The sequence below is a fragment of the Catellatospora paridis genome (assembly GCF_009720365.1).
GTDB classification, from domain to species: Bacteria; Actinomycetota; Actinomycetes; order Mycobacteriales; family Micromonosporaceae; genus Catellatospora; species Catellatospora paridis.
The window spans coordinates 284,347-341,618 of the sequence record NZ_WBZD01000017.1 but is presented as its reverse complement, the minus strand read 5'-3'; the positions used below and the strand labels follow the sequence as shown (position 1 = coordinate 341,618).

52 protein-coding genes (2 of these 52 only partly in view) are annotated in these 57,272 nt (G+C 72.6%); 22 read left to right on the top strand and 30 right to left on the bottom strand.

Annotation, left to right across the window (positions count from 1 at the left end; translation table 11 throughout):
* A protein-coding gene (locus tag F9C41_RS32535; protein WP_155390629.1) for a hypothetical protein crosses the window boundary here: on the bottom strand, positions 1-623 show its beginning. Its footprint begins 2,245 nt before the window's first position; the window shows 623 of its 2,868 coding nt (coding positions 1-623); its start codon is at positions 621-623; the stop codon falls past the left edge of the window.
* Positions 610-2,394 (bottom strand): HSP90 family protein, encoded by a 1,785-nt coding sequence (locus tag F9C41_RS32530; protein ID WP_155390627.1) that lies wholly within the window; start codon positions 2,392-2,394, stop codon positions 610-612. The genes F9C41_RS32535 and F9C41_RS32530 overlap by 14 nt, the downstream gene beginning before the upstream one ends.
* A 133-nt stretch (positions 2,395-2,527) precedes the next feature.
* On the opposite strand from F9C41_RS32530, the gene F9C41_RS32525 reads away from it, so the two are divergent.
* The gene (locus F9C41_RS32525; RefSeq protein WP_155390626.1) at positions 2,528-3,682 is read left to right on the top strand and encodes a pyridoxal phosphate-dependent aminotransferase; all 1,155 of its coding nucleotides are present in this window, start codon (positions 2,528-2,530) and stop codon (positions 3,680-3,682) included.
* Positions 3,683-3,722: 40 nt separating this feature from the next.
* On the opposite strand, the gene F9C41_RS32520 is transcribed toward F9C41_RS32525, so the two are convergent.
* The 3 genes from F9C41_RS32520 to F9C41_RS32510 all read right to left on the bottom strand — a co-directional run bounded on the left by F9C41_RS32520 (position 3,723) and on the right by F9C41_RS32510 (position 7,436).
* The gene (locus tag F9C41_RS32520) at positions 3,723-4,238 is read right to left on the bottom strand and encodes a mycothiol transferase (RefSeq protein WP_155390625.1); all 516 of its coding nucleotides are present in this window, start codon (positions 4,236-4,238) and stop codon (positions 3,723-3,725) included.
* A gap of 132 nt (positions 4,239-4,370) precedes the next feature.
* Entirely contained in the window at positions 4,371-5,834 is a 1,464-nt protein-coding gene (gene pntB, locus F9C41_RS32515) for a Re/Si-specific NAD(P)(+) transhydrogenase subunit beta (RefSeq protein WP_155390624.1), read from the bottom strand.
* Positions 5,835-5,837: 3 nt separating this feature from the next.
* Positions 5,838-7,436 (bottom strand): Re/Si-specific NAD(P)(+) transhydrogenase subunit alpha, encoded by a 1,599-nt coding sequence (locus tag F9C41_RS32510; RefSeq protein WP_269059005.1) that lies wholly within the window; start codon positions 7,434-7,436, stop codon positions 5,838-5,840.
* A 218-nt stretch (positions 7,437-7,654) separates the two neighbouring features.
* On the opposite strand from F9C41_RS32510, the gene F9C41_RS32505 reads away from it, so the two are divergent.
* Positions 7,655-8,569 carry a DMT family transporter gene (locus tag F9C41_RS32505; RefSeq protein ID WP_155390622.1) on the top strand — a complete coding sequence of 305 codons (915 nt, stop codon included), beginning with the start codon at positions 7,655-7,657 and terminating at the stop codon, positions 8,567-8,569.
* Between the two features lie 116 nt (positions 8,570-8,685).
* On the opposite strand, the gene F9C41_RS32500 is transcribed toward F9C41_RS32505, so the two are convergent.
* From F9C41_RS32500 to F9C41_RS32490, 3 genes are read right to left on the bottom strand one after another with little or no spacing between them, the layout of a single operon-like run.
* On the bottom strand, positions 8,686-9,687 hold the full coding sequence (locus F9C41_RS32500) for a TIGR03842 family LLM class F420-dependent oxidoreductase (protein WP_155390621.1): 1,002 nt from the start codon (positions 9,685-9,687) through the stop codon (positions 8,686-8,688).
* A gap of 9 nt (positions 9,688-9,696) precedes the next feature.
* Positions 9,697-11,103 (bottom strand): dihydropyrimidinase, encoded by a 1,407-nt coding sequence (gene hydA, locus F9C41_RS32495; RefSeq protein ID WP_155390620.1) that lies wholly within the window; start codon positions 11,101-11,103, stop codon positions 9,697-9,699.
* A 14-nt stretch (positions 11,104-11,117) separates the two neighbouring features.
* Complete coding sequence (locus tag F9C41_RS32490; RefSeq protein WP_155390619.1) at positions 11,118-11,957, bottom strand: nitrilase-related carbon-nitrogen hydrolase; 840 nt, start codon at positions 11,955-11,957, stop codon at positions 11,118-11,120.
* Between the two features lie 411 nt (positions 11,958-12,368).
* On the opposite strand from F9C41_RS32490, the gene F9C41_RS32485 reads away from it, so the two are divergent.
* The 7 genes from F9C41_RS32485 to F9C41_RS32455 all read left to right on the top strand — a co-directional run bounded on the left by F9C41_RS32485 (position 12,369) and on the right by F9C41_RS32455 (position 20,997).
* Entirely contained in the window at positions 12,369-13,703 is a 1,335-nt protein-coding gene (locus tag F9C41_RS32485; RefSeq protein WP_155390618.1) for a fibronectin type III domain-containing protein, read from the top strand.
* A gap of 309 nt (positions 13,704-14,012) precedes the next feature.
* Positions 14,013-14,504: a phospholipase gene (locus tag F9C41_RS32480; protein WP_230690183.1), complete on the top strand. Its 492-nt coding sequence runs from the start codon at positions 14,013-14,015 to the stop codon at positions 14,502-14,504.
* A gap of 94 nt (positions 14,505-14,598) precedes the next feature.
* A complete protein-coding gene (locus F9C41_RS32475; RefSeq protein WP_155390617.1) occupies positions 14,599-17,685 on the top strand; it encodes a DEAD/DEAH box helicase in 3,087 nt (1,028 codons plus the stop codon).
* A 369-nt stretch (positions 17,686-18,054) separates the two neighbouring features.
* Positions 18,055-18,921 (top strand): PAC2 family protein, encoded by an 867-nt coding sequence (locus F9C41_RS32470; protein WP_120315654.1) that lies wholly within the window; start codon positions 18,055-18,057, stop codon positions 18,919-18,921.
* 190 nt (positions 18,922-19,111) lie between these two features.
* Entirely contained in the window at positions 19,112-19,933 is an 822-nt protein-coding gene (locus F9C41_RS32465) for a GntR family transcriptional regulator (RefSeq protein WP_155390616.1), read from the top strand.
* Positions 19,934-20,002: 69 nt separating this feature from the next.
* Positions 20,003-20,362 carry a hypothetical protein gene (locus tag F9C41_RS32460; RefSeq protein WP_155390615.1) on the top strand — a complete coding sequence of 120 codons (360 nt, stop codon included), beginning with the start codon at positions 20,003-20,005 and terminating at the stop codon, positions 20,360-20,362.
* A 164-nt stretch (positions 20,363-20,526) separates the two neighbouring features.
* On the top strand, positions 20,527-20,997 hold the full coding sequence (locus F9C41_RS32455; protein WP_155390614.1) for a hypothetical protein: 471 nt from the start codon (positions 20,527-20,529) through the stop codon (positions 20,995-20,997).
* Between the two features lie 88 nt (positions 20,998-21,085).
* Here F9C41_RS32455 and mshC read toward each other — a convergent pair whose 3' ends face one another.
* Positions 21,086-22,327 carry a cysteine--1-D-myo-inosityl 2-amino-2-deoxy-alpha-D-glucopyranoside ligase gene (gene mshC, locus F9C41_RS32450; protein WP_155390613.1) on the bottom strand — a complete coding sequence of 414 codons (1,242 nt, stop codon included), beginning with the start codon at positions 22,325-22,327 and terminating at the stop codon, positions 21,086-21,088.
* An 88-nt stretch (positions 22,328-22,415) separates the two neighbouring features.
* Between mshC and F9C41_RS32445 the strand changes: the two genes are divergently transcribed.
* Positions 22,416-23,003 carry a DUF3090 family protein gene (locus F9C41_RS32445; protein WP_155390612.1) on the top strand — a complete coding sequence of 196 codons (588 nt, stop codon included), beginning with the start codon at positions 22,416-22,418 and terminating at the stop codon, positions 23,001-23,003.
* A gap of 213 nt (positions 23,004-23,216) precedes the next feature.
* The gene (locus F9C41_RS32440) at positions 23,217-23,957 is read left to right on the top strand and encodes an SCO1664 family protein (protein ID WP_269059008.1); all 741 of its coding nucleotides are present in this window, start codon (positions 23,217-23,219) and stop codon (positions 23,955-23,957) included.
* 6 nt (positions 23,958-23,963) lie between these two features.
* On the opposite strand, the gene F9C41_RS32435 is transcribed toward F9C41_RS32440, so the two are convergent.
* On the bottom strand, positions 23,964-24,269 hold the full coding sequence (locus tag F9C41_RS32435) for a GNAT family N-acetyltransferase (RefSeq protein WP_155390611.1): 306 nt from the start codon (positions 24,267-24,269) through the stop codon (positions 23,964-23,966).
* 133 nt (positions 24,270-24,402) lie between these two features.
* Between F9C41_RS32435 and F9C41_RS32430 the strand changes: the two genes are divergently transcribed.
* On the top strand, positions 24,403-27,573 hold the full coding sequence (locus F9C41_RS32430; protein ID WP_230690182.1) for a DEAD/DEAH box helicase: 3,171 nt from the start codon (positions 24,403-24,405) through the stop codon (positions 27,571-27,573).
* An 8-nt stretch (positions 27,574-27,581) separates the two neighbouring features.
* Positions 27,582-28,574, top strand: coding sequence for an SWIM zinc finger family protein (locus F9C41_RS32425; protein ID WP_155390610.1), 993 nt, complete (start codon positions 27,582-27,584; stop codon positions 28,572-28,574).
* A gap of 42 nt (positions 28,575-28,616) precedes the next feature.
* Here the strand turns inward: F9C41_RS32425 and F9C41_RS32420 are convergent, their stop codons facing one another.
* The 13 genes from F9C41_RS32420 to uraD all read right to left on the bottom strand — a co-directional run bounded on the left by F9C41_RS32420 (position 28,617) and on the right by uraD (position 42,171).
* Positions 28,617-29,786: an XdhC family protein gene (locus F9C41_RS32420; protein WP_230690181.1), complete on the bottom strand. Its 1,170-nt coding sequence runs from the start codon at positions 29,784-29,786 to the stop codon at positions 28,617-28,619.
* Positions 29,746-30,297 carry a nucleotidyltransferase family protein gene (locus F9C41_RS32415; protein ID WP_120315662.1) on the bottom strand — a complete coding sequence of 184 codons (552 nt, stop codon included), beginning with the start codon at positions 30,295-30,297 and terminating at the stop codon, positions 29,746-29,748. Before F9C41_RS32415 ends, F9C41_RS32420 begins: the two co-directional genes overlap by 41 nt.
* A gap of 1 nt (position 30,298) precedes the next feature.
* Positions 30,299-31,285, bottom strand: a complete 987-nt coding sequence (alc, locus tag F9C41_RS32410; RefSeq protein WP_155390609.1) for an allantoicase — start codon at positions 31,283-31,285, stop codon at positions 30,299-30,301.
* Between the two features lie 111 nt (positions 31,286-31,396).
* On the bottom strand, positions 31,397-32,698 hold the full coding sequence (allB, locus tag F9C41_RS32405; RefSeq protein ID WP_155390608.1) for an allantoinase AllB: 1,302 nt from the start codon (positions 32,696-32,698) through the stop codon (positions 31,397-31,399).
* Positions 32,695-33,927, bottom strand: a complete 1,233-nt coding sequence (locus F9C41_RS32400; RefSeq protein WP_155390607.1) for a DUF6986 family protein — start codon at positions 33,925-33,927, stop codon at positions 32,695-32,697. Before F9C41_RS32400 ends, allB begins: the two co-directional genes overlap by 4 nt.
* A complete protein-coding gene (aceB, locus tag F9C41_RS32395; RefSeq protein ID WP_155390606.1) occupies positions 33,927-35,447 on the bottom strand; it encodes a malate synthase A in 1,521 nt (506 codons plus the stop codon). The genes F9C41_RS32400 and aceB overlap by 1 nt, the downstream gene beginning before the upstream one ends.
* Positions 35,448-37,718, bottom strand: coding sequence for a xanthine dehydrogenase subunit D (gene pucD, locus F9C41_RS32390; protein ID WP_155390605.1), 2,271 nt, complete (start codon positions 37,716-37,718; stop codon positions 35,448-35,450).
* Positions 37,715-39,067, bottom strand: coding sequence for an 8-oxoguanine deaminase (locus F9C41_RS32385; protein WP_230690180.1), 1,353 nt, complete (start codon positions 39,065-39,067; stop codon positions 37,715-37,717). The genes pucD and F9C41_RS32385 overlap by 4 nt, the downstream gene beginning before the upstream one ends.
* Entirely contained in the window at positions 39,064-39,540 is a 477-nt protein-coding gene (locus F9C41_RS41600; protein ID WP_155390603.1) for a (2Fe-2S)-binding protein, read from the bottom strand. Before F9C41_RS41600 ends, F9C41_RS32385 begins: the two co-directional genes overlap by 4 nt.
* The gene (locus F9C41_RS32375) at positions 39,531-40,382 is read right to left on the bottom strand and encodes an FAD binding domain-containing protein (RefSeq protein WP_155390602.1); all 852 of its coding nucleotides are present in this window, start codon (positions 40,380-40,382) and stop codon (positions 39,531-39,533) included. Before F9C41_RS32375 ends, F9C41_RS41600 begins: the two co-directional genes overlap by 10 nt.
* Positions 40,382-41,248, bottom strand: coding sequence for a factor-independent urate hydroxylase (gene pucL / locus F9C41_RS32370; protein ID WP_155390601.1), 867 nt, complete (start codon positions 41,246-41,248; stop codon positions 40,382-40,384). The genes F9C41_RS32375 and pucL overlap by 1 nt, the downstream gene beginning before the upstream one ends.
* Positions 41,248-41,574, bottom strand: a complete 327-nt coding sequence (gene uraH, locus F9C41_RS32365; RefSeq protein ID WP_155390600.1) for a hydroxyisourate hydrolase — start codon at positions 41,572-41,574, stop codon at positions 41,248-41,250. Before uraH ends, pucL begins: the two co-directional genes overlap by 1 nt.
* 99 nt (positions 41,575-41,673) lie before the next feature.
* Complete coding sequence (gene uraD / locus F9C41_RS32360) at positions 41,674-42,171, bottom strand: 2-oxo-4-hydroxy-4-carboxy-5-ureidoimidazoline decarboxylase (protein WP_155390599.1); 498 nt, start codon at positions 42,169-42,171, stop codon at positions 41,674-41,676.
* A gap of 106 nt (positions 42,172-42,277) precedes the next feature.
* Between uraD and F9C41_RS32355 the strand changes: the two genes are divergently transcribed.
* Positions 42,278-43,831: a PucR family transcriptional regulator gene (locus tag F9C41_RS32355; protein ID WP_155390598.1), complete on the top strand. Its 1,554-nt coding sequence runs from the start codon at positions 42,278-42,280 to the stop codon at positions 43,829-43,831.
* Between the two features lie 16 nt (positions 43,832-43,847).
* On the opposite strand, the gene F9C41_RS32350 is transcribed toward F9C41_RS32355, so the two are convergent.
* Positions 43,848-44,834 (bottom strand): LLM class flavin-dependent oxidoreductase, encoded by a 987-nt coding sequence (locus tag F9C41_RS32350; protein WP_155390597.1) that lies wholly within the window; start codon positions 44,832-44,834, stop codon positions 43,848-43,850.
* Positions 44,835-45,009: 175 nt separating this feature from the next.
* On the opposite strand from F9C41_RS32350, the gene F9C41_RS32345 reads away from it, so the two are divergent.
* Complete coding sequence (locus F9C41_RS32345) at positions 45,010-45,612, top strand: TetR/AcrR family transcriptional regulator (RefSeq protein ID WP_155390596.1); 603 nt, start codon at positions 45,010-45,012, stop codon at positions 45,610-45,612.
* A 7-nt stretch (positions 45,613-45,619) separates the two neighbouring features.
* Here F9C41_RS32345 and F9C41_RS32340 read toward each other — a convergent pair whose 3' ends face one another.
* From F9C41_RS32340 to F9C41_RS32325, 4 genes are all read right to left on the bottom strand, one after another.
* Positions 45,620-46,312, bottom strand: a complete 693-nt coding sequence (locus F9C41_RS32340; RefSeq protein ID WP_155390595.1) for an MSMEG_4193 family putative phosphomutase — start codon at positions 46,310-46,312, stop codon at positions 45,620-45,622.
* Between the two features lies 1 nt (position 46,313).
* Positions 46,314-47,144, bottom strand: coding sequence for an undecaprenyl-diphosphate phosphatase (locus tag F9C41_RS32335; protein ID WP_155390696.1), 831 nt, complete (start codon positions 47,142-47,144; stop codon positions 46,314-46,316).
* A gap of 6 nt (positions 47,145-47,150) precedes the next feature.
* A complete protein-coding gene (locus F9C41_RS32330; protein WP_155390594.1) occupies positions 47,151-48,203 on the bottom strand; it encodes an LLM class F420-dependent oxidoreductase in 1,053 nt (350 codons plus the stop codon).
* 86 nt (positions 48,204-48,289) lie between these two features.
* Entirely contained in the window at positions 48,290-49,378 is a 1,089-nt protein-coding gene (locus F9C41_RS32325) for an acyltransferase family protein (RefSeq protein ID WP_155390593.1), read from the bottom strand.
* Between the two features lie 166 nt (positions 49,379-49,544).
* On the opposite strand from F9C41_RS32325, the gene F9C41_RS32320 reads away from it, so the two are divergent.
* The gene (locus F9C41_RS32320) at positions 49,545-50,513 is read left to right on the top strand and encodes an aldo/keto reductase (RefSeq protein ID WP_155390592.1); all 969 of its coding nucleotides are present in this window, start codon (positions 49,545-49,547) and stop codon (positions 50,511-50,513) included.
* 138 nt (positions 50,514-50,651) lie between these two features.
* Complete coding sequence (locus F9C41_RS32315) at positions 50,652-50,843, top strand: DUF5703 family protein (protein WP_120315679.1); 192 nt, start codon at positions 50,652-50,654, stop codon at positions 50,841-50,843.
* A gap of 237 nt (positions 50,844-51,080) precedes the next feature.
* Here the strand turns inward: F9C41_RS32315 and F9C41_RS32310 are convergent, their stop codons facing one another.
* Both F9C41_RS32310 and F9C41_RS32305 read right to left on the bottom strand, forming a co-directional pair.
* Positions 51,081-51,731 (bottom strand): hypothetical protein, encoded by a 651-nt coding sequence (locus F9C41_RS32310; protein WP_120315680.1) that lies wholly within the window; start codon positions 51,729-51,731, stop codon positions 51,081-51,083.
* Between the two features lie 59 nt (positions 51,732-51,790).
* Entirely contained in the window at positions 51,791-53,098 is a 1,308-nt protein-coding gene (locus tag F9C41_RS32305; RefSeq protein WP_155390591.1) for a M20/M25/M40 family metallo-hydrolase, read from the bottom strand.
* Between the two features lie 112 nt (positions 53,099-53,210).
* Here F9C41_RS32305 and F9C41_RS32300 point away from each other — a divergent pair, with 112 nt between their 5' ends.
* The 5 genes from F9C41_RS32300 to F9C41_RS32280 form a co-directional block, all read left to right on the top strand.
* Positions 53,211-53,876, top strand: a complete 666-nt coding sequence (locus F9C41_RS32300) for a DUF3159 domain-containing protein (RefSeq protein WP_155390590.1) — start codon at positions 53,211-53,213, stop codon at positions 53,874-53,876.
* A 9-nt stretch (positions 53,877-53,885) separates the two neighbouring features.
* Positions 53,886-54,620, top strand: a complete 735-nt coding sequence (locus tag F9C41_RS32295) for a 50S ribosomal protein L36 (protein ID WP_155390589.1) — start codon at positions 53,886-53,888, stop codon at positions 54,618-54,620.
* A gap of 282 nt (positions 54,621-54,902) precedes the next feature.
* A complete protein-coding gene (locus F9C41_RS32290; protein ID WP_155390588.1) occupies positions 54,903-55,859 on the top strand; it encodes a phosphotransferase family protein in 957 nt (318 codons plus the stop codon).
* 51 nt (positions 55,860-55,910) lie between these two features.
* A complete protein-coding gene (locus tag F9C41_RS32285) occupies positions 55,911-56,609 on the top strand; it encodes a hypothetical protein (protein WP_155390587.1) in 699 nt (232 codons plus the stop codon).
* 70 nt (positions 56,610-56,679) lie between these two features.
* Positions 56,680-57,272, top strand: the beginning of a protein-coding gene (locus F9C41_RS32280) for an MFS transporter (protein ID WP_230690179.1). It continues 700 nt past the right edge of the window; only the first 593 of its 1,293 coding nucleotides appear in the window; it begins with the start codon at positions 56,680-56,682; its stop codon lies off the right edge, out of view.

Genomic DNA, 57,272 nt, shown 5'->3' with positions numbered 1-57,272 from the left:
CCGTGCGGCTGCTCGGAGCAGGTCAACCGCCCACTCAGTGCGTCCTGCGCCAGCGTGATCGCATCTTCGTCCCGACCCCGCCAGGCCAGGTGGTACGCCTTCGACGACGGGTCGCAGCCCGCGCAGTCCGACAGCGCGTCGCGCGGCGCGGTGTCCCACAGCCGGTACCAGTGGTCGGCCTGCTCCTCGTCGCCCAGGTGCGCGGCGACGTCGTGGCGGTACGCGTACACGGCCTGCATGCTGTGCCCGCCGGCCTGGTAGCGGCGCTGCATGTCGTCCAGCACCGCCATCGTGCGGGCCAGCGCCAGCTGCGGGAACAGCGTCATCGACGACACCACGTGCTTGAAGTGCCACAGCAGCAGGTGCTCGTCGTGGTGGCTGCGCCGCCCCGGGTCGGCGTCGTAGTCGGTCAGGCAGCGGGCGAACGTCATCATCGCCTTCATCGGCTCGCCGCTCTGGTGGTAGCCGCTGGTCGCCGCCGCGTGCGCCGCGTACAGCAGGTCGGGGTCGCCCAGCGCCTCGGCCTTGGCCAGCACCTGCTCCACGATCGCGATCCGGGCCGGCCCGTCGGGGGTGTCCCACGAGCGGTGAATCAGGTCGTGGACCTCGTCATACGTCGTCATGAGTGCTCCCGGGGGCGGCGTTGGGCAGGGCCAGGTCGATCAGGTCGAGGAACGAGCGGTTCAGCAGCGCCATGTCCGCGGGACGCAGCGGGTGGTGGCCGAAGAGCAGCGCCTGCCCGTACAGCGAGGACACCGTGAGGGCGACCAGTTCCGGGGTCGGCAGCGCGCTCATCCGGCGTACCAGCGGGTTGCGGTGGTTGAGCACCAGCTGCGGGCGCACCTGCGCCTCGGCCTGCTCGAACGTCGACAGCACGCCCGCCCACAGGTCGTCGGCGACCTGCGCGGTCTCGCGCAGCCGCCGCTGGAACGTGGCGTGCCGGTCGGTCAGGTACAGCGCCGGCATGCTCGGCGGGTCGAACGCGCGGACCACGACCTCGCACCCCAGTGGGTCCATGGCCCGCTGGGCGGCGGCCACGAACGGTCGCAGGCCCAGGTCGGCTGCCGGGTCGAGGGTGTCGAAGCGGGTGGACAGGTCGCTCGGGTCGAGCCGGTCCACCATGATCGTGCTGTCGAGCAGCGGCAGCCGCTCGATCAGCTCCGCGTCGAAGGTGTAGCCGCCGTTGACCACGGCCAGCCCCTGCGCCGCGGCGACGGCCGCGAGCTGCCGGAACTCGTCGTTGTTCGCGCTGTAGCGGACCGTGCCGTAGCGTCGGCGGAACTCCTCCAGCGGCATCCGGCCCATGTTGGTCTCCATCGGCCACCACTGGTCGACGACCCGCAGCATCTCCTCGTCATGCATGGCCAGGGCCTTGACGCCCAGGTGGTGCACGGCCAGGAAGCGGTGCATGCGGTCGGCGTCCTCCCGGGCCAGGTTCACCAGCCAGCCGCGCAGCTGCGCGCCGAGCTGCTCGCGCACCGACTCCAGCAGGCCGTCGGAGTACAGGGCCTCGCGGCTCGCGGTGGGGCGCAGCTCGGACGCGTCGACGATGCAGCGGGCGAAGAACGCCCACTCGGGCAGCAGGTCCTCGGCGCCCTCGGCCAGCAGCATGCGCTTGAGGTAGACGCGGTGGCCCGACTTCGCCGCCGGGTTCGCGGGCGTGGGCAGCACCAGGGCGACGCCGGTCAGGCCCGCCTCGGGCACGTTCAGCTCGATCGTGTCGAACGGGGTGAAGCCGAACGTCTGCTCGGCCGTCCTCATCAGCTCGGCGCGCCCGGCCTGCCAGGGCAGGGTCTCGGCGGTGATCACGTCGCCGTCCACGCGTACCGGGTAGGGCAGCATCTCGCCGAACAGCGCGGCGAGGTCGCGCACCCGCTCGGCGTCGAGCCAGTCGGTGGCGTCGCGGCGCGGGACCAGGGTGACGGTGGTGCCGACCTCCTGCCGGTCCGGGCCGGGCTTCGTCTCGTAGCGGCCGTCGGCGAAGCCGGTCCAGTACACCGTGGGGTGGCCCTCGTGGCGGGTCTGCACCCGGATCTCGTCGGCGACCAGGAAGCAGGACAGCAGGCCGATGCCGAACTGGCCGAGGAACTCGTGCCGGGAGAAGCCCAGCTCGTCGCGCTTGCCGCTGCGGCCGATGGTGGCCAGCAGCTCGTGCACCTGCTGCTCGGTCAGGCCGAGGCCGGTGTCGTGGACGCGCAGGGTGCCGTCGCCGGTGGTCTTCGGCGACTCCAGCCAGACCGAGGCGGGGGCGGTCGGAGACAGCGCGCGGCGGGCGGTGATCGCGTCCACGGCGTTCTGCATCAGCTCGCGCACGTACACCCGCGGGCTGCTGTAGAGGTGGTGGCTGAGCAGGTCGACGATGCCGCGCAGGTCGACCTGGAAGGACTGGTTCACCCGGCAGAGGCTACCGGCGCGGGTCCACCTGCGGGAACCGGCCGTCGGTCGTTCCCCCGCGCCCGAGTGACACGAGCCACCGGTCGGGTATTGGTCCTGTCTGCCGCGCCCACCGGCATGGATCATCGAGTCCATGACCGTCTCCCCCGGCCCCGTGTCCACCCGTCCGGCGAGGTTCCCTGCGGCGTCGATGTCGGACCTGGTGGACCGGCCCGTCCGGTACGACCTGGCCGAGAGCACCTGCCCGCCGCTGCGGCTGGGTGAACTGCTCGACGGCGACACCGCCGCCCGGCTCGCCACCCTCGACATCGGCTACGGCACGAGCCAGGGCGGCACCGAGCTGCGTGCGCTCATCGCGGCCGGTGCGGGCGTGGCACCCGACGAGGTGCTCGTCACCGCAGGCGGAAGTTCGGGGATGTTCCTGCTGGCGTTCACGCTCTGCCGTCCTGAGGATCACGCCGTGGTCCTGACGCCGTGCTTCCCGCCCGCGCGGGCCGCCCTCGACGCCATCGACTGCCGGGTGACACCGGTCCCGCTGGCCTTCGACGACGGGTATCGGCTCGACGTCGACGCGGTCGCGGCCGCGCTGACGCCCGAGACCCGGCTGGTGTCGCTGGCCTCGCCGCAGAACCCGTCCGGCGTGCGCTTCACCGAGCAGGAGCTGCGCGACCTGCTCGATCGGATCGAGGCACGGGCTCCGCAGGCGGTCCTGCTGGTCGACGAGACCTACCGGCAGGCCGTCTACGGTGCGGGCGCGGTGCCGCGCTCGACCGCACGCCTGTCGCCGCGGGTGGTGACCTGCTCCTCGGTGTCCAAGGCGCACGGCGCTCCCGGCATCCGGGTCGGCTGGCTGACCGTCACCGATCCGGCGCTGTACGAGTCGCTGCGGGTGGCGAAGTTCAACACGCTGATCACCGGCTCCGGGGTGGACGAACTGCTGGCCGCCGAGGTCCTGCGCCGCGAGGAACAGATCCTCGGCGAGCGCCGGGAAGCGCTGGCCGCCGCGGTGGACACCCTCGACCGGTGGGCAACCGACCACGCGGACACGGTGGAGTTCGTGCGCCCGGACGGCGGCGCGCTGTGCTGCCTGCGGCTGCGCCCCGACCGCTTCGACGACCACGCGGTACGGCGCTTCTACGACGCGCTCGCGGAGCGGGAGACGAGGGTCGGGCTCGGCGGCTGGTTCGGCGAGCCCGACCGGGTGTTCCGGCTCGGCTTCGGCCACCTGCCCGCCGCGGACTTCCGGACCGCCCTGGACCGGGTGGCCGAGGCGTTGTCCGTCGCCTGAGCGCACGCCCACGTCGCGGGGGTGCCCGCGCAGCGTCCCGTCAGCGCTTGGACGCCCGCATGAGGCCGCGCAGGTAGGCGGCCTGCGCGACGTGCGCGACGTCGTCGTTGGCGACACTGACCAGCCGCGCGCCCATCGTCACCGGCGGGTCCCAGCGCTCGTCGACGATCCGGTCGAGGTCCTTGGGCTTGAGCCCGGCCAGCAGGTCCCGGGTGCGGGCGGCGACCGCGTCGAAGTACTCGATCAGCAGCTCCGGGCTGTCCGGGCGGACGGCCGCGACCTGCTTGGCGGTGTGCCCGTAGCCGGTGTCGCCGGGATTGGCGCGCAACCCGAACCGCTGCGCCCACGGGCCGGTGACCCAGAGCTGGTCCTCGCCGAGCAGGTCCGAGATGTGGTCGTCCTGGATGCGGGTGAGGTGCCAGACGAGCCAGCCGATGGTGTTGGTGCCCGGTGCCGGGGCCCAGTGCAGCTGTTCGGCGGTCAGGCCGTCGACCGCCTCATGGACCATCTCGGGGATCCGGTCGTACAGCTCGACGAGCAGGCCGTCCACATTCACCCGAGTCAGCCCTTCCCGACGCCCGCGGCCGCCGGTCGGACGCCCGCCGTGTGGACTGTCCGCGAAGTCCGGTCCGCCACCTTCGCACAGTATCGCGAAGGTGGCGGACGCAGACCGTGAAGCCCGAAGGTCCTACCGGCCCGCCGCCACCGGCACCCGGCGGGCGTCGCCCGACTCGCGCTGCGCGCCGACCACCGGGCCTAGCGCGCCGACGATGTCCTCGACCCGCGCCTTGGCGTCGCCGAACAGCATCCGGGTGTTGTCCCGGTAGAACAGCGGGTTCTGCACGCCGGCGTAGCCCGCGGCCATGGACCGCTTGAAGACGATCACGTGCTCGGCCTCCCACACCCGCAGCACCGGCATGCCGGCGATCGGGCTGCCCGGATCGGCGGCCGCCGGGTTGACGGTGTCGTTGGCCCCGATCACCAGGACCACGGAGGTGCCCGCGAAGTCGTCGTTGATCTCGTCCATCTCCAGCACGATGTCGTACGGCACGTCCGCCTCGGCCAGCAGCACGTTCATGTGCCCCGGCAGCCGCCCGGCCACCGGGTGGATGCCGAACCTGACCTGCACGCCCCGCGCCCGCAGCCGCCGGGTCAGCTCGGCCACCGGAGCCTGCGCCTGCGCCACCGCCATGCCGTAGCCAGGCGTGATGATCACCGAGGTGGCGTCGCGCAGCAGCGCCGCGACGTCGGCGGCCGAGGTCTCCCGGTGCTCGCCGAGGTCGACGGCCTCCCCTGCGGCCTGCTCGGTGCCGAACCCGCCCGCGATCACCGACACGAACGACCGGTTCATCGCCTGGCACATGATGTACGACAGGTACGCGCCCGACGAGCCGACCAGCGCGCCGGTCACGATCAGCAGGTCGTTGTCCAGCAGGAAGCCCGATGCCGCGGCCGCCCAGCCGGAGTAGCTGTTCAGCATCGACACCACCACGGGCATGTCGCCGCCGCCGATGGAGGCGACCAGGTGCCAGCCGAGCGCGAGCGCGACGATGGTGACCGCGACCAGCAGTCCCAACTGGGGCTGGATGACGAACCACACGGTCAGCGCGACGAACGCGACCAGCGCGCCGAGGTTCAGCACGTGCCGGCCGGGCAGCATGAGCGGCCGGGACGCGATGCGCGCCGACAGCTTCAGGTACGCCACGATCGAGCCGGTGAAGGTGACCGCGCCGATGAAGACGCCGACGAACACCTCCGCGTGGTGGATGTGCAGCAGGGCACCGGTGAGCCCGGCCGGAGCGGCGTGCTCGACCTCGAGGTAGCCGTTCCAGCCGACGAGCACGGCGGCCAGCCCGACGAGGCTGTGCAGCACGGCGATGAGCTCCGGCATGCCGGTCATCTGCACGACCCGGGCCCGCCACAGCCCGATCCCGCCACCGACCAGCATGGCGAGCACCAGCAGCGCGGTGGCCGCGGCGGTCATGTCGCGGATGGCGAGCGCGATGGTCGCGCCGAGCGCGACGGTCATGCCGGCGATGCCGTACACGACACCGGCACGGGCCGTCTCGTGCTTGGACAGCCCGGCCAGACTAAGGACGAACAGCAGCGCCGCGACGATGTATGCGGCCTGCACGGCGGTCATGGCGGTCATGGATCAGCCCTTCGAGAACATGCCGAGCATGCGCCGGGTGACGGCGAATCCGCCGATGATGTTGACGGTGGCCAGCAGGATCGCCGCGGCGGCGAGCACGGTGACGGCGAGGCTGCCGTCATGCCCGATCTGCAGCAGCGCGCCGACCACGATGATCCCGGAGATCGCGTTGGTCACCGACATCAGCGGCGTGTGCAGCGCGTGGTGCACCTTGCCGACGACGTAGTAGCCGATGACGACGGCCAGCGCGAACACGGTGAAGTTGCCGACGAACTCCTTCGGCGCGAACGCGGTCAGCCCGAACAGCGCGGCCGCACCCAGGCCCACGTACGCGAAGGTCCGCCCTGGCGAGGCCGGTTTCTTCACCGGAGCGGCCACGGGCGCGGGTGCGGCGGCCTGCGGCGCGGCCGACACCTGCACCGGCGGCGGGGGCCAGGTCACCTCGCCGTCGCGGGCCACCGTCATGGACCGCTGCACGACGTCGTCGAAGTCGAGCACCAGCCGGCCGTCCCGGCCGGGGGTGAGCAGCTTCATCAGGTTGAGCAGGTTCGTCGCGTACAGCTGCGAGGCCTGCGCGGGCAGCCGCGCAGGCAGGTCGGTGTACCCGATGATGGACACCCCGTTGCCGGTGACGACCAGCTCGCCGGGCACCGTGCCCTCGACGTTGCCGCCCTGCGCCGCGCCCATGTCGACGATGACGCTGCCGGGGCGCATGCTCGCCACGTGCTCGGCGCTCAGCAGCCGCGGCGCGGGGCGGCCCGGGATCAGCGCCGTCGTGATGATGATGTCGACCTCGGCGGCCTGCTCGGCGTAGAGCTCCGAGGCGCGGCGGTCGTAGTCGGCCGAGGTCTGCTTGGCGTACCCGTCGCCGCCGCCCTGCTGCTCGACGGCCACGGCCAGGAACTCGCCGCCCATCGAGCGCACCTGCTCGGCGACCTCCGGCCGGGGGTCGGTGGCCCGCACGATCGCGCCGAGGCTCTTCGCCGCGCCGATCGCGGCCAGCCCGGCCACGCCGGTTCCGGCGACGAGCACCTTCGCCGGCGGGACCTTGCCCGCGGCGGTGACCTGCCCGGCGAAGAACCGGCCGAAGGTGTGCGCGGCCTCGACCACCGCCCGGTAGCCGGCGATGTTCGCCATCGAGCTGAGCACGTCCATGGACTGGGCGCGGGAGATGCGCGGCACCGCGTCCATCGCCAGCACGCTGACCTCCCGGCGCGCCAGCGCGTCGACCAGTTCCGGGTTGACGGCCGGTCCGATCAGGCTGATCAGCGTCGTGCCCGCGCGCAGCGCCTCGACCTCGGCCGGCGACGGCGGATTGACCTTGAGCAGGACGTCGGCCTGCCAGCAGTCGTCGCGGCTGCAGATCTTCGCGCCCGCCGCCTCGTACGCGTCGTCGGAGAAGCTCGAACGCCGGCCCGCGCCGGACTCGACCTCGACCTCGTAGCCGAGTTCCACCAGTTGCCGCACCACGGCCGGCGTCACCGCCACCCGGGTCTCCGCCGCGGCCGACTCGGCGACGACACCGAGCCGCTGCGTCGTGGCCGGACCTTCTCTCGTACCCGTGAGCCCGTCCGGCTCCCCCAGGTCATGCTGCTGCCCCACCACGACTCCCGTCGACATTGACTAGATCAATCTAGATGCCAGTCATGGTGTGGCCACCACACAGCGGACGTCAATGAACGCGCCGAGTAATCGAAGCCACACTTGCGCGGTCACCCCGCGCAGCGAGCATCGATGCCCGCCCCGAGTTACCAACTCCACACGGCGGTCGCCGTGACCGTTCGGCGTACGCCGAACGGTCACGGACATACGGTCGAGCCATGACGATCAAGACGGCCCCGCGTGCCGACCACCGGCTGCTGCCGCTCGCCGCGGCACTCGTGACGGTGCTGCTGTGGGCCTCGGCGTTCGTGGCGATCCGCTACGTCGGACGTGAGCTGTCCGCCGGCGCGCTGTCCCTGGGCCGGCTGGTCGTGGCCGCGGTGGTGCTGGGCGTGATGATGCTGATCGACGACCGCCGCGCCACGGTGCGCACGCCCTGGCCGGGCCGCCGGCACTGGCCGCAGCTGCTGACCGTCGGTGTGGTCTGGTTCGGGCTCTACAACATCGCGCTCAACCAGGCCGAGCGGCTGGTCGACGCGGGCACCGCCGCGATGCTGGTCAACGTCGGGCCACTGCTGATCGCGATCCTGGCCGGGCTGCTGCTCGGCGAGGGCTTCCCGCGGTCGCTGATCACCGGCAGCATCGTCGCGTTCGCCGGGGTCGTCCTGATCGGCACCGCCACGTCGACCACCGCGGGCGTCGACCCGTGGGGCGTGGTGCTGTGCCTGGTGGCCGCGGTGTCGTACGCGGTCGGCGTGGTCGCGCAGAAGCCGCTGCTCGCCGACCTGTCGGGGCTGCGAGTCACCTGGCTGGCGTGCCTGATCGGGGCGGTCTGCTGCCTGCCGTACGCCCCGGCGCTGGTCCGCGAACTGAGCGCGGCACAGTCGTCGACGGTGGGCTGGCTGGTGTACCTCGGTGTGTTCCCGACCGCGCTGGGCTTCACGACCTGGGCGTACGCGCTGGCCCGCACCACCGCCGGCAAGCTGGGCGCGACGACGTACCTGGTCCCGGCGGTCGCGATCGTGCTGGCGTGGGCGCTGCTCGGCGAGGTGCCCCCGGGGCTCGCGCTCGCGGGTGGCGCGCTGTGCCTGGTCGGCGTCGCCGTCTCCCGGCGCACCGGCCGGGCGCGGTGACCGCGGCCGGACACGCCGTCCGGCCGACCCGCTTTACATAAACGTTGGCCTATCCGATCGAGTTCGATCTACGAAAACTCGATCGGATAGGCCAACGTCTGTTGAATACGGGTGCGTCAGCCGGCGTTGATCGCGGGGATGACGTGTTCGCCGTACGCGCGCAGGGTCTCCTCCTTGGCGTCATGCTGCAGGTAGACCGCGAACTGGTCCACGCCCAGCTCCTTGAGCCGGGTCAGCTTCTCGATGTGGGCCTCGACGGGGCCGAGCACGCAGAACCGGTCCACGATCTCGTCGGGCACGAAGTCGGCGTGGCTGTTGCCGGCCCGCCCGTGCTCGGCGTAGTCGTAACCCTTGCGGCCCTTGATGTAGTCGGTGAGCGCCTGCGGCACCGCGCCGGTGTCGCCGTAGCGGGCCACGATGTCGGCGATGTGGTTGCCGACCATGCCGCCGAACCAGCGCGTCTGCGCCCGCTGGTAGGGCAGGTCGTCGCCGACGTAGGCCGGGGCGGCCACGCAGAACTTCACCGCCATCGGGTCGCGCCCGACCCGCTCGGCCGCGTCCCGTACCGCCTTGATCATCCAGGCGGCGATGTCGAGGTCGGCCAGCTGCAGGATGAAGCCGTCTGCGACCTCGCCGGTCAGCTTCAGCGCCTTCGGCCCGTACGCCGCGACCCACACCTCCAGCTGCGAGTCCGTGACCCACGGGAAGCGCAGCGGTGACCCGCGGTGCGCGATCTCCCGGCCGTTGCCGAGCTCGCGGATCACGTGCACCGACTCGCGCAGCTCGGCCAGGTTCATCGGCGGCAGGCCGAGGGTGCGGCGGGCGGAGTCGCCGCGGCCGATGCCGCAGACGGTGCGGTTGCCGTACATCTCGTTGAGGGTGGCGAAGGTGCTGGCGGTGACGGTGACGTCGCGGGTGCCGGGGTTGGTCACCATCGGCCCGACGATGACCCGCTTGGTGGCGGCGAGGATCGCGCTGTAGATGACGTAGGGCTCCTGCCACAGCAGGTGCGAGTCGAACGACCACACGTGGCTGAACCCGGCCGCCTCGGCCCGCTGGGCGAGCTCGACGACGCGCCTGGCCGGCGGATCGAGCTGGAACACGACTCCGATGTCCATGAAACCCTCCTAGACCAGGTAGCTCGACAGGCCGCGCGGCAGGTAGCGGCCGTGGCCCTTGCGGCCGTGGTACTGCCCGCCGGACACCAGCACGCTGCCCCGGGAGATCACCGTGTCGACCTTGCCCGCGATCTCGTAGCCCTCGTAGGCGGAGTGGTCCATGTTCATGTGGTGGGTGTCCACGCCGATCCGGGTGCGGCCGTTCGGGTCGTAGACGACGATGTCGGCGTCGGAGCCCGGCGCGATCGCGCCCTTGCGCGGGTACAGGCCGAACATGCGCGCCGGGGTCGCCGCGATCGTCTCCACCCAGCGCTCCAGCGACAGCTTGCCGTCGACGACGCCCTGGTAGAGCAGGTCGACGCGGTGCTCGACACCGCCGATGCCGTTGGGGATCTTCGAAAAGTCGCCCAGGCCGAGTTCCTTCTGATCCTTGAAGCAGAACGGGCAGTGGTCCGTCGACACGATCGCGAGGTCGTTGCTGCGCAGCCCGCGCCACAGATCCCGCTGGTGGCTCTCGTGCTTGGAGCGCAGCGGTGTCGAGCAGACCCACTTGGCGCCTTCGAACCCGGGTGCGCCGAGCTGGTCTTCGAGGGTGAGGTAGAGGTATTGGGGGCAGGTTTCGGCGAAGACGTTGCGGCCGGTGTCGCGGGCTGCGGCGACGGCTTCGAGGGCCTGGCTCGCGGACAGGTGCACGATGTAGAGCGGGGTGTCGCCGGCGACCTGGGCCAGGGAGATCGCGCGGCGGGTCGCTTCGGCTTCGAGTTCGGCGGGGCGGGTCAGGCCGTGGTTGATGGGGTCGGTCTCGCCGCGGGACAGGGCTTGGCCGATGAGGACGTCGATGGCGATGCCGTTCTCGGCGTGCATCATGATCATGGAGCCGTTGTCGCGGGCCTTCTGCATGGCGCGCAGGATCTGGCCGTCGTCGCTGTAGAAGACGCCGGGGTATGCCATGAACAGCTTGAAGCTGCTGATGCCCTCGGCGTCGACCAGCGAGTCCATGGCTTTCAGCGACTCGTCGTCGACCCCGCCGATGATCATGTGGAAGCCGTAGTCGACGTGGCAGTTGCCCTCGGCCTTGGCATGCCAGGCGGCGAGGCCCTCGTGCACGTTCTCGCCGGAACGCTGCACCGCGAAGTCGATGATCGTGGTGGTGCCGCCGAACGCGGCCGCCCGGGTGCCGGACTCGAAGGTGTCCGACGCGAACGTGCCCCCGAAGGGCAGCTCCATGTGGGTGTGCGCATCCACGCCGCCCGGGATGACGTACTTGCCGGTCGCGTCGATGACCTCGGCGTCCGCGACGACCGGCGCGAGGCCGGGGGCGAACAGGGCGGCGATCGTCTCGCCGTCGACCAGCACGTCGGCGGCGTGACGGCCGGTGGGTGTGACGACGGTGCCGCCGGTGATCAGGATGGCCATGGGGGTCTCCGCTCTCAGGCCTGGGTCAGCGGGCCGTAGGCGTCGGGGCGGCGGTCACGGTAGAACGCCCACCGGTCGCGCACCTCGGCCAGCAGACCGAGATCCAGGTCCCGGACCACCAGCTCCGGCTGGTGCGCGTCTGCCGTGTCGCCGACGAACTTGCCCTCGGGGTCGACGAAGTAGGAGGTGCCGTAGAAGTCGTCGTCGCCCAGGTCCTCGATGCCGACCCGGTTGATCGCCCCGATGAAGTACTCGTTGGCCACCGCCGATGCGGGCTGTTCGAGCTTCCAGAGGTATGAGGAGAGGCCGCGGCTGGTCGCGGACGGGTTGAACACGATCTGCGCTCCGTTGAGCCCCAGCGCCCGCCAGCCCTCCGGGAAGTGCCGGTCGTAGCAGATGTACACCCCGACCTTGCCCACCGCGGTGTCGAACACCGGGTAGCCGAGGTTGCCCGGCCGGAAGTAGAACTTCTCCCAGAACCCCCTCACCTGCGGAATATGGGTCTTGCGGTACTTGCCCAGGTAGGCGCCGTCGGCGTCGACGACCGCCGCCGTGTTGTACAGCACGCCGGGCTGCTCCTGCTCGTACATCGGCAGCACCATCACCATGCCCAGCTCACGAGCCAGCGCCTGGAACCGCTCCGTCGTCGGACCGGGGATCGACTCGGCGTAGGAGTAGTACTGCGCGTCCTGGACCTGGCAGAAATAGGGGCCGTAGAACAGCTCCTGGAAACAGATCACCTTCGCGCCCTGCGCGGCGGCCTGGCGCGCGTACTCCTCATGGGCCTTGATCATGGATTCCTTGTCACCGGTCCAGGTCGTCTGGACCAGCGCGGCACGGATGATGTCTGACATGGTGCGGTCTCCGTCCTGCTAGCGGTTCGGCTCGGCGAGACGCCCGCCCGCGGCCTGGTCCGCCGGCGCCGACGGGCTCCTCACCACCAGGCCCGTCGCGCGGCGCCGGATGCGGACGGCGAGGTCGGCATGGTTGGAGTCAACCGGCACGGCCGTGGCGGCGGAATTGGCGCATGGTCCGACATCGGTCTGCCCAGCCCCTAAGCCGTTTGTACTGTCCTACAAACCGTTCGCCGCGAACTGCCGCGCCATCCAGGCTCCGCCCCGTGGCTCATGAGGCTCGATGTCGACACAGCGTTTCCTTTCCAACCTACTGTCGCCTATGTTGGTGCCGCGGGCCCCTGACCGGCTCAGCGCTGTATCCGGCCGGGCCTCACCCTGCCGTGGCACCGATCAGGGGGAGACAAACCGGTGGCACAGCCACAACCCGTGCTGGCAGCTCAAGCACGCAAACTGGTCATCCAGTTGGGACAGCTGCTCACCGACGTCACGGCCGGGCGCCCGGTCACCAAGGTGCACCAGCACCTGCTCGACCAATTCGACGACGCCGTGCACGACTACCGTATCGACGCGATGGAAGTCGGCCAGGACGAATTCGCCGCGATCTGGCATGGCCTGCAACACGGGCTCGCCCTCCCCGTCGGCACCTGGGAGCAGATCGTCCTGCCCACGGTCGTGGGCTTCAGCAGCGCCCAGAAGCTGAAGATGCACCTGGAGCTGGCCACCTCCTACTGGCTGGCCGCCCGCGCCGCCGTGGACGCGGTGCCCGACTACCCGGCCGCCGTCGCCGCACTGGCTCCACCCGACGCCTACACCACCGACCCCACCCTGCCCGTCGTGCCGCCGTCGCCCGCCCCGACTCGGCCGAGCGCGCCGCTGCGGCCCTCGGCCACCGACGCCGCCGCCACACGGCCCCCTGCCGCAGCGCCGTCCCCCACCGACGACCGCCCCGCACGGACCGGACCCGACCGCCGGGTGCTGGTCGCCGTCGCGGTCGCCGTGCTGGCCACCGTCACCGTCATGCTGGTGCTCGTCATCAGGCCGACCGGCGGCGGCCAGCCCGTGTCGCTCCAGGACGGACTCCCCTCCCCGATCCTGTCGGCGGGCGTCATGGCCGACGAAAGCGGCCAGCCGGTCACCCTGCCGACCGCGCCACCGTCGACCAGCCCAGAGCCCGCGCCGATGATCACCAACGAGCCCCTCCCGACGCCCAGCTGGACCCCCCCGGCACCGCCCACCAAGAAGCCTGGCACGACATCCCCGCCCCCGGCACCGCCGGTCGCTCCGTCCGCGCCCACGCGCCTGACCGCGGTCGCCGCCGTCGAGCACAAGATCTGGCTCTCCTGGTCCGCCCCGGCCAACGGCGGGTCGGGCGGTGTCGCCTACTACCGCATCCTGCGCGACGGCCAGTTCATCGGCTGGACCCGCGATACCAGCGCGACCGTCGCCGACCTCGCGCCGGGCACCTCCTACGTGTTCGTGGTCATCGCGGTCAACGCCGCCGGGCTGCAGTCCGGGCCGAGCAACCAGATCACGACCATGACCGCGTCCCCGTCACCGCCTCCCGCACCATCACCGACCAATTCGCCGTCGACGTCACCGTCGCCGAGCGAACCGCCGTCACCGTCACCTGAGGAGACGAGCGCCGAACCGTCACCGTCACCTGAGGAGACGAGCGCCGAACCGTCGCCGGAAGCCTCGTCACCGGACCCCGATCCGCCCACCGAGCCCGCGGAAGCGGACTGACCTGGGCTACCGAACTCGACTCCCGTGCACGACGGAGCGCCCGCACGCCGCGCGCTCCGTCGTGCACGCGTTGCGCACCAGGCGGATCCGACCCGGATCGCCATCGCGACTTCGCTGAACCCCCGATGCTCGACATCGGACCGCACGTCCACCGGCTCCGACCGCCACCACGCCCTCGGCTGCTCATGCAAGGTTCAACCACGGTTCGTCGCCCAGCGGATGTGCCGGGCCCACGGAACACGGCAACCTACGTTCGCCCCGCCACACCCCGGCGGGGGCCAGAACTAAAGGCACAACCCGGAGGTTCCCGTGAGTCGCCCCCTCAAGCTGTCGATCGCCTCGGCGGTGCTGGCACTGACCGCAGTCCTGTTCTCCGCCGGCCCTGCTCTGGCGGCGCCCGCCGACAAGCCCCAGGTGCTGAGCTCCTGGACCCAGACCAGCGCGGCCAGCTACAGCGCCTGGTGGTCCGCACGTCAGAACCAGGGCGCGTGGTCCGCGTACGGCTTCGACTGGTCCACCGACTACTGCTCGACCTCGCCCGACAACCCGTTCGGCTTCCCGTTCCAGAACGCCTGCGCACGCCACGACTTCGGCTACCGCAACTACAAGGCCGCGGGCACCTTCAGCGCCAACAAGTCCCGGCTCGACTCCGCGTTCTACGAGGACCTCAAGCGGGTCTGCAACACCTACTCGGGCGCTACCCGCTCGGTGTGCAACGGCACGGCGTGGACCTACTACCAGGCCGTCGCCGCGTTCGGCAAGAGCACGCTCGTCGACGGCACCGCCGACGTCACCTCCTGAGAACTCCGTCCGCTGCCCGGGGTGCTTCGGCACACCCGGGCAGCGCGCAGGTCGACGCACCCTGACGAGGGCCGACATGTGTTTATGATCCCGTGTGACCGACTCCCCCATCCTCGGGCTCTACGACAGCCTGCTGACTCAGCCCCTCTTGGAGCAGGTCACCCGCTGGCAGGCCGCAGGTCACGTGGTCGACCTCGACCACGTCGGCGAGGCCGACGTCGCGCACCTGCTCGGCCGGTTCATCGGTGCGGCCTCCGCGCGGGCGCTGGCCGCCGTCCGTGGCACTGACGCACAGGTAGAACTCGCCAACCAGTTGCTGCGCGCCCTCGACGACACGGCACTCGTCGAGACCGGTCCCCGCCGACTGCTTTCCGTGATGGCCGGCGAACCCGGCACCGACCCGCTCACCCGGCCGCTGACGTCGCTCTCCGAGGCCGCGCTGCTGACCAACGCGCGCGAGGACCCTCACCTCGCCCACGAGCTGGCCGCCGAGCTGACCAGCGCGGACCACGTCGACCTGCTCTGTGCCTTCGTCAAGTGGTCGGGCCTGCGCATCCTGGAACGACGGCTCGAAGACCTGCAACGGCGCGGCGTGCCGCTGCGCGTGATCACCACGACGTACATGGGGGCGACCGAACGGCGGGCGCTCGACCGCCTCGTCACCCACTTCGGCGCGCAGGTGAAGATCAGTTACGAGCAAAGCTCCACTCGGCTGCACGCCAAGGCCTGGCTGCTGCGCCGGGCGACCGGCTTCGACACCGCCTACGTCGGCAGCTCCAACCTGTCCAAGGCCGCCCTGCTGGACGGCCTGGAGTGGAACGTACGCCTGTCGTCCGTGACCACGCCCCGCCTGCTGGACAAGTTCCGGGCGACGTTCGACTCCTACTGGGATCGCGCCGAGTTCGAGCTCTACGACCCTGCGGAAGACGGCGACCGTCTCGACCAGGCGCTGGCATCGACTTCCTCCGGCAGGCGCCTGTTCGAGGTCCCTGCGCTCGTCCCCCACCCGTTCCCCCATCAGCGTGAGATGCTCGAGGACCTCGACCTGCAACGGTCCGCCTACGACCAGCACCGCAACCTGCTGGTCGCGGCCACCGGCACCGGCAAGACCGTCACGGCCGCCTTCGACTACCGCAACCTCCAGCAGCGCCTCGGCCGGCTGCCGAGCCTGCTGTTCGTCGCGCACCGGCAGGAGATCCTCACCCAGGCCCTGCACACCTACCGGCAGGTCCTCGCGGCACCCGACTTCGGCGAGTTGCACGTCGGCGAGGCGCGCACCCGCCAGTGGCGGCATGTCTTCGCCTCGGTGCAGTCGCTGCACCGCACCATCGGCAACCTGGCACCGGACCACTTCGACGTCGTGGTCATCGACGAGTTCCACCACGCCGAGGCCGTGACCTATCGCCGCATCCTCGATCACCTGCAACCGCAGGAACTGCTGGGCCTCACCGCCACACCCGAACGGGCCGACGGCAAGTGGGTCCAGGATGAGTTCTTCGGCGGGCGCATCGCCTCCGAGCTCCGGCTGTGGGACGCATTGCACAACGACCTGCTGTGCCCGTTCCACTATTTCGGCGTCAACGACGAGACCGACCTCACCGGCGTCGCCTGGACCCGCGGAGCCTACGACAAAGACGGCCTGGAGGCCGCGTTCACCGGCAACGAGCAGCGGGCCAGGTTGGTCTTCAACGCGTTGCGGGACAAGGTCGGCGACCTCGCCGAGGTTCGCGGCCTGGGATTCTGCGTCTCCGTCGCACACGCGCACTACATGGCGGAATTCTTCGACCAGCACGGCATCCCGGCCCGCGCCGTCGACGGCGCAACGCCCACCGAGCAGCGCAGAGCCGCACTGGCCGCGCTGCGCAGCGGCGAGGTGACGTTTCTCTTCGCCGTCGACCTGTTCAACGAGGGACTGGACATCCCCGACATCGACACGATCCTGATGTTGCGCCCGACGGAGAGCTCGACCATCTTCCTGCAACAGCTCGGCCGAGGTCTGCGGCGCACGCCCGACAAGGCCGTGCTCACGGTGCTGGACTTCGTCGGGCTGCACCGCGCCGAGTTCCGGCTGGAGAACCGGTTCCAGGCCCTGACGGGATTCGCTCGCGGCCGGCTGAAGGACCAGGCCGAAGCGGACTTCCCGCTCCTGCCGCCAGGCTGCCAGGTCGTGCTCGACAGGGTGGCGAAGGATCGCCTGTTGAGAAGCCTCCGGGAGCACCTCAGTGTCAAGGTCAACGTCCTCGCGCAGGAGGTTCGCACCTATGACCAGCCGACACTCGCCGGTTACCTGGAGGCCAGCGGCCGGGACATCACCGACGTCTATCGCAGCAACCGGTCCTGGACGGCGCTGCTGCGCAAGGCCGGGCGACTCGGTCAGGAGCCGTCGCCGCTGGAGGCCGAGGTCGGCAAGCGGATGCGGGCGTTCCTGCACGTCGACGACGCGCGCCGGGCAACGGCGTATGCGCGTCTGGTAGCCGTGGACGGCCCTGCCTACGGCGACCTGTCACCTGCCGAGCAGGCATACGCGCGGATGCTCGTCTTCTCCGTGTGGCGTGACGGCGGCGGATTCGCCGGCTACGACGAAGGGCTGGCGCGGTTGCGGGGTGAGCCGCACCTGCGCGACGAAATCCGCCAGCTCGTCGAGTACGGGGTCGAGCGGCCACGGCGTTTGGCCAAGCCGCTGCCCGACGGGTTGGCGCAGGTGCCACTGGCGATCAACGCACGCTACTCCGCCGACGAGATCCTCGCCGCGCTCGGCTGGGCGGAGCTGGGCAGCGGGCGGGTCCCCGAGAACATGCGCGAGGGGGTGGCCTGGTCGCCGGCGACGCAGTGTGACGCGCTGTTGGTCACGCTTCGCAAGAACGAGAAGGAGTTCTCGCCGCAGACGATGTATCGCGACTACGCGCTGACCCCGGAGCTGTTCCACTGGGAGTCGCAGAACCGGACCGGCGCCGACTCGGTCACCGGCCGGCGCTACCGCGCCCACGCCCGCGACGGCAGCCACGTGCTGCTGTTCACCCGGGAGAGCACGTCGACCGAGCACGGGTATCCCGAGCCGTACGTGTTCCACGGGACGGCGCAGTACGTCGAGCACCGGGGTGAGCGGCCGATGGCCGTCACGTGGCGGCTCGACGAGCCGATGCCGGAGGACCTGTTCCGTCGCGCGGCCGTCGCGGCCTAGCCGGAGCTTTGGCAACGGGCTGCGTGGTCGCGTGGGCCGCCCGGCCTCAACTGCCGGTGGGCCGGGGCGATCCGACCCGCGGCGACCTGGCTGCAGGAGCCCGCCGCCAGTGTCAGCGCACCGGTGGCCGCCAGGGCGGCCAGGCGTCGACCGGCAGATGTCATCACGCACCCCCGAGGACGCGGCGGCAGGCGATGCGTGCGTGGTGACTGCGGCGGAAGCCCTGACACCGGTCCGGTCCTCAATCTACGCCCGGCCGGCGTGTCTCCCGCCACAGCTCGCGATCATCGCCCTGCGTACGCCTGTTGCGACACGCTTGCGGACCCGACCCGCCTGGACGATCCGGCGCAGCGCCGTAGGCTGACAGGCGTGACCGAGTTCGACGGCCTTCCTGTCCTGCGTTCCCCCGTCGCCATCGCCGCCTTCGAGGGGTGGAACGATGCCGCTGACGCGTCCACTGCCGTGGTCGAGCACCTCGAGCAGGTATGGGACGCGCGTGAGGTGGCGTCGGTGGACCCGGAGGAGTTCTACGACTTCCAGGTCAACCGGCCGCTGATCACCCTGGTCGACGACACCCGGCGCATCGAGTGGCCGAGCACCAAGTTCATGGTCGCCTCGCCGCCCGGGGCGCAGCACGACGTGGTGCTGATCCGCGGCATCGAGCCCAGCCTGCGGTGGCGTACGTTCTGCAACGAGATCCTGGAGATCTGCCACAGCCTGGGCATCGAGAAGATCGTGCTGCTGGGCGCGCTGCTGGCCGATGTGCCCTACAGCCGGCCGCTGCCGATCAGCGGCACGGTGACCGGCAAGCACGCCGGCGAGGAGAAGATCGAGCTCACCCCCACGCGGTACGAGGGTCCGACCGGCATCGTCGGGGTGCTCCAGGACAGCGCCTCCCGCGCCGAGATCGACGCGATGTCGTTCTGGGTGCACGTGCCGCACTACGCGAACAACCCGCCGTGCCCGAAGGCCACGCTCGCCCTGCTGCACCGCATCGAGGAGGTCCTCGACCTGCCGGTGCCGATGCTGGACCTGGCCGAGGAGTCCGCCGAGTGGGAGGACCGGGTCCGCGCGGCCGCCGCCCAGGACGCCGAACTGGCCGAATACCTCCGCGACCTCGAAGAGCGCGCCGGTGACGTCGCCAAGCCGCTGTCCGGCGACGAGATCGCCGTCGAGTTCGAGAAGTACCTCCGCCGCCGCGGCGGCTCCCCTGGCCCCACCCACGGCACCTGGTAAACCACTCACCCCCGCCCGCCACCAGGCGCAACTCTTAACGAGTTGCGCCTTTCGGCATGGTCGCAGGCCGCGAGTCCTCAAGAGTCGCGGCCTGTGGGGCGGGCGCCGCGCGGCATGTGGGGGGCGACACGCCGCTTAAGGGCTTCCTAGGTCGCTAGGTATTCGGACATTTGTGCGGCATGATCGCCTCATGACCGAGACGGGCATCGGCGGGATCAATCCGGGCGCGGCGGAGCACCCGCACCGGCAGATCGCCGCCCAGCTGCGCGCCAAGATCAGACGAGGCGACTGGGCCGCCGGAGAGCAGCTGCCCTCCATCCCGGCGCTGGCGCAGATGTACGGCGTCGCGAAGCAGACTGTGCAGCGCACCATCGACCAGCTGCGCGTCGAGGGGCTGCTGATCACCAAGCCGGGCTCCGGGACGTACGTGCGCGGCACCCGGCGGCGGCTCAACCGGCTGTCCCGCGGCCGCTACGGCGCGCACCGCGGTTACCACGCCGACCTGGCGGCCCGCTATCGCCAGCAGCTCACCGAGGTCACCCGGGCCACCCCGCCGGCCGAGGTCGCCGACGCGTTCGGCGTGCCGGACTCGACCCTGCTGGTGGTGCGCCGGCACCTGGTGCGCACTCAGGACGCCGTGGTCGAGGTCGGCTCCGCCTGGCTGCGCCCGCAGGACACGGCGGGCACCCCGCTGGAGCGCCTGGAGTCCTTCGGCCGGCCGCTTTACCAGGAGGTCGAGGAGGTCACCGGCCGCCGCTACGTCACCGCGACCGACACCATCACCGCGCGGCTGCCCACCCGCGAGGAGGCCGAGACGCTGCAGATCCGGCCGGACACGCCGGTGCTGCACCTGCTGCACGTCGCGTACGACGGCGAGCACAAGGTGATCGAGGTGGCGCAGGCGACCTGGCCGGGACCGATGACGACACTGACGGAGGAATACCGGGTGCCCACGCCACGCCCGGACGCCGACCTGGACGGAGATCCCGATCCTGGCCTTGTCCTGGGCTAATCTGCGGACTGTCGGGTGCCCGACACCTTTTCGCCTGCGCACCCGCGCGTTCGCCGCAAGGATGGTTGCATGACCCTTCGCCGATTCTCCAACGGAGCGCAGCGAGGTGCCGGGAATAGGCCTGACGGCGCGGTTTCACACTCCCCGCAGGCGCTGGTGGCGCTGCTCGGCGCGCTCGTCGTGCTCGTGATCGGAATAGCCCTGCTGGCCGTCCTGGTGGTCGGCATCGTCGACGGCGTGCCCAGCACCGGTGTGCTGCTGCTCGGCGCGCTGACCGTGGGCGTGTTCGCGCTGGCCGCGCGGCTGGGTCACGTCGCGCTGACGTTGCGGCGGCAGGCAGCGGCACCGGCCCGCGCGCGCCAGGCGCCGCCGCAGCGGCCGTCCCGGGTCGCCGTCCGGCCCCGCCCGCAGCCCCGCCCCCGCGGCTAGCCTCACGGCCGGGTCGGCGTCGCCAAGCCGCGCGGTGTGCGCTGACGGGTGACCGCGACGCGCTGCCGCGCCCACGGGTGGCGGCGGTGTCCTCACCCCCTCGACCAGCGCCCGTGACACGCGCCACCTGGTAGTCCTCGCGCCCGCGACGCAGACTGTCCGGCATGAGGACCGTGATCGACGCGCCAGGTGACCGCCTGACGCCGCGGCCGGTGGGCTACGTCGAGCTGCTGGCCGCACTGCTGGTCTGCGGCCTCGGGTTGATGTCGGCGTTGTCGAGCGTGGTCCGGCACCGGGCCGTCGGCGTCGTCCCCGTGCTGCTGGTGGTGGCAGTCGGGGCAGCTGCCGTGTACTGCGCCCGGATGTTGAAGCGGGGCGTGCACGCCACGTACGCCTACGTGTACGTCCTCGACGGCCGTGTCCGCCCCGTGCACTTCAACCAGGTGCAGGCCTTCAGCGTCCGCCCCGACAACGGTGCCCCAGCCCTGTGGATCGACCTGACCGACGGCAGCAGCCTGCCCACCCCGGTCACCGAGGACCCGAAAGCCACCCTGGGCAAGGTCCGCGTCACTCCCACCGAAATGACCGCCCTGATCACCGAACTGGACCGCCGCCGCCTGCTGCCCTACTCATGATCGCGACGATCTTGCGTGAACTGTTGCCCTTTTGCCCGGTACGAGTGTGTCGTACCCACAGTCCACGCAAGATCGTCGCTGGAGGGGGTTAGAGCTTGAGGCCGAGGAGGGCGTCGAGGGTTTCGGTCATGAGGGCGGGGGCCTGGCGGTCGGTGCCGACGCCGGCGAGGGTGTCGTCGGCCCAGGCGTCGATGAGGGCCAGGGCGCCGGGGGTGTCGAGGTCCTCGGCGAGTTTGGCGCGTATGCCGGCGAGCAGCTCGGCGCCGGACGGCGCGGCAGTGGCGCGGGCGGCTCGGCGCCAGCGGCCCAGCCGGTGCGCGGCGGTCTCGAAGACCTCGTCGGTCCACTGGCGGTCGGCGCGGTAGTGGTCGCCGAGCAGGGCCAGCCGCACGGCCATCGGGTCGACCTTGTCGGACCTCAGGCGGGACACGAACACCAGGTTGCCGCGGGACTTGCTCATCTTCTCGCCGTCGAGGCCGATCATGCCGGCGTGCACGTAGTGCGCCGCGAACGGCGACTTGCCGGTGAGCACCTCGGCGTGGGCGGCGGAGCACTCGTGGTGCGGGAACAGCAGGTCGTTGCCGCCGCCCTGCACGTCGATGGTCTCGCCGAGCAGCTCCAGCGCGATCACGGCGCACTCGATGTGCCAGCCGGGGCGGCCCGCGCCGAGCACCCCGCCGGGCCAGGACGGCTCCCCGTCGCGGCGGCCGCGCCACAGCAGCGGGTCGAGCGCGTCGCGCTTGCCGGCGCGCTCGGGGTCGCCGCCGCGTTCGGCGAAGAAGGCGAGCATCTGCTCGCGCGACAGGTTCGACTCGTACCCGAACCGGGGCGCGGCGGCGATGTCGAAGTACACGTCGCCGGTGCCGTCTTCGAGCAGGTACGCGGCGCCCTGGTCGAGCAGCTCGACGACCTTCTCCGCGATGACCGGGATCGACTCGACCGCGCCCACGTAGTGGCTCGGCGGGATGATCCGCAGGGCCTCCATGTCCTCGCGGAACAGGGCGGTCTCGCGCATGGCGAGGACCTTCCAGTCCTCGCCGTCGCGGGCGGCCCGCTCCAGCAGCGGGTCGTCGATGTCGGTGACGTTCTGGACGTAGACGACGTCGTGCCCGGCGTCGCGCCACATCCGGTTCACCAGGTCGAATGTGATCATGGTCGCCGCGTGGCCGAGATGTGTCGCGTCGTAGGGCGTGATGCCGCAGACGTACATCGTCGCGTGCCCGCCCACCGGGCGGCTCGGGAAGGCGCCCTGGCGGGCGGAGTCGAACAGCGCCAGCGGCTGTCCGGCGCCAGGCAGGCGCGGGATGTCAAGACCGGACCACGTTTCCATGGCGCCAGCCTAACCAGCTTTATGCCGAGAGCGGATCTCCCCTGGCGCGGTTACCCGCTTGCACGGGCGTGACGCTAGGGTCGCAGGTATGACCCATCAGGTGTACGCATTCGAGCCGCCGGAGCGGTTCGTCGCCGGAACGGTGGGTCCGCCGGGCGAGCGTACGTTCTATCTGCAGGCTCGCGGCGGCGGCCGCCTGGTCAGCGTGGCTCTGGAGAAGATGCAGGTCGCACTGCTGGCGGAGAAGCTCGAGGAGCTGCTCGCCGAGGCGCATCAGCGGTTCGGCGCGGAGCTGCCCGCCACGGCCGAGGGCCCTGCCGACAACGAGCCGCTGGACACCCCCGTGGACGAGGAGTTCCGCGTCGGCACGCTCGGGCTGGCCTTCGACGTCGAGACCAGCACGGTCATCATCGAGGCGATCGCGGCCGAGGAGGCCGAGTTCGACGCCGAGACCGAGACCGCCGAGGACGAGGTCGACGACGAGGACGCGACGCCGGAGATCTCCGACGATCTCGACCGGCTGCGGGTGCGGCTGACCCCGGCGGAGGTGCGGCAGTTCATCGACCGCGCCAAGCGGGTGGTGGCCGCGGGCCGGCCGCCGTGCCCGCTGTGCGGGCAGCCGCTGGACCCGGCCGGGCACCTGTGCCCCCGGCACAACGGCTATCACCGCAGGTGAGAACGTCCGGTGGCGGAGTAGCGTCACCCGGATAGCACGCAGCCACATCCGAAGGTGAGGTCCGCCATCCCTCCCACCGGCGACCAGACGCACACCGGCGAGCACGGCCCGGTCGGTGCGCAGCAGCAGCGCGGCAGCTCCGGCGACCGCGGCAGGGCCCGTGCGCCCGGCGCGCAGCCCTCCTCGGGCGGCGGCCCGGCCGAGCTCGGCCGGCTGCTGCGCGACGCCGAGATGGAGATCGAGGGCCGGCTGATCGAGGCCTCCAACACCACGCTGCGGGTGATCCTGTCCGGCGGCGGGCGGTCGGTGCGGGCGGTGTACAAGCCGGTGCGCGGCGAGCGCCCGCTGTGGGACTTTCCACACGGCACCCTGGCCGCCCGGGAGGTCGCCGCTTATGCGGTGAGTGAGTCGCTGGGCTGGGATCTGGTGCCGCCGACGGTCATGCGCGACGGGCCGCTCGGGCCGGGGTCGTGCCAGCTGTGGCTGGACGAGACGGTGGAGCCGCCGGTCGACTTCGTGCCCGCGAACGAGCTGCCCAAGGGCTGGCTGCCGATCGCCGCCGCCGAGGACGAGGACGGGCGGCCGTACCTGCTGGCGCACGCCGACGACCCGCGGCTGGCCCGGCTGGCCGCGTTCGACGCTGTGATCAACAACGCGGACCGCAAGGGCGGGCACGTGCTGGCCACCCCGGATCAGCGGGTGTACGGCGTCGACCACGGCATCTGCTTCCACACCGAGGACAAGCTGCGCACGGTGCTGTGGGGGTTCGCCGGCCGCGCGGTGCCGACCGACGTGGCCGCGGCGCTGCGCGCCTTCGATCCGGGTGTGCTGGACGATCTGCTGACCACGGCCGAGGTCGACGCGGTCGGCACACGCATCAAGCAGCTGGTGGCCGACGGACGCCTGCCGCAGCCGCCGGAGGACCGCCACGCCATCCCGTGGCCCCCGATCTGACGGGTGCTATTTGACCCGCTTGGTGCCCTGGGCGGTGATGTCGGCGTACTCGGGGTGCTTGTCCAGCCAGCCGGCCAGGAAGGGGCACATCGGCACCACCGTGCGGCCCTTCGCCCGGGAGTCCTCCATCACCGTGCGGGCCAGCGCGCTGCCCACGCCCTTGCCCTCGTACGCCGGGGAGACCTCGGTGTGGGTGAACACGATGACATTGCCGGTGAGCTGGTACGTCATGAACCCGGCCACCGTCTGCTCCGCGCTGTCGCGGGCCTCGAACCGCTCGCGCCCGGGCGCGTCCGTCACGTCGATCGACATCCGGTCATCGTAGCCCGCGGCCCTGGTGTGACCGACGTTGCGGCTGGTGGCGGTGGTGTGCAGGGGGTGCCGGGACGGCCGCCGTGAGAGGATCGGCGGCGGTCCGCTCGTTCCCGAACCCGGAGGTCCGCGCGTGTTGGTCGCGCACTGCGTGTACACCGCAGACGGCAGCTGGGAGTTCTGGGCCGAGGACGCGGACCTGCGGGCCGCGCTGCCCGCCCAGCGCGAGCGCCGCACCCGGCGGCCGCGTACGCATCCGTTCGCGGTGACCGCCTCGTCGCTGGGCGCGGCGCTGGGAGCGCCTGCAGACCCGGACGGCGAGCTCCAGCCGGGCTGGTCGGTGTTGGCCCTGCCGGCGTACGGCGGCCGGCCGACGCCGTCGGCGGAACTCGGCACCGGCCCGGAGCCGGACCACCTGGCCGCGTTCGTCGTGCCCACGCTGCGGATGGACGCCACGGCGGCACTGCGGCTGCTACCCGGCCTCGCCCCGATCGGCGGGGCCACCGTGCGCTTCGCGACCGCGCTGGCCCGCGCGGCTGCCCACGTGGTCGGCAGCGGGCTGGTGACCCCGGCGCTGACCTGGGACGAGGAGGGCCAGTACTGGTTCGCCGACTGGCGGGCGGCCTCGTCGCTGCAGGTCGCCGCCGTACGCATCCCGCTGCTCGCGGCGATGCCCCCGGCGTTGCGATGCTGGCTCTACGACGACGAGGTCGCCCTCGCCCCGGCCGACGCGGTGTTCGACGCGGCGCTCGACTCGATGGTGGACGCGCTGGCCAACGAGGCGGTGTCCGGCCTGGGCCCGGCCCTGCTGCCGGAGCGCCGGGGGCGGGCCACCCGGCAGACCCAGGCCGCCGAGCAGGTGCTCACGGCCCTCACCTCTGCCGACAACGTCATCGACGCGGACCAGCTCAACCCGTACGAGGCGAACCGGCTGTCGGAGACCCTGGACACGTGGCGGGAGGGCGGCAGGTCGCGGGCCGGCGGGCTGGTGCGCACCTGCCTGCGCCTGATCGCCCCCGGCGACGACGCCGCGCCCGGCTGGACGGCCGGTAGGGGCCTCGCGGGCGGGCCGGAAAGGGCGCTCGACCCCGACGGCGCAGACGCGACCAGGGCTGAGGACCAGGACGAGGGGGGCATCTGGCGGCTGGCGCTGCTGCTCCAGTCGCACGAGGACCCGTCCCTGGTCGCCGGGGCGGACGAGGTGTGGCGGCTGGACGGCAACGCGCTGCTGTTCGCCGAGGCCGGGCTCGATCCGCAGGCCGCGCTGCTGGCCGGGCTCGGCCGGGCCGCGCAGCACTACCCGCCGCTGGCGCGGGTGCTGCGGCAGGCCGCGCCGGTCGGCATGGCGCTGGACGGCGAGGACGCGCTGATCTTCCTGCGCCGGCACGCGTCGGCGCTGACCGCGGCGGGTGTCGGGGTGCTGCTGCCCGCCTGGTGGAGCGGCCCGCGGCCGCGGCTCGGGCTGCGCCTGAGCGCGCAGACGCCGCCGCAGCCGGGCATCGTCGCCAAGGAGTCCCAGCTCGGCATGGACCAACTCGTCGAGTACGCCTGGCAGGTGGCCCTGGGCGACGAGGTGCTCACCGAACAGGAGCTGGCGGCGCTGGCCGAGGCGAAGTCGCCGCTGGTGAAGGTACGCGGGCAGTGGGTCGAGGTGGACCAGGCCCGGCTCGCCGCCGGGCTCAAGCAGTTGGGCAGGTCGCGGGCGCGCCCGATGACCGCGCGGGACGTGCTGCGTGCGGGCCTGCTCGGCGAGGGCGCCGAGACCGGACTGCCGATGGTCGGGGTCGCCGCCACCGGTTGGCTCGGCGAGCTGCTGGCCGGCGGCCCGGGCTCCGGCTTCCAGGCGCTGCCGACGCCCGACGGGTTCGGCGCGCAGTTGCGCCCCTACCAGGAGCGCGGACTGGGCTGGCTGTCGTTCATGGACGCGCTCGGCTCGGGCGCGGTGCTGGCCGACGACATGGGCCTGGGCAAGACCATCCAGGTGCTGGCGCTGCTGGAACGCGAACGGCAGCAGACCCCGGGGCAGGGCCCGACGCTGCTGGTCTGCCCGATGTCGCTGGTCGCGAACTGGCAGCGGGAGGCGGCGAAGTTCGCCCCGAAGCTGGCGGTGCACGTGCACCACGGTGCGGAGCGGTTGACCGGCGAGCAGTTCCGCGCCGCGGTCGCGGGCGTCGACCTGGTGCTGACCACGTACAGCCTGGCGTTGCGGGATCAGAAAGGCCTGGCGGAGGTGGGCTGGCGGCGCATCGTGGTCGACGAGGCGCAGGCCATCAAGAACGCGGCGGCCAAGCAGTCGCGGGCGATCCGGGCGCTGCCCGCGCCACGGCGGATCGCGCTGACCGGCACCCCGGTCGAGAACCGGCTGGCCGACCTACATTCGATCATGGAGTTTGCCAACCCCGGCCTGTTGGGCAGCGCGGAGTCGTTCAAGCGGCGCTTCGCCGTGCCGATCGAGCGGGACGGCGACGAGCAGGCGGCCGCGCGGCTGCGCCGGGTGACCGGCGCGTTCATGCTGCGCCGGGTCAAGACCGACCCGAGCATCATCTCCGACCTGCCCGACAAGATCGAGATGACGGTGGCCTGCAACCTGACCCGCGAGCAGGCGACGCTGTACCAGGCGGTGCTCGACGACATGCTGCGCCAGGTCGCGCAGGCCGACGGCATCGACCGCCGAGGCCTGATCCTGGCCACGCTGACCAAGCTGAAGCAGGTCTGCAACCACCCCGCCCAGCTGCTGAAGGACGGCTCACGGATCGCCGGGCGGTCGGGCAAGGTGGCGCGGGTCGAGGAGATCTGCGAGGAGGTGCTCGCCGCGGGCGAGAAGGCGCTGCTGTTCACGCAGTTCGCCGAGTTCGGCGGGATGCTGTCCGAGCACCTGTCGGCGGTCTTCGCCCAGCCCGTGCCGTTCCTGCACGGCGCGGTGGACCGCAGGACCCGTGACGGCATGGTCGCGGCGTTCCAGGGCGAGGGCGGTCCCGGGCTGTTCGTGCTGTCGCTGAAGGCCGGCGGCGTCGGGCTGAACCTGACCGCGGCGAACCATGTCATCCACGTCGACCGCTGGTGGAACCCGGCCGTCGAGAACCAGGCCACCGACCGGGCGTTCCGCATCGGGCAGCGCCGCGACGTGCAGGTGCGCAAGCTGATGTGCGCGGGAACCCTGGAGGAGCGCATCGACGCGGTACTGGAGCAGAAGAAGGCCCTCGCCGAGGCGACCGTCGGCAGCGGCGAGGCGTGGTTGACCGAGTTGTCCACCGACGCGCTGCGCGACCTGGTCGCGCTGAACCGCGACGCGGTCGTCGAGTAGGGGCGGGCATGGCGCAGCACGACGAGCACGACCTGGACGAATGGCCCCCCGGTGGCGAGCACGATCTGGACGGGTGGCCGCCCGCCGAACACGAGCCCGCCGAACACGAGCCCGACGTCCACGGGGCCGGCGGCCCCGACCTCGGCGAGGACGCGGGGGCGGACCGGTCGTGGCGAGGCTTCCCGTCCGCCAAGCCGCGGTTGCCCGCCGACGGCATCCGGGCCCGCAGCCGGCGCGGCGACATCGCCACGACCTGGTGGTCGCGCCGTTTCCTGAAGGCCATCGAATCGCCGGAGACCGCGAGCCGGCTCAGCCGCGGCAAGTCGTACGCGCGGTCCGGCCAGGTGCTCTCGCTGGTGGTGTCACCCGGCGAGGTGACGGCGCAGGTGCAGGGCTCCCGGGACGAGCCCTACGCGGTCACCGTCAGCGTGGCGCCGTTCACGGCGACCGACTGGCGGCGGGCCGTCGGCGCGCTGGCCGAGCAGGCCGCGTTCAGCGCCGCGCTGCTGGCCGGACGGATGCCCGAGGACATCGAGCAGGCTCTGGCGCCGCTGGGCATGTCGCTGTTCCCGGCCATGCGCGGGTTGCGCCTGACGTGCTCGTGCCCGGACTGGGGCAACCCGTGCAAACACGCGGCGGCGGTGTGTTACCTGCTGGCCGAGCAGTTCGACGAGGACCCGTTCACCATCCTGCACTGGCGCGGCTTGCCCCGTGCCGAGCTGCTCGACGCCCTGCGGGCGCACCGCCAACAGCAGGCAGGCGGCACCCCCGAGGGCTCCGGTGCGCGCGACGAGCTGAGCTGCTTCTGGACCGGCGGACCGCTGCCCGCGACGCCGCCCGCCGACCCGCAGGCGGCGGCCCGGCTGCTGCAGCGGCTCGGCCCGCTGGGCCTCGCGGTCCGTGGCGTGGACTTCGCACAGGCCCTGACGCCCGCATACGAGGCGATGGTGCGGCACCGCTGGTCGTCCCCGTTGCTGACCGGAGAGGAAGCCGACCGCTGACACGTCGACGACGTCTGCCTGTGCGCGCCCCGCGACCGCCGGTCAGCGGCCCAGCGGGCCCGCACGGTGGATCGGTCCGTCCACCTCGGACAGCACCGCGCCGGTGCCGCCCCAGCGCAGCGCCACGATCTCCGCGGCGATGCTGACCGCGGTCTCCTCCGGGGTGCGCGCCCCCAGGTCCAGGCCGATCGGCGAGCGCAGCCGGCCCAGCTCGGCCTCGGTGAGGCCGTCCTCGCGCAGCCGGGCCAGCCGGTCGTCGTGGGTACGGCGGGAACCCATCGCGCCGATGTACGCCACGGGCAGCCGCAGGGCCAGCTCCAGCAGCGGCACGTCGAACTTCGGGTCGTGGGTGAGCACGCACAGCACGGTGCGCCCGTCGACGCGCTGCGCGGCGACCTCGCCCTCCAGGTAGCGGTGCGGCCACTCGATGACGACCTCGTCGGCGGACGGGAAGCGCTTCGGGGTGGCGAACACGGCGCGGGCGTCGCAGACCGTCACGTGGTAGCCCATGAACGAGCCGATCCGGGCCACCGCGGCGGCGAAGTCGATCGCCCCGAACACGATCATGCGAGCGGGCGGGGCGTACGAGTTCACGAACACGGCCAGCTCGTCGCCGCGGCGCTCGCCGTCGGGGCCGTAGTGCAGCATCCCGGTGCGCCCGGCGGCCAGCAGCCCGCGCGCGTCGTCGGCGACGGCGGCGTCGAGCCGCGCGGAGCCGAACGTCCCCGCCGTCCCGTCGCCGTGGATGACCATCCGGTGCCCGAAGCGCGGGGAGTCGGCCGGGGCGAGGCAGGTCGCCACGGCCACGGGGCGGCCCGCCCGGACCGCCGCCACCACCTCGCCGAGCTGCGGGAACGTCTCGCGTGACACCTGCTCGACGAACACCTCGATGATGCCGCCGCAGGTCAGGCCGATGGCGTACGCGTCGTCGTCGCTCACGCCGTAGCGCTGCAGCACCGGCCGCGCCCCCGGGTCGGCGGCGACGCCGGTGGCCAGCTCGTACACGGCGCCCTCGACGCAGCCGCCGGAGACGCTGCCGACGGCCTCCCCGTCCGCCGCGACGAGCATCGACGCGCCCGGTCGCCGCGGCGCGGACTGCCAGGTGCGCACCACGGTCGCCACGCCCGCGACCGCGCCGGACTCCCAGCCGCGGAACAGGTCGTCGAGCACGTCACGCACGGGGGACGTCCAGGTCCGCACCGTCGGAGACATCGTCGCAGGGCACCGTCTCCACCTCGTGCCTGGCCAGGTAGGGCCGGGCTCCGACGTCGCCCACGGCGAGTTCGGCCGCCCCGGCCCAGTGGTCGCGTCCGAGCAGCACCGGATGCCCGCCGTCCCCGCCGTAGGTCGCCACCCGCAGCGTGTCCGGCTTCGCTCCCGCGCCGACCCGGCGTACCGCCTCGGCGGTGATCCCCGGTGTGTCCACCAGCAGCACCACTACAGCGTCCACCTGTGGCGGCAGCGCCGCCAAACCGGCGCGCAGGGACGAGCCCATGCCGGTCCGCCACTCCTTGTTGATCACCACGAGCGCGCCGGGCAGCGCCGGGGCACGCCCGGCTCCCGCACCGAGCACGACCACGACCGGATCGCACTGTCCGTCGCGCAGCGTCCGCAGCGCGTGTTGCACCATCAGCTCCCCGTCGCCCGGCACCACGGCCAGCGCCTTGGGCATCCCGTACCGCCGCCCGGCCCCCGCCGCGAGCAGCAATCCCCCGACAGCCATGTCAGCCTCCCCCAGCCTCCTGATCCGTCCACGGTGCGGCGAGTCTGTCCCGGGCGGAGGCCGTCAGGCTGCCGTACAGGCGCAGCCGGGCCATGCCGCCGTCGGGGTAGATGTCCAGGCGTGCCCCGTCGACCGGGCCGTCGTACGACAGGCGGAACCGGTGGCGGGTGTCGGGCTGCAGCCGGGTGCGCGCCAGCAGCGGTTCGCCGCCGGGCCCGGTCAGCGCCGCCCAGCCGGGGGCGTTGCCTTTGAAGTGCGAGGTGTCCAGCTCGGCCAGCGCGATCACGCCGGCCGCGGCGAGCCGCACCTGGACCCAGTCGTTGCCGCCGTCGCGCCGCCGCCGGGTCTCCCAGCCCTCGCCCATGCTGGCCGCGAGTGCGGGCAGCAGCAGGTTGCCGGGTGAGCCGTAGAACCGGTCGCTGCAGTCGACGACCCGGCCGCCCAGCTCGGCGGCGGCGAGGTCGACGGTGTCGGGCAGCAGGCGCGGATCGGGGGCCGGGGTGCCGTGCACCCGCAGCCGGGCCACGCCGCCGTCGGGGTGGATGGTCAGCCGGACATGGGTGACCAGCGGCCCCGCGTCGACCGGGAAGCGGTTGCGGGTGTCGCCCAGCAGTGCCGAGCGCTCGACCAGCGGGAACCAGTCCGCGTCGGCCAGCTCGGCGGGCGAGGGGTAGCCGTCGGCCCGGCAGCCCTCGACGGACGCCTCGGGCGGGTAGTTGCCGGTGAAGAACGCGGTGTCGACGACGACGCCGTGTACGTGACCGGGCGCGCCGAGCCGGAGCAGGGCGTGGTCGTGGCCGGGTTCGCGGCGGCGACGGGTCTCCCAGCCGTCGTACACCTGGCCTTTCGCGCCGAAGGTGCGCGGGGTGAAGGTCGGCGCCCACGGGTTGACCAGGTTGTCGCGCTCGGCGAAGAACTCGTCGTTGGCCCCGACGACGCTGCCGCCGACGGCCCGCGACGCGAGGTCGAGCAGCTCCTCGAAGCTCATGCCCACTCCTCGCTACGCTCGTCGCCGGCGCGAGTGCCATGCCTGCTGATTCGCTCGCTCCGCTCGCTCATGCCCTCTCCCCGCTGCGCTCGTCGGCGGCATGGCGGACGCTCATGCACCGCCTCCCGGCCGGATCAGGCGGCCGATCGGCTCGACGCCGGCGAGGCGGCCGCGCAGCCAGGTGTCGCGGACGACGCCGCGCAGGTGGCGGCCGTCGTACGGCGAGACGTGGTGCCGGTGCAGCAGCCGCGTCGCGTCGACGGTGAACTCGGCGTCCGGGTCGAAGGCGACCAGGTCCGCGTCGGCGCCCTCGACGATGCGCCCCTTGCGGGGCAGGCCGACCAGGTCCGCGGTGTTGCCGGCCATCCAGCGCACCACGTCGGCGAGGCTGTGCCCGCGCTGCGCCGCCGCGGTCCAGATCAGCGGCAGCCCGAGCTGCACGGACGCGATCCCGCCCCAGGCGGTGCCGAAGTCGCCCGCCTTCAGCTCGGGCGGGCACGGCGAGTGGTCGGACACCACGCAGTCGATCACGCCGTCGGCCAGCGCCTGCCACAGCGCGTCCTGATGGGACTTGTCCCGGATCGGCGGGCAGCACTTGTACTGCGTGGCGCCGTCGGGCACCTGGGACGCGTCCAGGGTCAGGTAGTGCGGGCAGGTCTCGGCGGTGATGCGGACGCCCTCCCGGCGGGCCGCGGCGATCAGCGGGAGCGCGTCGGCGGCGGCCAGGTGCAGGATGTGCACCCGCGCCCCGGTGCGCTGGGCCGCTTCGATCACGGCGGCGACGGCCCGGCGCTCGGCCCGCGGCGGGCGCGAGGCGACGAAGTCCGCGAAGTGGTCGCCATGCGCGGCGGTGACCAGCGACGGGTCCTCGGCGTGCAGCACGAACAGCGCGTCGACCGCGCCGAGCGCCTCCTCCAGCCCGGCCGGGTCCAGCGGCGGGAACTCGGGCACACCCGAGTCGATGAGGAACGCCTTGAACCCGAACACGCCCTGCTGATGCAGTGCGGGCAGCTGCCGGGCGTTGCCGGGCACGGCGCCGCCCCAGAAACCGACGTCCACGAAGCACTGCTCGACGGCCGCGGCGCGCTTGACGTGCAGCGCCTGCACGTCGACCGTCGGCGGAACCGAGTTCAGCGGCATGTCGACGATGGTCGTCACGCCGCCCGCGGCGGCCGCCCGGGTGGCGCTGTCGAAGCCCTCCCACTGGGTGCGCCCCGGCTCGTTGACGTGCACGTGGGTGTCGACCAGGCCGGGCAGCAGCGCGCAGTCCCCCAGGTCGATGGCGTCGTTGCCGGCCAGCGCCTGGAACCCGGCTACCGCGGCGATGACGCCGTCGCGGATGCCGACGTCGGCGGGCCGCTCACCGTCCGGGGTGAGCGTGCGGTGCGAGCGCAGGATGAGGTCGTAGTTCACAGCGGCTCCAGCATAGATCGATCGATGCCGAATTCGCCGACATCCACCGCACCGCACAGCACGGCGCGTCGCAGGAATCCGGACAGCGCCCGCGCCGTCGCGGGTTCGTCCAGGTAGCCCGTGCCGCGCGCACCACTGTCGCGCTGCGCGGCGCTGTCGCGCCCGGCCAGCCAGGCCCGCAACCGGTTCGCGGCCGACGGCGCGCCCTGGCGGAAGAAGCCGTACGCGGCCGCGTAGCGCGTCGGAAGCTGCGCCGGATGCAGGTCCCAACCCTGGTAGAAGCCGCGTTCCAGGCTGCGGCGGACCAGGCGCAGGTGCAGCGCCCAGGCGGCCTGCACGGCGGCGGTGTCCCCGATCGGCAGCACGTTGGTGGAGCCGTCGACCACGCGCACCCCCGTGCCCGCCGCGGCGACCTGCATCACCTGCTTGGCGTGATCGGCGGCGGGATGCTCCATGGACTGGTACGCCGCCGCGATGCCCAGCGCCGCCGAGTAGTCGTAGGTGCCGTAGTGCAGCCCCACGCAGCGCCCCTGGGACGCATGGATCATCGCGGGCAGCGGGCAGACCCCGTCCGGGCCGAGGATCGCCTGCGGCATCTCCACCTGCAGCTCGAAGCGCAGCTGCCCGGCGGCCGGTTCGAGGTGGCGGCACAGCCACACCAGCGCCTCGACCTGCTCCACCGAGCTGACCTTCGGCAGCGTGATCACGAAGTTCGGCGGGATGGTGCCCAGCGCGTCGAGCAGCCGATCGAGGGTGCGCAACGCCCGGGGCCGGGTGTCGGGCTCCAGGCTCTTGATCCGTACGCCGGTGAACGGGGCCGGGCGGGCGGCGAGGAATGCGGCGACGCTGCGGGCGTGCGCGTCCTCGGTGGCGTCCTCGCGGCGGCCGTAGCCGTCCTCGAAGTCGACCCGCAGGTCCTCGATCGGCTCGGTGGCCAGCTTGCGGGTGATCCGCTCGTGCAGCTCGTCCGGATACGGCAGGCCGTGCTCGGCCAGCGCGGCCAGCGCCTGCTCGCCCCAGCGCTGCCCCAGCCCGGTGCGCACCCGGTCGGCCGGCACGTACACGGTGTGCAGCGGCTGGCGGCCGGGCTCCTCGCCCGGGTAGCGGTCGCGGCGCAGCCCGTCGGCCGCGGCCAGGATGCGGTCCAGCTCCCGCGCGGGGACCCGGGCCGCCCCGTCGCGCGGCTCGCGCGGCACCCCGAGGAACTCGTCGGTTCCGGCGGGCTTCATCAGTCGATCAGCTCCCCGGCCGGCAGGGTCAGGAACTCGACGAAGTCGTCGGCGAGCGCGACCTGCTCGAAGATCCTGCGGGCGGGGGCGTATTCGGACCCCAGCACGGCCATCTCGCCCTCGATCAGCTCTTCCAGCAGCTCGCGGGTGACCGGGGTGGTGCCGCCGTCGAGGAGCGCGCCGTTGTGCAGCCACTGCCACAGCTGGGAGCGGGAGATCTCGGCGGTGGCGGCGTCCTCCATCAGATTGTCGATCGCCGCCGCGCCGTTGCCGTTGAGCCACGACTGGATGTAGCGGATACCGACGTGGATGTTGGCGCGGGCCCCCGCCATCGTCGGCTCACCCTCGGTGGTCCGCACGTCGAGCAGGTCGTGCGCGTCGACGTGCACGTCCGGGCGCTGGCGGGAGAGCTGGTTCGGGGCCCCGCCCAGCGCCTGCTCGAACACCTCCAGGCAGAGCGGCACCAGGTCGGGGTGCGCCACCCAGGAGCCGTCGAAGCCGTCGGCGGCCTCGCGTTCCTTGTCCTGGCGGACCTTGGCCAGCGCCGTCGCGGTGACACCCGGGTCGCGCCGGTTCGGGATGAAGGCGGCCATGCCCCCCATCGCGTACGCGCCACGCCGGTGACACGTCTTGACCAGCAGCTGCGCGTATGCCCGCAGGAACGGCGCGGCCATCGTCACCTGCCCGCGATCGGGCAGCGTGTATGCCGGGAACGCGCGGAACTTCTTGATCAGGCTGAACAGGTAGTCCCAGCGCCCCGCGTTCAGGCCGCTGGCGTGGTCGCGCAACTCCCACAGGATCTCGTCCATCTCGAACGCGGCCGTGATCGTCTCGATGAGCACGGTGGCCCGGATGCTGCCGTACGGGATGCCCAGCAGCTCCTGCGCGGCCGTGAACACGTCCTGCCACAGCCTCGCTTCGAGGTGGCTCTCCATCTTCGGCAGGTAGAAGTACGGGCCGCTGCCCCGGGCCAGCAGCTCGGCGGCGTTGTGGAAGAAGTGCAGCCCGAAGTCGACCAGCGCGGCGACGCCGGGCTCCCCGTCGACCTCGAAGTGGCGCTCGTCGAGGTGCCAGCCGCGGGGCCGCACCACGATGGTGGGCAGCGGGCCGGGGTGCAGCGCGTACAGCTTGTCGCCCTGCTGCAGGCTGATCGTGCGGCGGACCGCCTCGTACAGGCTCTGCTGGCCGCCGATCACGTTCGCCCAGTGCGGGGTGTTTGCGTCCTCCAGGTCGGCCAGCCACACCTTCGCGCCCGAGTTCAGCGCGTTGATGGTCATCTTGCGGTCGGTCGGGCCGGTGATCTCGACCCGGCGGTCGACCAGGTCGGCCGGGGCGGGCGCGACGGTCCACTCGCTCTCGCGGATCTGCGCGGTCTCCGGCAGGAAGTCCAGCGTGCCGGTGCGGTCGATCTCCGCCTGCCGGGCCCGGCGCGCCGCGAGCAGCTCGTCGCGGCGGGGGCGGAAGCGGTGCTGCAGCTCGGTGACGAACTGGACCGCCTCGGGCGTCAGGATCTCGGTCACTCATACCCCCACGATGTGTTCGGGCCGGACCGGCACCCTGGTCAGCGCGGCCCCGGTGGCCGCCCGGATCGCCGCGACGACGGCGGGTGTGGACGAGATCGTGGGCGGCTCGCCGACCCCGCGCAGGCCGTAGGGCGAGTGCGGGTCGGCCAGTTCGAGCACGTCCACTGTCATCGGCGGCATGTCCATGATCGTAGGGAGCAGATAGTCGGTGAAGGAGGGATTGCGCACCTTCCCGTCCACGAGCTGGATCTCCTCCATCAGCGCCAGGCCGAGTCCCTGGGCGGTGCCGCCGTGGATCTGGCCGGTGACCGCGGCCGGGTTGACGGCCTTGCCGACGTCCTGCGCGGTGACGATCTCGACGACTTTGACCAGGCCGAGCTCGGTGTCGACGTCGACGGTGGCGCGGTGCGCGGCGAAGGCGTACTGCACGTGCGCGTCGCCCTGGCCCGTCTCCGGGTCGAGGGGATGGGTCGGCCGGTGCCGCCACTGCACCGTCTCCTCGATCGCCTCGTCGCCCAGCAGCTCCGCGACGTCGGCGACGGTCCCGCCGTCGGCGTCCCGCACCTGCCCGTCGACCAGGCGCAGCTCGCCCGCGAGGCCGTCGAGGCGGTCCAGCAGGCGGGTGCGGATGGCCTGGCAGGCGGCGCGGACGGCGCCGCCGGTCATGTAGGTCTGGCGGGAGGCGGAGGAGGAGCCGGCGCTGCCGACGGCGGTGTCGGCGGGGGCGATGGTGACCTGGTCGACGCCGAGTTCGGTGCGCACGATCTGGGCCTGGACGGTGACCAGGCCCTGGCCCACCTCGGCGGCGGCGGTGTGCACCAGCACCGCGGGCCGGCCGCCGATCAGTTCCAGGCGGACGCGGGCGGTGGCGTAGTCGTCGAAGCCCTCGGAGAAGCAGACGTTCTTGATGCCGATGCCGTAGCCGACGCCGCGGACCACGCCCTCCCCGCGGGTGGTGTTGGCGGTGCCGCCGGGCGGGAAGTCCGCCGCACCGGCGGGTGGCTTGGACTGCACCAGGCGGAGCAGCTCGGCGACCGGGGCGGGACCTTCGACGAGCTGGCCGGTCGGCATGCGGTCGCCGGTGTGCAGGGCGTTACGGACCCGCACCTCCACGGGGTCGAGGCCCAGCGCCGCGGCGAGCTTGTCCATCTGCGACTCGTACGCGAAGCACGCCTGCACCGCGCCGAAGCCGCGCATCGCCCCGCACGGCGGGTTGTTGGTGTAGAGCCCGTACGCGTCCATCACCACGTTCGGCACGTCGTAGGGGCCGATGCCCAGCGTCGCCGCGTTGGCCACGACCGCGCCGGAACTGGACGCGTACGCGCCGCCGTCGAGCAGGATGCGGGCCTTCACGTAGACCAGGCGGCCGTCGGCGTCCGCGCCGTGCTCGTAGCGCAGCCGGGCCGGGTGCCGGTGCACGTGGCCGAAGAACGACTCCTCACGGCCGTACACCATCTTCACCGGGCGGCCCGTGCGCAGCGCCAGCAGGCAGGCGTGGACCTGCATGGACAGGTCCTCCCGCGCGCCGAACGCGCCGCCGACCCCGGCCAGGGTGAGCCGGACCTTGTCGGCGGGCAGGTCCAGGCACGCGGCGACCTGCTGCTGGTCGACGTGCAGCCACTGGGTGGCGATGTAGAGGTCGACGCCGCCGTCGTCGGCGGGCACGGCCAGGCCCGACTCGGGGCCGAGGAAGGCCTGGTCCTGCATGCCGACCTCGTACTCCCCGGTCACCACGACCGCGGCGGCGGCGTGCGGGTCGCCGCGGCGGATCGGCACGTGGCGCAGCAGGTTCGGCCGGTCGGCGTGCACCCGGGGCGCGCGGTCGGCGTGCAGCGCCGCCTCGGGATCGGTGACCGGGTCGAGCACGTCGTAGGCGATCCCGATCGCCTTGACGGCGCGACGCGCGGTCTCCGGGTGGTCGGCGGCCACGACCACGATCGGCTCGCCCTGGTAGCGGACCTCGTCGGCGGCCAGCACCGGCTGGTCGACGTGCTCCAGTCCGTAGAGCCTCCGGCCGGGCACGTCCTCGTGGGTGAGCACCGCGTACACGCCCGGAATCCGCAGCGCCGGACCGAGATCCAGCTCGGTGATCCGCGCCCGCGGATGCGGGCTGCGCAGCGTCGCGCCCCAGAGCATGTCGTCGGCCCACAGGTCGGACGAGAACGCGAACTCCCCCGTCACCTTCAGCCGCCCGTCGGGCCGCAGCGGGGAGGCCCCCACCCCGCCCGTCACGGTGGCCGCCAGCCCCACGTGCACCGTCGCGCTCATCGGCCGGCCTTTCGGAGCAGGGTGCGGCTGACCCGGGTCAGGTCGCGGGCCAGGGACTCCTCGTCGGCGTGCACGAGGCGGCCGCCGCGGACGACGACGTCGCCGCCGACGAGCAGCGCTTCGACGCGGGCGGGCGGGCCGAAGACCAGGGCGGCGACCGGGTCCTCGATGCCGGCGTGGCCGAGGCCGTCGATCCGCCACAGTGCGACGTCCGCGAGCCGGCCCGGCTCCAGGATGCCCAGCTCGCCGTCGCGGCCCAGGCAGCGGGCCCCGCCGGTGGTGGCCAGGGCGAGCGCCTCACGGGCGGTCAGCGCGGCCGGGCCGCCGCGCAGGCGCGCCGCGAGCATCGCCTGGCGCAGCTCCGGGCCCAGCTCACCGGCCTCCTGCGAGGCCGCGCCGTCGACGCCGAGGCCGACCGGCGCGCCGGCGTCGAGCAGGTCGCGCACCCGGGCGATGCCCGCGCCGAGGCGGGCGTTCGAGCTGGGGCAGTGCGCCACGCCGGTGCCGGTCGCGCCGAGCCGGGCCACCGCGGCGTCGTCGAGGTGCACCCCGTGGGCCAGCCACACGTCGTCGCCGAGCCAGCCGAGCTTCTCCGCGTACTCCACGGGGGTGCAGCCGAAGCGGTCGCGGCAGAATGCGTCCTCCTCGACCGTCTCGGCCAGGTGCGTGTGCAGCCGCACACCGTGCGCGCGGGCCAGGGACGCGGCCTCGCGCATCAGGTCGGAGGTGACCGAGAACGGCGAGCACGGCGCGACGGCGACGCGCACCATCGCCGACGGCGACGGGTCGTGGTGCTGCTCGATCGCGGCGGCGGTCGCGGCCAGCGCCGCGTCGGTCGACTCGACGACGTTGTCCGGCGGCAGCCCGCCCTGCGACACGCCGAGGTCCATCGAGCCGCGGCAGGCGTGCAGCCGTACGCCGACCGACGCGGCCGCCTCGACCTGGGTCCCGATCAGGTCACCGGAGCCGCGCGGGAAGACGTAGTGGTGGTCGGCGGCGGTGGTGCAGCCCGACAGCGCCAGCGCGCTCAGGCCCGCGGTGGTCGTGACGTACACGAGTTCGTCGTCGAGCCCGGCCCACACCGGATACAGCTCGACCAGCCAGTCGAACAGGTTGCTCTGCTGGGCGAGCCCTCGGGTGGCCCACTGGTAGAGGTGGTGGTGGGTGTTGACCAGGCCGGGCGTGGCCAGGCAGCCCCGGCCGTCGATGACCTGGTCAGCGGGTCCCTCGAAGTCCCCGCCGCCGACCGCGGTGATCCGGTCGCCGTCGACCACCACATGCCCGCGCGGGTATTCCGCGCCCGCCGCGTCGACGGTCGCGATCGCACAGCCGTTGATGACGGTCCTCACCGCGTCTCCGTCCCGGCCGAGGAGGCGGCCAGGCGTACCGCATCCATGATCTTCTCGTAGCCCGTGCAGCGGCACAGGTTGCCGGCCAGGGCCTCGCGGATCTGCGGATCGGTGGGCTTGGGCACGCGGGCGAGCAGGTCGTGCACCGAGACGATCAGCCCCGGCGTGCAGAAGCCGCACTGGACCGCGCCGGTCTGCAGGAACGCCCGCTGCACCGGGTCCAGCTCGCCCTCGGGGGCCAGGCCCTCCACGGTGCGCACGTCGCGCCCGGCGGCCTGGCCCGCGGCGACCAGGCAGGCGCAGACCGCGGTCCCGTCCAGGTACACCGTGCACGAACCGCATTCGCCCTGCTCGCAGGCGTTCTTGCTGCCAGGCAGGCCGAGCCGCTCACGCAGCACGTAGAGCAGGCTCTCACCCGGCCACACGTCGTCGGCGGTCCGGGTAGTTCCGTTGACCGTGCAGGTCACCCGCATAGGTCCCTCCAGGCCCAGGTCAGGGTGCGCTGAGCCAGGACGGCCAGCGCGTGGCGGCGGTACGCGGCCGTGCCGCGCACGTCGTCGATCGGGGCGGCGGACGCGGCGACCAGCTCGCCGAAGCGCCGCGCCACGTCGGGGTCGAGCGCGGCGAGGGTGTCCCAGGGCAGCTGCCCGGCGGCGAACAGCTCCGCCTCGGCGGCCCGGCGCGGGGTGGGCGCGGCCGAGCCGATGCCGGTGCCGACCGCGCGGCGGCCGGGGTGCAGCGCGAGGGCGAACGAGCTGACCGCGATCACCATCGCGTTGCGGGTGCCGATCTTCGAGAACTGCTCCGGACCGTCGGCGGGCCGCACCCACACCGCGGCGATCAGCTCGTCCGGGGCGAGCACGCTGTGTTTGGGCCCGGTGAAGAACTCGCCGATCGGCACCAGCCGGGTGCCGCGCACCGACGCCAGCTCCACCTGCGCGTCGGCGGCCAGCAGCGGCGGGTGTCCGTCCCCGGCGGGTGACGCCGAGCCCAGGTTGCCGCCGAGCGTGCCCCGGTTGCGGATCTGCGGCGAACCGACCGTGCGCGCGGCCATGGCCAGCCCCGGCAGCCGGTCGCCCAGCTCCTCGATGAGCCGGGTGTACGAGACGCCCGCGCCGACGCGCAGCAGCTCACCATCCTGTGCCCAGGTGGTCAGGTCGCCGATGCGGGTCAGGTCGAGCAGCACGCCCGGCCGCCGCCGGTGGAAGTTCAGCTCGACCATCACGTCGGTGCCGCCGGCGAGCGGCACCGCGTCCGGCCGGTCGGCCCTGATCGCCAGGGCGTCGGCCCAGGTCGACGGGGTGATGAAGTCCATCAGGCCACCCCCAGGTCCCACGCCGGCCCCGGAGAGGGCGCGTCGTCCCGCAGCACCGTGCCCTCGATCAGGCCGTACGGGCGGTCGGCCGCGAAGTACACCGCGTCGGGATTGTCCAGCCCGAACGGGGACAGGTCGACCAGGAAGTGGTGCCGGTTCGGCAGCGCCAGCCGCACCTCGGCCACCTCGGGCACCTGCTGGAGCACCCGCTCCCCCATCGCATACAGGGTCTGCTGCAGCGAGCGGCTGTACGTGTCGACGAACGCGCCCACCAGCCCGTCCCGGACCGCCTCGAACGCGGCGTTCCAGTCCACCTCGGCCGAGGCGAAACGCCAGCGGGCGTCGACGGCCGTGGCCAGGATGCGGTCCTCGGCCTCCGGCAGCGTGGTGTACCGGTCCCGCGGGAAGCCCTTGAACATCGAGCCCGTCGTGTTCAGCAACGTCAGCCCGTGCAGCCCGCCCACGACCCAAGCCTGCGCCGCGGTCGCGGTAACCGTCGCGGTGCGCACCTCGTCCCCGGCGCGGGCGAACGAGTGGCCACCCAGACGCCGCCAGCCGTACGACTCCACGTGCACCTGGGCCAGCTCGATCGCGTCCTGCTCGGCGACGAAGTGGCGGGCCAGGCGCAGGCCGAACTGCTCGATGCTCGCGAAGCCGTCCCGGGCGAACGCGTACACCGTGTTCTTCTGCGTGTCGGTCGGCAGCACGTCGGCGTTGTTGCCGGTCAGATGTGTGGCGTCGAGGCGGCCCGCGAGCCGGGTGCTGACGTTGAGGTCGGTCAGCTCGTGGCGCTCGCCGTCGCGGACCACGGTGACCAGGCGGCACTCGGCCTTGCCGTAGCGGTTGGGTCCCAGTCGGATCGTCATCAGGACCCCCGGTAGGTGGTGTAGCCGAACTTGCTCAGCAGCAGTGGCACGTGCAGGTGCCGGTCGGTGTCGGTGACGTCGAAGACCACGGTCACCTCGGGGAAGAAGCTGCCGAGCCCCTGGTATGCGGCGACGTCGAAGCGCAGCCCGTACCGGCCCACCAGCCACTGCTCGGCCGGCACCCAGTCGGCGAGCCGCCCGTCGGTGTTCGTGGTCCCGGTCGCGATCGTGACCCAGCCGTACTGCCCCAGCCGCTGCAACGTCACCTGCACGTCCGCAGCGGGCTCGCCGCGGCAGGTGTCCAGCACATGGGTCGACAGGGTCATCCCGCGTATCCCCTCGTCATCGCTTGCTCACGCCTTCTCCTCGTTGCGCTCGTCGGCGGCATGAGAAAACCTGCGACATGGTTCGCCCGCTGCTCTCGCTCACGACCCGAACAACCGATCAAGGCGCAGCAAGGTGATCGCCGTCAGCTCGCGGCGTACCACGTCGCGCTCGGCGGCCTCGTCGTTGGCCAGCCGCTGCCGGGTCGCAGCGAGCATCTGCTCGGCCGACTTGCCGCTGGCGAAGATGAGGAACACGTGGCCGAAACGGTCCTCGTACGCCCGGTTGGCCTCGACCAGCGCGGCCGCGGTCTGCTCGTCGGCGGACGCGGCGCCGGACTGCTCGCGCCGCGACCAGGCCGCCTCGCGGCTCGTGCCCGCGGCCCGCGCGCCGATGCGCGGGTGGGCGTCGAGCGCCTGCCGCACGTCCGGCCAGGACAGTGCCGCGACCGCCCCGGCGGCGACTTCGCGCAGCTCAGCAAGGTCCGTATAGGGCCGCGCGGCCGCCACCGCCCGCGCCCACGCACTCGACGCGTTGCAGGTCAGCAACTCGCGTTCGGCGTCGGGGGCGGGCAGAGCGTTGAACTCGGCCGGCGACATGGAATGAGTCAACTGCCCCGCCCCCTGGCGCTGAAGGGTGAGAAGGACCGAAACTGCAACAAAGCCTGGCTAGGCTCTTTGGAGGTTACGACAAAGGTGGTGCCGCATGCGGCTACGTGACGTGCTGGAACAGCCGGGTGTCCGGCTGCCGGTGCTCGCCGGGGAGGGCGAGCTGGACCGACCCGCCCACCTCGCGTACACCACCGACCTGCTCGACCCGGCGCGTTATCTGGCGGGCGGCGAGGTCGTGCTGACCGGGATGATGTGGCGGCGCGAACCCGCCGACTCCGAGCTGTTCGTCGCCGCGCTGGCCGGGGCCGGGGTGGCCGCGCTCGGCGCGGGCGAGGCGCTGCTCGGGCCGGTCCCCGCCGATCTGGTGGAAGCCTGCCGGCGGCACCGGCTGCCGCTGTTCGCGGTGCCCGCCGAGGTGTCGTTCCGCGAGGTGACCGAACGGATCAACACGGTGCTCTGGGCCGAACGCGAAGCCGGCGCGCTGGCCGCCCGCAGCCGCCGCCGCGGCCGGGTCGCCACCCTCGCCGCCGGAGCCGACCTGGCCGAGGTGTGGCCCGCCACCGGAGCCTGGGTGCTGACCTGCACCGGGCGTGCCGTCGTGGGCGACCCCGCCGGCACGCCGCACGACCTCGCCACCGGGCAGCGGCTCGCCACGGCGTTCCTGCGCGCGGACGCCCTGCCCACCCGCTGCCGGATCGGCGACCGGGAGTTCCACCTCGACGCGCCCGGGCCCGCCGCGACGCCGGGCACCCGCTTCGTCGCCTGCGCCGACCCGGCGCTGCTCGAAGAACTCGTCGAGCTGATCGCCCTCGACGCGGCCCGCCAGGATCGCGCCCGCAGGATCGAACGCCGACTCGCCGCCCAGCTCGCCGACGTGTTGGCGGCCGCCGCCGACCCGGCCGAGATCGCCGCCGCCCTGCACGCCTGCGGCCTGCCGACCACCGGCCCGTACACCGTCCTCGTCGCCTCCCTCCACGCCGGCTCCGCTACGGTCGCCGGCGGTTTCGGGGAGACCGCAGGAATCGGCTTCGCGAAGGGTGCGGTCTCCCCGAAACCGCACGACGCGGACGGCGCCGCTGTCGCGGTGGTGGAGGAGATGGTGCCGGGAGCGGCCGTCGCGATGGTGGCGGGTGAGGTCGTGGCGGTGGTCGTGGGACCGGACCGGCTCGGTGGGCTGCGCGAGACGGCACGGCATCTCACGACGGCGGCCCGGGGGACGCGATTCGCGGCGGGCGTGAGCGAACCCGCTGCGGGCGTCGCCGAGCTGGCCGGGGCATTGTCACAGGCCCGGTACGCCCATGGGTATGCGCTCGACCGGCCGGACCGGGTGTCGGTCGTCGGCAGCGACGAGCTGGCCTCGCACGACCTGCTGCTCGCGGGCGTGCCCCGGGCGGTGCGGCAGGCGTTCGCCGATCGGCTGCTCGCCCCGCTGCGCGCCTACGACGCCGACCACCACGCCGACCTGGTGCGCACCCTGCAGACGTTCCTGGCCTGCGACGGCTCGTGGACGCGCTGCGCGAGCGCGATGCACCTGCACGTCAACACGCTGCGCTACCGCATCCGCCGCATCGCCGACCTGACCGGCCGCGACCTGGACCGCTTCGCCGACCGCGTCGACCTCTACCTCGCCCTCCGCCTGGACGCGTAGCCTCCCGGCCGCCGCGTCACGCGTGGGCGGGCGACATCGCCTCGGCGAGCAGGGCGACCGAGCGCAGGCGGGCCTCGCCGGTGGCGTGGTGGGCGACGATCAGCTCGTCGGCGCCCGCGTGCCGGACGAACGCGTCGAGGTAGTCGCGCACCTCGGCGGGTGTGCCGAGCGCGGAGTACTGCAGCATCTGGTCGACGTGCTGGCCCGCGCCCTGGGCCAGGAGCTGGTCGGCCTGCTCGTCGGTGAAGGTCTGCCCGCGCCCGAACAGCCCCGTCGCGAACGCCCGCCGGGTGCCCTGGAACTGCTCCCGAGCGGCGGCCGCGGTGTCCGCGGCGACGACGTTGACCCCGACGATCACGTGCGGCCGGTCGAGCTGCTCGGAGGGCCGGAACTCCCGCCGGTACGCGGCCACCGCCGCCTCCAGGGCCTGCGGCGCGAAGTGCGAGGCGAACGCGTACGGCAGCCCGAGCGCGGCGGCCAGCGTCGCGCCGAACATCGACGAGCCCAGGATGTACAGCGGGACCTGGGAGCCCTTGCCCGGCACCGCGTCCACGCCGGGGATCCGCGACTTCCCGGCCAGGTAGGCCTGCAGTTCCAGCACGTCGTTCGGGAAGCCCTCGGCCGACTGCGCGTCGCGGCGCAGCGCGCGCATCGTGTTCTGGTCCGAGCCGGGAGCCCGGCCCAGGCCCAGGTCGATGCGCCCCGGGTACATCGCGTCGAGGGTGCCGTACTGCTCGGCGATGGTCAGCGGCGTGTGGTTGGGCAGCATGACGCCGCCCGCGCCGAGCCGGATCTCGCGGGTGAACGTGCCGACGTGTGCGATCAGCACGGCGGGTGCCGAGGACGCGATGGTGGGCATGTTGTGGTGCTCGGCGTACCAGACGCGCCGGTAGCCGTGCTGCTCCGCGGTGCGGGCGAGGTCGACGCTGGCCGCGATGCTGTCGTGCGCGGTCTCGCCGGGGCCGATGCGGGCCAGGTCGAGGATGGAGAGCGGGATCGTCATGCGGCTGTCCTTCTGACTCGAACGGGCACCGGCGGGCCGGTCGGCCCGCGAGACCTGGCACGGTCTCGCGGGCCGCGGCCGGTGCTGCCGGTCCGGCGTGAAACGGAGCACTTGCTCCGCCTGCTCCCCGACCGTAGCACCGAAACGGAGCAGCCGCTCCGGTAGGGTGTTGTGCATGACGTCACTCCCGGCCGCCGCAGCCAGAGCAGCGCGCAGCGACGCCGCCCGCAACCGCGGCCGGCTGCTCGACGCCGCGGCCGGGCTGATCGCCGAGCGCGGCAGCGACGTCGACGTACGCGAGATCGCGCGCCGGGCCGAGGTCGGCATGGGCACCCTCTACCGGCACTTCCCCACCAAGGAGGCGCTGCTCGACGCGGCGCTGGAGCACGTGTTCACCTCATGGGCCACTGCGGCGACGGCCTCGCTGACCGGCCGGGCCTGGCCCGACCTGAGCCGGTTCCTCGCCGACGCGCTGACCCGGCAGACGGCGTCCCCAGGGCTGCTCGACGCCTACTGCCAGGCGCTGCCCGGCCAGGCCGGCAACACCGCCCGCCAGCACTGCCGCCAGCAGGTCGGCCCGCTGATCGCGGAGCTGGTGCGGGCCGCCCACGAGTCCGGTGAACTACGCCCCGACATCACCGCCGAGGACGTCTCCCTGCTGCTGGTGGCCCTCGGCCGGATCGCCCCGGTCGTGCCCGAACCCGCCTGGCGCCGCATCCTGCACGTCTCCCTCGACGGCCTGCGCACCACGGCGGCCACACCCCTGCCGGGCGCTTGACAGCCGGTCAGGCGCCGCCGCCGAGGACGGCGTCGCTCTCGGCGGTCTCCTCGGCGGGCGGGCGGTGCTTGTGCAGCAGCGCGGAGACCGGGGTGCCGGTGTCGTTGACGCGGAGCACGAACGGCCGCTGCGGGGTGTAGCGGATCGCGGTCACCGACGACGGCTCGACCGAGATGCGCTGGAACAGGTCCAGGTGCATGCCCAGCGCGTCCGCCACGATCGCCTTGATCACGTCGCCGTGGCTGCAGGCCAGCCACACCGCGTCAGGGCCGTGCGACTCGGTGATCCGGGCGTCCCAGGCACGTACGGCGGTGACGGCGCGGTTGGCCATGGCCGCCATCGCCTCCCCGCCCGGGAACACGACCGCGGCCGGATGGTGCTGCACGGTCGACCACAGCGGGTTGTCCGCGAGTTCCTTGAGCGAGCGCCCGGACCACTCGCCGTAGCCGCATTCGCGCAGCCCCTCCTCGGCCACCGGCACGACGCCGGGCAGCGCGAGTTCCAGGGTCTGCTTGCAGCGGACCAGTGGGCTGCTCACGACGACGGCCAGGGGCAGCCCGGCCAGCCGCCCCCGGGCCTGCTCGGCCTGGGCGACGCCCACTTCGTCCAGCTCGACGGGCAGGTCCCCGGCGAGGATGCCGTCGGCGTTGGCGGTCGTGCGTCCGTGCCGCAGCAGCAGTAGCGTGGCCACGATCGCCAGCCTAGGTGGCGGAGATGGTGTTCGTGGCGAGCAATGCGATGATCGCGCCGCCCAGAATCACGCGATACCACACGAATGCCATCAGCGAGTGGTGTGCGACGAACTTGAGCAGCCAGGCGATCGAGGCGTACGCCACGAGGAAGCTGACGATCGTGCCGACGATCAGCGAGGCCACGGTCACGGTGGGGCTGCCCAGCGCCTCGGGCAGCTCGTAGATGCCGGCGGCGACGAGTGCGGGCACGCCGAGGAAGAACGACAGCCGGGTGGCGGTGACCCGGTCGATGTCGCGCAGCAGGCCGGTGGTGATGGTGGCGCCGGACCGGGACACGCCCGGGATCAGGGCCAGGCACTGGGCGAAGCCGATGACGAGCGTGTCGGCCAGGCGCAGCTGCTTCTCCCCGCGGACCTGGGTGGCGGCGTACTCGGCGAAGGCCATCACGCCGCTCCACACGATCAGCGACCCGGCCACGAACCACATGCTGCGCAGCGGACCGGTGATGAGGTCCCGGCCGAGGAAGCCGACGATGCCGATCGGGATCGAGCCGGCGATGACGTACCAGGCGAACTTGTAGTCGAAGATCTGGCGCGCCTCGGCGGAGAACAGGCCTTTGAACCAGGCCCCGGCCAGGCGGGTGATGTCCTTGAAGAAGTACACCAGCACCGCCGCGATCGCTCCGATCTGGATCACGGCGGTGAAGGCGGTGACTGCGGGATCGTCGATCGGCAGGCCCATCAACTTCTCGGTGATGGTCAGGTGGCCCGTTGAGGAGATCGGGAGGAATTCGGTGATCCCCTCCACGATGCCCAGCACGATCGCCTGCCAGATCTCGATTTCCACTTAGTCTCCCAGTCCGCTCTCCGCGTACGCTTCGGCCACCGTACGCAAGGTCTCCCTGCCGGAGTCGGCGTCTGCCACGAACAGCGCCAGCGACAGCGTAGTCACGCCCGAATCGGCGAAGTCACGCAGGCGTCGCGCAATGCGCTCCTTGGGCCCCAGCAATGAAGTGCGGTCGATGAACTCCATCGGGATGGCCGCGGCGGCGTCGCGATGGCGCTTGGCCAGGTACAGCTCCTGGACCTGCGCGGCGGCCTCGCCGTAGCCCATGCGGGTGGCGAGATCGTTGTAGAAGTTCTGCTGGCGGCTGCCCATGCCGCCGACGTAGAGCGCCGCGTAGGCGCGCACGAGTTCGGCGCACATCTCGACGTCGTCGCCCACGACGACGGGCACGCTGGGCACGACGTCGAAGCCGTCCATCGTCTTGCCCGCCTTGGCCCGGCCGGCGGCGATCTGGGCCAGCTGCTCCTGCGCGAACTCGGGCGTGTAGAACACGGCGAGCCAGCCGTCCGCGATCTCGCCGGCCAGTTCGAGGTTCTTCGGGCCGACCGCGGCGAGGTAGACCGGGATCTCGCTGCGCAGCGGGTGGAAGTTCAGGCGCAGCGCCTTGCCGGGGCCGTCGGGCAGCGGCAGGGTGTGGAACTCGCCGTCGTAGGTGACCTGCTTGCCGGACAGGGCCAGCTTGACGACGTCGACGTACTCACGGGTGCGGGCCAGGGGCTTGGCGAAGCGCACGCCGTGCCAGCCCTCGGAGACCTGCGGGCCGGACACGCCCAGACCGAGGCGGAAGCGGCCGCCGGACAGCGTGTCGAGGGTGGCGGCGGTCATCGCGGTCGCGGCCGGGGTGCGCCCGGGGATCTGCATGACGGCGCTGCCGATGTCGATGCGCTCGGTCTGCGCGGCGATCCAGGAGAGCAGGGTCGGCGAGTCCGAGCCGTACGACTCGGCCGCCCAGACCACCGAGAAGCCGAGCCGGTCGGCCTCCTGGGCCAGCGCCAGCAGGCTAACGGGTGTGGACCACGGCGTCAGATAGCCGATGTTGAGACCGAGTCGCATGGTGACCTCCGTTGGCCGGGCCGCGTCGGCGGCGGTGGGCCAAGGTTACCGAGTAGTAAGAATCTTGGGAAGGACGACCCCCGGTCTCAGGCCGCGGTCGCGCCGGACGGCGTCCGCAGACCCTCGGCGGCGGGACGGCGGGGCGCGGGAACGGTCGGCACCAGCGCCGGCGGCCGCTTCGCGGCGAGGTCCTCGACCCAGCCGAAGCACAGCACCGCGCAGGCCGTCAGCATCGCCGCGACCGCCGCCGTGAGCGCGGGCGGCCCGGCCAGCCCGCGGAGCAGCCAGGTGCCGAACGCCACCATCGGCAGCTGCCACACGTAGACGGTCACCGCCCGCGCGTTGAGCAGCGCGACCGCCCGGCGCAGCTGCACCGCCGCGGCGAGCCAGGCCAGCCGTGGGCGGGCCCGCAGCGCCACCAGCACCACCCCGGTGCCCCACAGCACCAGTACCAGCGGATCCTGCAGCCCATCCGGGTCGGCGGCGGCGCGCAGCAGCGCGGCCAGGCCCAGCGCCCCCGCCACGGCCAGGCAGGCGGGCCAGGCCAGCCGGTCCAGCAGACCGGACTCGCGGGCGTACCCGAGCACCCAGGCGGTGCCGTACGCGGCGGTGCTCCAGATCACATCGGTGACCCGGGAGCCCGGTAGCGTGAGCACGGTCGAAAAGAGCACGGCCGCCCCGAGCGGCGTCAGCAGCGTCGCCACCGGCGCGCGCTGGAACAGCCACCACAGCAGGGGCGAGAGCAGCACGAACCACAGGTAGACGCGCAGATACCACAGCGTGATGACGAAGGCCGCGCCCCACTCGCTGCCCGGCGGGTTCACCAGCGGGAACACCCACGGAATCAGATCGCTCCAGACGAACGGGTGCCAGCCGTGCAGCAGCATCAGCGGCACCCCGATCGCGCCCAGCATCCACAGCGGCGGCAGCAGGCGGCGCAGTCGCGAGCGCACGGTGCGCCCCGGGCCGCCCCGCCGCAGCGACACCGCGGTCAGGTAACCGGCGAGCCCGAACATGACCCACATCGCGGGCAGCAGCGCGGTCAGCGCGCCCAGCGGCACCGTGTGCTGCAGGAACACCCGGACTATCGCGGCGGCGCGCAGGATGTCGATGTAGGGACTGCGGGGGCGGACGGTGGCCGGCTCAGCCGGACTGCCGCTGGCCGTGGTGGTCATGATGGTTCGGCGCTCCTGGGGGCTGGGTCGACCGTGCACCTCAACCAAAGCCCCCTTCCCTCAAAGCCGGCTCGGTAAACCGCTCCGGCGCCTGGTTTTCGCCCGCACTGCGCACGCGCCACCCACCGATCGCCGCCGCGGTGTCAAGCCGAATACAGTTCACCCCATGCAGCAACGACCGCTCGGCCGTAGCGGGCTGGTGGTCTCCCGCCTCGCCCTGGGCACCATGACCTGGGGTCTGGACACCGATCCGGATGACGCGGGCGCGCAGCTCAAGGCTTATGTGGACGCCGGCGGCACGCTGCTCGACACCGCCGACGTGTACGCCGACGGCGAGGCAGAAGCGGTGCTGGGCACGCTGCTGGACGCCATGGTGTCGCGCGACGACGTGTTGATCGTAGCCAAGGCGGGGCTGCGGGCGCGAGCCGGCCGCCGCCACGACGGCTCCCGCGGGCACCTGCTGCGCACGCTCGACACCACCCTGCGCCGCCTCGGCGTGACCTATGTGGACCTGTGGCAGGTGCACGGCCAGGACCCGGACACCCCGTGGGAGGAGACGCTGGCCGCGCTCGACCACGCGGTCAGCTCGGGCAAGGCCCGCTACGCCGGTGTGTCGAACTTCTCAGGCTGGCAGACCGCCCGCGCCGCGACCTGGCAGCGGGCCTGGCCCGGCCGGGCCCCGATCACGGCCACCCAGATGGAATACTCGCTGCTGCAGCGCGGCATCGAGCGGGAGGTGCTGCCCGCGTGCGCGGCACTGGGCCTGGGCGTGCTGCCGTGGTCACCGCTGGGCCGCGGGGTGCTGACCGGCAAGTACCGCCACGGCCGCCCGGCCGACTCACGGGCCGCGTCGCCACACTTCGAGCGCTCGGTGCTGCCATACCTGCAGCCGCGCTGCTCAGCGATCGTGGAGGCGGTGGCGACCGCCGCCGACGGCCTGGGCGTGTCGGCCGCCGAGGTCGCGCTGGCCTGGGTGCGCGACCGTCCCGGCGTCACCGCGCCGATCCTCGGCGCCCGCAACGTCGGCCAGCTGGTGGCGGCACTGCAGGTCGAAGAGATCGAACTCCCCCTGGAGATCTCCCGCGCGCTCGACGACGTCTCCGCGATCACCGTCGGCTACCCCGAACTCGAATAGCCCACCGACCCCGGATCGCGTTGTCGGGGCCGCGGAACGGGATGTTCTGCCGCATTCGGTACTCGAACGGGCTTAATACGGCTAGATGGGATCCCCGTCCTGCTTGCCTGACCTGGGACAGAGGTGCACCATCGCTCTATGGACTACGAATACGCACCGCTGCGGTTACCTCCGGATGTAGATCGGTTGACCGCCGCGGTGCGGCTCGCGATCCAGGCTGAGTACGGCGGCTGGGAACTGGCCCGCGTGCAGCTGATGAAGGACGGCACCCGCAAGGTGCTGCTCCGCCGGCCGCTGCGGGCCTTCCCCTTGCCCGGCCTCTCCGTCTGACGCTGCGACCAGGCGCACCCGCCCGGTCGGCGGCGGGGCGGAGCCGACGTGCGACGAACGACGCACCGCCGGCCGACGGAACGTGCTCCCATCCGCCCGTCTGGGACCCGAAAGCGGTCAGGAGCGAGGCCCAGGCCTGCTCGCGCGGCGCACGGAAGCCGACCGGGTCGCCCCGCCCCGAAACGCAGGCGGCGCGCACCCCGTCCGGGTACGCGCCGCAGCCGATGGATCAGGACGTCAGTCCTGGTCCTCCATGATGTCGCCGTTGAGGTGCTCGTCCAGGCGGGCCACCAGCTTGTCGGAGGCGCCCAGGGTGAACGGGCCGTTGGCGTCGGTCTCCTCGAAGTCGTCGGGCTCCAGGGACTTGTCCACCTCGGCGACGGTGACGATGCCGTCCAGCGGCTCCAGCTCCGGGATGTCCAGCGCGGCGAGCGAGCCGTCGGAGCTCTGCAGCAGCTCCAGCACCGCGTCGGCGACCGAGGCCACCGGCTCGGAGTCGGCGTCGCTGAGACCGGCCTCACGGCGGGCCAGCTCGGCGGCGCTGATCAGCGCGGACACGCTCGGGATCAGGTAGTCGCGGCGCTGCCGGACCGAGATCACCTTCGGGTGCGGGTCGGTCGGGGCCTGCTCGGCGGCGACGAGGTCGGCCATGAACCGGTCGGCCTTCTCCAGGTCGATCGGCTCCACCTCCCAGGGCAGCGGCTCGCCGTACGTCTCCGAGAGGGCGTCGTCGTAGGTGACGGCGGCGTTGTTGAACGCCACGTAGGCACGCCAGACGTCATCGCTGTCGACCTCACCCTTGGCGTCGCGTACAGCGGCCAGGTGCGCCCGGGCGGCGGTGATCATCTCTTCCAGCGCGGCCTCGACGGCGGCGTGGTTGTCGCTCATTACTCGGTTACTCCTTCATACGACGAGACAGGCCGGTTCCCGGCCGCGCACGACCGGGCCTAACTCTGCCGCAGGAACCTGTCCAGTACCCGCACGCCGAACTGTAGTCCCTCCACCGGCACGCGCTCGTCGATGCCATGGAACAACGCGGAGAAGTTCAGGTCGGGCGGCAGGCGCAGCGGGGCGAAACCGAAGCAGCGGATACCGAGCCGGGCGAACGACTTGGCGTCGGTGCCACCCGAAAGCATGTACGGGACTGCGTGCGCGCCCGGGTCCTCGGCCTTGAGCGCCAGTGCCATCGCATCCACCAGCGCCCCGTCGAACCCGGTCTCCAGCGCGGGCTGGCGGTGAATCGACTCTATCTCCAGATCCGGCCCGAGCACCTCCACCAGCTGCTCGCGGAACAGCTCGAACTGCCCCGGCAGGGTCCGGCAGTCGATCGTGGCGCTCGCCCGCCCGGGGATGACGTTGTCCTTGTAACCGGCGTTCAGGCGGGTCGGGTTGGCGGTGTTGCGGATCGTGGCGCCGATCATGGTGGCGATCGGGCCGAGCTTGGCGATGGCCGCCTCGGGGTCGTCCGGGTCGATCTCGATCTGCAGCGCCTCGCCGACCTCCTCCAGGAAGGCCCGCACGGTCGGGGTCACCACGACCGGGAAGCGGTGGCGGCCGACGCGCGCGACGGCCTCGGACAGCGCCGTCACGGCGTTGTCGTCGTGCACGAAGGAGCCGTGGCCGGGGCGGCCGGTGGCGTGCACGCGCAGCCAGTCGATGCCCTTCTCGGCCGTCTGGATCATGTAGAGGCGCAGGTCGTTGCTGACCGTGTAGGAGAAGCCGCCGACCTCGCCGATCGCCTCGGTGCAGCCCTCGAACAGGTCCCGGTGCTCGTCGACGAGGAACGCCGCGCCGTAGTCGCTGCCCGCCTCCTCGTCGGCGGTGTAGGCGAGCACGATGTCGCGCGGCGGCACGTAGCCGGTCCGCTGCCAGTCGCGCACCACGGCCAGCGACATGGCGTCGAAGTCCTTCATGTCGACCGCGCCGCGACCCCAGATGAAGTCGTCCTTGATCTCCCCCGAGAACGGGTGCACCGACCACTCGCTCGCGTCGGCCGGCACCACGTCCAGGTGCCCGTGGATCAGCAGCGCCCCGCGCGAGGAGTCCGCGCCCGGGATGCGGGTGACCACGCTGGCCCGGCCCGGCCGGCTCTCCAGCAGCTGCGGGTCGAGGCCGACCTCGCTGAGCTTGGTCGCGACGTACTCGGCGGCGCCCCGCTCCCCGGCGCTGGTGGCCAGATCACCCGTGTTGGTGGTGTCGATGCGGATCAGGTCGCGGCAGAGGTCGATAACCTCGTCAGTGGCGGGCGTACGCATAAGGATCTTCCTACCAGGTCGGGGCGGAATGTCCCAGCGCAGGACGCGGCCGCTTCCCGCTCGATGCAGAACAGGCTAGGCTCACCTAACCCCGACGACCGCTGGAGAACCCGTGACCGCCACCCGGCCCGAACCCGCCGGTGAGAGCTTCGCCGAACTGCTCGGCGGACGCCGCGCCGCGCTGGACGCCACGCTCGGCCCCCTGGCCTTCGGCATCGCCTTCGTGGCCGGCGACCGCTCGATCGAGTGGGGCGCGGGTGCGGCGGTCGCGGTCACCGTGGTGATCGGGGTGTGGCGGGTGCTGCGCGGCGACAAGCTCGGCGCGGTGCTGGTCGGTCTGCTCGGCGTGGTCGTCGCCGCGCTGATCGCGCTGTACACCGACCGCCCCGAGGCGTTCTTCCTGATCCGCATCGCCACCAACGCCGCCAGCGCGCTGGCCTGGGCGGTCAGCATCGTGCTGCGCTGGCCGCTGCTCGGCGTGGTCGTCGGCGGGGTGCTCGGCCAGCGCAGTTCGTGGCGGCGCGACCCGGCGCTGCTGCGCGCGTACAGCCGGGCCAGCTGGATCTGGGTGATGCAGTACGTCGTGCGGCTCGCGGTCTGGCTGCCGCTGGCCTGGGCGGGCCAGACCGAGGCGCTGGCGTTCAGCTTCGTGGCGCTGACCTGGCCGGTGGTCGCGGCGTGCCTGGCCGTCAGCTGGTACGTGATGCGCCGATCCCTGCCCGAGGACCACCCCGGCCTGCGCCACCCCGTGATCAAAACCGCGCCCGCCGAGGTCTAGCCTCGCCCGGTGAGCCTCACCACGGAGCCCCTGCACGCCCGCCCCCGCCCGCAGGAGCAGCTCGACCGGCTGTTCGACGGCGGCTGGCCGGAGTTCATCTTCCACGACCAGGAGACCGGACTGCACATCGGACGCGTCCGTGAGCTGTTCGCCGAGCTGGAGTTGGTGCTGCTCGACGGCGACGAGCCCGTCGCGGCGGGCTGGGCGGTGCCGCTGTGCTGGAACGGCGAGGTCGACGACCTGCCCACCGGGTACAACGACAGCCTCGCCCGCGCCCTGGCGGCGCATGACGCCGGGCGCACGCCGGATACGCACGCCGTGCTCGCCGCGCAGGTGCACCCCGACCGGACGGGCGCGGGACTGGCCGCGAAGCTGCTCACCGCACTGTGCGAGGACGCCGCGCGGCGCGGCCGCACCCGGGTGATCTGCCCGGTCCGGCCCACGCACAAGGCCCGCTACCCGCTCACCCCGATCGAGCGCTACCAGGAGTGGACCCGGCCGGACGGGCTGCCGCAGGACCCGTGGCTGCGCACCCATGTCCGGATGGGCGCGCAGGTGCTGGCCGCCGCGCCCCGCTCGCAGGTCATCACCGGCACGGTGGCCGACTGGGAGAGCTGGACCGGCCTGGCGCTGCCCGACTCGGGCGACTACGTCATCCCCGCCGGGCTGAGCACCCTGCGCGTCGATCGCGCGGCCGACACCGGGGTGTACACCGAACCCAACATCTGGGTCCGCCACCGCTGATCCGGCTACCGTCTGCCATCGATCTATAACACAACGTTCATGTAACATCCATGCGAACGCATGCGCGAAACCGCATACAGCGTGCTTCACTGGACTTTGTGGACGGCGAGCCGACTGCGCCGGTTGCCCGGTCCGCCGTCGGCAGTCACACCGGACGGCAGGCCCTGCCCGGCACGCGCGTTGCACAACGCGCTGGTCGGCTCGACGTTCCCACTCCCCGCCCATCGTCCTCGGTGCGGTCGGCGGACCGCCGCGCGCCGGGGGCCGTGGAAGAATCGCGCGATGCGCAGCCCCACCCAGCCTGAGCTCACCCCCGACGACGTCGCGGCGATGGTGCGCGCGGCCTTCGGGTCCGGCCTGACCGTCGCGGCTCGCGCGGAGCTGTCCGGCGGCGGGTTCGCGGCGGTGTGGCGGGTACGCCTGTCCGACGGCCGCGAGGTCGTGCTCAAGGTCGGCCCGTCCCCCGAGATCCCGCTGCTCACCTACGAGCAAGGCATGATCGCCTGCGAGGCGGCGTACTTCCGGCTGGTCGCCGGCCAGGTGCCCGACGTGCCCGTCCCGCGCGTGCTGCACCACGGCGACGGCTGGCTGTTCACCACGTTCCTGCCCGGTGTGGCGCTCAGCGCCGACCGCGACGGCGACCACGACGCGGTGCGCGCACACCTCGGCGCGGCCGTGGCCCGCGTGCACACGGTCACCGGCGACCGCCTCGGCTACCCCGGCTCGCGGCCGCAGGCGGCCACCTGGCGCGCGGCGTTCACCGCGATGGTCGAGGCGATGCTCGCCGACGCGGCCGCCTGGCAGGTGGCCCTGCCCGTGCCCGCCGACGTGATCCGCCGCGTGGTCGCGGACAGTCCCGAGCTGGACGAGGTCGAGCGGCCCGCGCTGGTCCACTTCGACCTGTGGGACGGCAACGTGCTCGCCGCGGGCGGCCGGCTCACCGGCCTGGTCGACGGCGAGCGCTACCTGTACGGCGACCCCCTGGTCGACTTCGTGTCGCCGCTGCTGCTGCGCCGGGTCGAGGACGAGCCGGAGCATCCGTTCGTGCGCGGCTACGCCGCCGCGACCGGCGCGCCGGTGGCCTTCGACGCCGCGGCCCGGCGCCGGCTCGCGCTGTACCGCCTCTACCTCTACCTGCTGATGACGGTGGAGGTGCCCAGCCGCGGCATCACCGACGAGTGGCGGCAGACCGGCCTGGCCCGCCTGCTGACCGAAGAGGTCGAGCTGCTCACCCGCTGACGTGTCAACGCGACGTTGACACCGCGATGGTCGGCCGACGACCATGGCGCCGTGACCCCCTCCGCCATCGACGACCTGGACTCGCACCGTTCCGGCTCGGCCTCTGCCGCCGGCGGCCTGGACCGGCTCCGTCACGGCACGCCGGCTCCCAGCGGAGAGCCGCATCGTCATCATGTCGGCACGGTCGGCCTGGACCAGCACCGGCGCGTGCTGGCGGCCGTGCGGGGCGACGCGGAGGAGATCGTCGGCGCGCTGGCGGACCTGCGCAGCCTGCGCGCCGCGATCGACGACGCGGAGCGCGACCTGCTGGCCGCCGCCCGTCGGCGGGGCGTGAGCTGGAATCGGGTCGCGGCGGCGCTCGGCCTGCGCTCGCGCCAGGCCGCGGAGCAGCGCGCGGCCCGGCTCGGCGAGCAGGCGGCCGCCACCGACGATCGCGATTGTCAACACTGCGTTGACACTGCCCCGGTCGCCGCGCTGCGCGCCGCCGCCCGTTCCGCGGCGGCGCGGATGGCCGCGGACCCGCCCTGGGACGGCACCCGCCCACGCGCCGCGCTGGTGCGCACGGGTCTCACCGCGGCCGCCGACGCCCCGGCTGGAGCACTGTATTCCCTGGTTAAACACGCAGTGGACGACCTCGACACCGTCGATCTGGACGGCCGTCCGGTGCTGCTGCGGGTCGCCGTGGCCGAGCTGCGCCGGGCGTACCGGGCCGCTACGCCCGGTGCCGGCACCGGAGTCCACGCCGGCTGACGTCCACATTGACAGGCCACCGCGGGCCGCCCATGATGAGCCGCTCGGACTCAACTATGGGGAGGAAGTCATGGGCGGCGGACCGACGGCGGTGCTCGGCGACCGCAATGCCAGGCTGTTTCTCGGGGTCACCCTCGCTTCCGGATTCGGCAGCACGGCCATGTCGCTGGCCGCGTCGGTGTGGGTGCTCACGCTGACCGGCTCGGCGAGCCTCGCCGCGCTGTGCGGCCTGTGCGTCTACCTGCCGTCGCTGGCCGGCCCGGTGCTGGGCGCCCTGGTCGACCGGCTGCCCCGGCAGCGGCTGCTGGTGACGACCAGCATCGCCATGGCCGCCGTCCTGCTGACCCTGCTCGCCGTACGCGGACCCGCCCAGACCTGGCTGATCTTCGCGGTGATGCTCGGCTACGGCGTCAGCTTCGTGCTGCTCGACGCGGGCGAGGCCGTGATCCTCCAGGCGGCCGTGCCCGCCGACCGGCTCGGCGGCGTGAACAGCCTGCGGATGAGCCTGCAGGAGGGCTTGAAACTCGTCGCGCCGCTGGCCGGGGCGGCGCTGTTCACGCTGCACGGCGGCCCCTCGGTGGCCGTGCTCGCCGCGCTGGCGCTGGCCCTGGCCGCCGCCTGCTACGCGGCCATCCGCCCCGGCGCCCTGCCCGCGACCACACC

Coding starts and splice junctions, on each gene's coding strand:
- hydA (WP_155390620.1), bottom strand. CDS start 11,103: ATGGCCATCCTGATCACCGGCGGCACCGTCGTCACACCCACCGGCCGT.
- F9C41_RS32460 (WP_155390615.1), top strand. CDS start 20,003: ATGACCCTTCGCCGATTCTCCAACGGAGCGCAGCGAGGTGCCGGGAAT.
- F9C41_RS32350 (WP_155390597.1), bottom strand. CDS start 44,834: ATGACGATCCCGCTCTCCATCCTCGACCTGGCCCGCATCGGCCCCGGC.
- F9C41_RS32465 (WP_155390616.1), top strand. CDS start 19,112: ATGACCGAGACGGGCATCGGCGGGATCAATCCGGGCGCGGCGGAGCAC.
- F9C41_RS32315 (WP_120315679.1), top strand. CDS start 50,652: ATGGACTACGAATACGCACCGCTGCGGTTACCTCCGGATGTAGATCGG.
- F9C41_RS32290 (WP_155390588.1), top strand. CDS start 54,903: ATGCGCAGCCCCACCCAGCCTGAGCTCACCCCCGACGACGTCGCGGCG.
- F9C41_RS32455 (WP_155390614.1), top strand. CDS start 20,527: ATGAGGACCGTGATCGACGCGCCAGGTGACCGCCTGACGCCGCGGCCG.
- pntB (WP_155390624.1), bottom strand. CDS start 5,834: ATGACCGCCATGACCGCCGTGCAGGCCGCATACATCGTCGCGGCGCTG.
- pucL (WP_155390601.1), bottom strand. CDS start 41,248: ATGACGATCCGACTGGGACCCAACCGCTACGGCAAGGCCGAGTGCCGC.
- F9C41_RS32525 (WP_155390626.1), top strand. CDS start 2,528: ATGACCGTCTCCCCCGGCCCCGTGTCCACCCGTCCGGCGAGGTTCCCT.
- F9C41_RS32310 (WP_120315680.1), bottom strand. CDS start 51,731: ATGAGCGACAACCACGCCGCCGTCGAGGCCGCGCTGGAAGAGATGATC.
- mshC (WP_155390613.1), bottom strand. CDS start 22,327: ATGGAAACGTGGTCCGGTCTTGACATCCCGCGCCTGCCTGGCGCCGGA.
- F9C41_RS32305 (WP_155390591.1), bottom strand. CDS start 53,098: ATGCGTACGCCCGCCACTGACGAGGTTATCGACCTCTGCCGCGACCTG.
- alc (WP_155390609.1), bottom strand. CDS start 31,285: ATGAGCTTCGAGGAGCTGCTCGACCTCGCGTCGCGGGCCGTCGGCGGC.
- F9C41_RS32500 (WP_155390621.1), bottom strand. CDS start 9,687: ATGGACATCGGAGTCGTGTTCCAGCTCGATCCGCCGGCCAGGCGCGTC.
- F9C41_RS41600 (WP_155390603.1), bottom strand. CDS start 39,540: ATGCGGGTGACCTGCACGGTCAACGGAACTACCCGGACCGCCGACGAC.
- F9C41_RS32355 (WP_155390598.1), top strand. CDS start 42,278: ATGCGGCTACGTGACGTGCTGGAACAGCCGGGTGTCCGGCTGCCGGTG.
- F9C41_RS32320 (WP_155390592.1), top strand. CDS start 49,545: ATGCAGCAACGACCGCTCGGCCGTAGCGGGCTGGTGGTCTCCCGCCTC.
- F9C41_RS32420 (WP_230690181.1), bottom strand. CDS start 29,786: ATGTCTCCGACGGTGCGGACCTGGACGTCCCCCGTGCGTGACGTGCTC.
- uraH (WP_155390600.1), bottom strand. CDS start 41,574: ATGACCCTGTCGACCCATGTGCTGGACACCTGCCGCGGCGAGCCCGCT.
- F9C41_RS32330 (WP_155390594.1), bottom strand. CDS start 48,203: ATGCGACTCGGTCTCAACATCGGCTATCTGACGCCGTGGTCCACACCC.
- F9C41_RS32435 (WP_155390611.1), bottom strand. CDS start 24,269: ATGTCGATCGACGTGACGGACGCGCCCGGGCGCGAGCGGTTCGAGGCC.
- F9C41_RS32490 (WP_155390619.1), bottom strand. CDS start 11,957: ATGTCAGACATCATCCGTGCCGCGCTGGTCCAGACGACCTGGACCGGT.
- F9C41_RS32505 (WP_155390622.1), top strand. CDS start 7,655: ATGACGATCAAGACGGCCCCGCGTGCCGACCACCGGCTGCTGCCGCTC.
- F9C41_RS32375 (WP_155390602.1), bottom strand. CDS start 40,382: ATGGACTTCATCACCCCGTCGACCTGGGCCGACGCCCTGGCGATCAGG.
- F9C41_RS32445 (WP_155390612.1), top strand. CDS start 22,416: ATGACCCATCAGGTGTACGCATTCGAGCCGCCGGAGCGGTTCGTCGCC.
- F9C41_RS32325 (WP_155390593.1), bottom strand. CDS start 49,378: ATGACCACCACGGCCAGCGGCAGTCCGGCTGAGCCGGCCACCGTCCGC.
- F9C41_RS32345 (WP_155390596.1), top strand. CDS start 45,010: ATGACGTCACTCCCGGCCGCCGCAGCCAGAGCAGCGCGCAGCGACGCC.
- F9C41_RS32400 (WP_155390607.1), bottom strand. CDS start 33,927: ATGAAGCCCGCCGGAACCGACGAGTTCCTCGGGGTGCCGCGCGAGCCG.
- F9C41_RS32415 (WP_120315662.1), bottom strand. CDS start 30,297: ATGGCTGTCGGGGGATTGCTGCTCGCGGCGGGGGCCGGGCGGCGGTAC.
- F9C41_RS32425 (WP_155390610.1), top strand. CDS start 27,582: ATGGCGCAGCACGACGAGCACGACCTGGACGAATGGCCCCCCGGTGGC.
- uraD (WP_155390599.1), bottom strand. CDS start 42,171: ATGTCGCCGGCCGAGTTCAACGCTCTGCCCGCCCCCGACGCCGAACGC.
- pucD (WP_155390605.1), bottom strand. CDS start 37,718: ATGAGCGCGACGGTGCACGTGGGGCTGGCGGCCACCGTGACGGGCGGG.